We start from the raw sequence: 46801 nt of genomic DNA on the forward strand, positions 1-46801 counted from the left end.
TGGCCCGGGTCCACACCACGCTCGGCATCGAGCAGGAGTACTTCCTCGTCGACAAGGCCCTCTACGACGCCCGCCCCGACCTGGTCATGACCGGGCGCACGCTCTTCGGCCACGCCCCGGCCAAGGGCCAGCAGCTCGACGACCACTACTTCGGCTCCATCCCGGCCCGGGCGCACGGGTTCATGCTCGACTTCGAGGAGGAAGCCACGGCCCTGGGCATCCCGCTGCGCACGCGCCACAACGAGGTGGCCCCGAACCAGTTCGAGTGCGCCCCCACGTTTGAGGACGCCAACCTGGCTGTGGACCACAACCAGCTGCTGATGGACATCATGGGCCGGGTGGCCGAGCGCCACCACCTCAAGGTGCTGCTGCACGAGAAGCCCTTTGCCGGCGTCAACGGCTCGGGCAAGCACAACAACTGGGCCATGAGCACCGACACCGGCGTTAACCTCTTCTCGCCCGGCCGCCGGCCCAAGGAGAACCTGCAATTCCTGACGTTCTTCATCACGACGGTGAAAGCGGTGCACCGCTACGGCGACTTGCTGCGGGCCAGCATCGCCTCGGCCAGCAACGACCACCGCCTCGGGGCCAACGAAGCGCCCCCCGCCATCATGTCCGTCTTCCTCGGCTCGACGCTGGACTCGGTGCTCGATGAGCTGGAGCGCACGGCCAAAGTGCCGCTGGACAAAGGCGACAACATTTACCTGAAGCTGGGGATCGACAAGATCCCGGCCATCCTGCTCGACAACACCGACCGCAACCGCACCTCCCCCTTCGCCTTCACGGGCAACAAGTTCGAGTTCCGCGCCGTGGGCTCCTCGGCCAACTGCTCCTCGGCCATGACCACGCTCAACGCCATCGTGGCCGACCAGCTGCTGGCCTTCAAAACGGAGGTCGACGCGTTGATCGAGCAGGGCAAGAAAAAGGAGGTGGCCATCGTCGAGGTGCTGCGCCAGTACGTGATCAGCTCCAAGGACATCCGCTTCGAGGGCAACGGCTACTCCGAGGAGTGGAAGGCCGAGGCCGCCCGCCGGGGCCTGGCCAACGTGCCCACCACCCCGCAGGCGCTCGACGCGCTGGTGACGCCCGAGGCGGCCGCCTTGTTCGCCCGCCACGGCATTCTCTCGGAAGTGGAGTTGCACGCGCGGCACGAGATTTTGCTCGAGGAGTACCAGAAGAAGATCCAGATCGAGGCGCGGGTGATGGGCGACTTGGCCATCAACCACATCATCCCCACCGCCATCGCCTACCAAACCAAGCTAATCGATAACGTGCGCGGCCTGCGCGAGCTGGGCCTTGACACCGAGCACGCTCAGGTTACAATTGAGATGATTAAGGCCATTTCGGGCTACGTTTCGACCATCAAAACCACGGTGGACGAGATGGTGGACGCCCGCAAAAACATCAACAAGCTGACCGATGTGCGCGCGCAGGCCATTGCCTACTGCGACGACATCAAAACGAAATTCGCCCCCATCCGCCGCGCCGTTGACAAGCTCGAGCAGATGGTGGCCGATGAGGACTGGCCCTTGGTTAAGTACCGCGAACTTTTGTTCCGGAACTAGGCCCCAAGGGGTAGGATCGGGTCCGGTGTTGGGTGGGAATTCTCGCCGCGCCCCGGTTTTGAAAGGGGCAGTCCGCGTGGGCTGCCTTTTTTTGTGTACTGGTTTCTCAGCGGCCGGTTAGGGCCCCGGGGCCCTAGCCGCCGGTGGCCCAGGCGCGGGCTTCGGCCAAGGCAGTGAAGTGCCGAAATTCGTAGAGCAGCCCAGGCAGGGCCGTGCGGTACATGCCGTCGATGGTAAGGCGGTTGAGGACTTCTACCGACTCAAGGTGGGCAAAACGCTGCAAGCCCATCAGCGACAGAGGGTTGAGTACGTGGGCGTGCGTCCACTCCAGGTCTTTGGGGCGCACGGGGCCCAGCCGGCGGTCGTCGGCCACCCAGCCTTGCACGCGGTGGTGCTGCGCAAAGCGCATGGTTTCGGTGAGGGCTTGGCGGAAATCGGTGCTGCCGGCAAAGCCCAGCCACTCGGTTTCGAGGACGCTGATGGGCCCCCCGGTGTGAAGGTGCACGCGCAAAAAGGGAAACGAAGCCAGGGTTTGCATACGGAAGGGAGACACAACGGTACCTTCTACGGCTGCCGCGGGCCGGCGGCTACGCGGGGCCCCCACCGGGCAGCTGCGCCGGGGCCCCAGCAGGGGCCTTTGCTGGGGCCTCATCCTCGACTAGCTCGGCGCTGCTGCCGGGGTCGGGCACGAGCACGTGCCAGGCGGAGCGGCGCAGCTCGTCAAGTCGGCCGAGGGCTTCGCCCACGGTGGGGTTGGCCTTTAGCTTATCAAGCAGGCCGCTTTTGAGGGCCACGCCCACCATTTTTTCCAGCACGAAGGGCAGCACCCAGCCCACTACATTGGAAGCCAGGGCCCCGCGCAGGCCCAGGCGGGCCAGCAGGCGCACGCTCATGCGCTCGAGCAGCAGCACCCGGGCGGCGGGCACGGCCTTATCGGCCAGAAAGTCGGCCACGAGCTTAAAATTGCCCTTTTCGATTTCGGCCCGCAGCACTTCCTGCACGGCATCGAGGGCCCGGGCGGCCAGCTGGCGAAACAAGCGGCCCGTCTGCCAGGCCGTGAGGCCGGTGCGCCGGGCGGCGCGGGCTACGAAGGGAAATAAAGCGGGGGTTTTCATGGGGCGGAAGCGCGGCGGTTGGTGACTATCCTGTTTGTGGAAGCCAACCAGACCAGCGGTGGAACGCGTACGGCAACTCCACCGTTATTGGTTGTATCCTGAATTGTAACAGGCGGGCAACATGGCTCGTTTGGGATGAAATTCAGGCCAGTATTATTTTTGCGCCGGGAGCGTTCCCGGCCAGCCTATTCCTGTACATGACTGATCTGCTTCTGGATATTAATTTACAACAAATCCCCGACGCCTACTTCGACGGTGACTGGGCGGTGCTGAGCCGCGTGCTGAACCGCAACGACCCGGCCAGCCTGCTGGCCCAGGCCACGCGCCTGGTGCTGGGCCCCGGGCAGCTCGAAACGCACGCCGCGCCCGACGGCCCGGCCGAAACCGGCCGCTGGGCCGTGACGCGTGACGAGCTGCTGAACCGCCCGTACCTACGCTTCGAGCTGCCCGCCGAGGAAACCCGGGCCCTGGTGACGCGCCTGCGCCGTTCGGCCGATGGGCTGCGCAGCCAGCTCAACCTGTACTTTGCCTCGGGCATGGAACTGCAGCTGGGCCGGTTGTAGGGGCCACTTTCTCAATTGATTGGTACGTTTTATTCTTCGTTGTTCGTGAATTCTGCTGCTTCTCCTGCTAACGCCTTCCCCACCGCCGGGCCTGAGCAATTTACCTTTCTGGCCGATATGATTCCGCAGCTGGTGTGGATAACCGACGCCACCGGCTTCCACACTTACTTCAACCAGCGGTGGATCGACTTTACGGGCTACACGCTGGCCGACAGCGTAGGGCCCGAAATGTGGAACAACCTGCTGCACCCCGACGACCGGGCCCGCGCCAACAAGGTGTGGGGCCATTCGCTGGCCACCGGGGCCGATTACGAGATTGAGTACCGCTTTAGGGCGGCTGATGGATCGTACCGCTGGTTTTTGGGCCAGGCGCGGCCGTGGCGCAACGCGGCGGGGGTTCTGACGACGTGGTTTGGTACGTGCACCGACATCCACGATCAGAAGATAGCGGCGGAACAGCTGAAAGAGCGCGAAGCGGAATTCACCACCCTCGCCGACAATGTGGCCCAGCTTTCGTGGATGGCCCGGCCCGACGGGAACATTTATTGGTACAACAAGGGCTGGTACGACTACACCGGCACTACCCTGGCCGAAATGACGGGCTGGGGCTGGGATAAGGTGCACCACCCCGATTACATCGATTCGGTGGTGACCTTTGTGCGCAACGCCTGGGCTGCGGGCAAGCCGTGGGAGCTGACGTTTCCGCTGCGCGGGCACGATGGGGAGTACCGGTGGTTTCTGACGCGGGCCGTGCCCGTGCACGACGAGCAGGACCAGCTCGTGCGGTGGCTGGGCACCAATACCGACGTGACCGAGATGCGCCGGCTGCAAGACCAGCTCCAAAGTTCATACGCCGACCTGGAAGCCAAGGTCGTGTTCCGCAACTTAGAACTGGAGCATCAGGTGCAGGCGCTGCAAAAGCAGGTGGCCGCCAAGTAACGGCCGCGCGGTGGGCCCCGTACAGGGCCCCGTACCCCACCCGTGCTGCCCATGAAAGCCATTACCATCCGCCAAGCCGGCGGCCCCGACGTATTACAATTCGGCGATGTGCCCCGGCCCCAGCCCGCTGCGGGCCAAGTGCTGGTGCGCGTACAGGCCGCCGGCGTGAACCGCCCCGACGTGCTGCTGCGCCAGGGTAAGTACGCCGGCAGCGGCGACGTGGCGGGCGCGGTGCCCGGCCTCGAAATAGCGGGCGTGGTGGAAGCCTGCGGCCCCGGGGCCCCACCTTGGCAGCCCGGTGATGCCGTGTGCGCCCTGCTGGCGAGCGGCGGCTACGCCGAATATGCGGTGGTGGACGCCCGCCACTGCCTGCCCTTGCCAGCGGGCCTCAGCCCGGTAGAAGCTGCTGCGTTGCCCGAAACCGTGTTTACGGTGTGGCACAACGTGTTTCAGCGCGGGGCCCTGCAGCCTGGTGAAACGCTGCTGGTGCACGGCGGCAGCAGCGGCATCGGCACCACGGCCATCCAGCTGGCCCACGCCCTGGGCAGCCGCGTAGCCGTCACGGCGGGCACCAAGGATAAGTGCGCCGCCTGCCGCGACCTGGGCGCCGACTGGGCCATCAATTACAAAGACGAGGACTTTGAGGAAGTGTTGAAAGGGGAGGGCGTGGACGTGGTGCTCGACATGGTGGGCGGCGACTACATTGCCAAAAACCTGCGTCTGCTCAAGGACGACGGCCGCCTGGTGTTCATCAACGCCATGCAGGGCAGTGCCGGCACCTTCGATGCCCTGGCCATGATGCAGCGCCGCCTCACCATCACGGGCAGTACGTTGCGCCCGCGCTCCGCCGATTTTAAGGCCATGCTGGCCGCCGCCGTCGAGCAGCACGTATGGCCCCTGGTGGCGGCTGGCCAGCTCCGTCCACTCATCGACCAAACCTTTCCGCTGGCCGAAGCCGCGGCTGCGCACCGGCTGATGGAAAGCAGCGCCCACATCGGCAAGATTGTGCTGGAAGTGGGCGGCTAGGGCAGCCGGCGGTGGTGGCTACGGCCGGGCCGTGGGGCCCCAGCCGCGCCGCCAAGTTACCTTTGTGAGGCCCCCACAACTTTCGGCCGGGGCCCCTAGTTTTCTGGTTATGAACAAGACGTATTGCCCCAGCCTGACCGAGTATAAGCGCCGCGTGGCGCGGGTGGTAAACATCGGCGGCGTGCCCATGGGCGGCGATTACCCCATCCGGGTGCAGAGCATGACCACCGTGGACACGATGGACACGCAGGGCTCGGTGGAGCAGACGCTGCGCATGGTGGCTGCCGGCTGTGAGTACGTGCGCATCACCGCCCCCAGCGTGAAGGAGGCCCAAAACCTGCTGGAAATCAAGAAGGAACTGCGGGCTCGGGGCTGCAACGTGCCCCTCATTGCCGACATCCACTTTACGCCCAACGCCGCCGAACTGGCCGCCCGCATCGTGGAGAAAGTGCGCGTGAACCCGGGCAACTACGCCGACAAAAAGAAGTTCGAGGAGATTGACTACACCGACGCCAGCTACGCGGCCGAGGTCGAGCGCATCCGCGAGCGGTTCCGGCCCTTGGTCAAAATCTGCAAGCAGTACGGCACGGCCATGCGCATTGGCACCAACCACGGCTCCTTGTCCGACCGGATTCTGAGCCGCTACGGCGACACGCCGCTGGGCATGGTGGAGTCGGCGCTGGAGTTTTTGCGCCTCTGCGAAGAAGAAAACTACTACGACGTGGTGCTGAGCATGAAGGCCAGCAACACCCAGGTGATGGTGCAGGCCTACCGCCTGCTGGTGCAGAAGCTCGACGAAGAGGGCCTGCAACCCTACCCGCTGCACCTGGGCGTGACGGAGGCCGGCGAAGCCGAGGACGGCCGCATCAAGAGCGCCGTGGGCATCGGTACGCTGCTCGAAGACGGCCTGGGCGATACCGTGCGCGTGAGCCTGACGGAGGCCCCCGAGGCCGAGGCCCCCGTGGCCAAGATGCTGATTGACCGCTACGTGGGCCGCGCCGCCACGGCCCAGCCCATCCGGCCGCTGGAGGGTCCCGAGCCCATTAACCCGTTCCAATACCTGCGCCGCCACACCCACGAAGTGCTCAACTTCGGGGGCCTGAACGTGCCGCGCGTCATCTCCGACCTCTCGCGCCTGCCGCGGCTGGAATACGGCGACCTGCGCGCCGCCGGCCACCTGTACTCGCCGTTTCTCGACAAGTTCCAGATGTCGGACCTGGGGGCCGACTACCTCTACACCGGCGAGCGGCCGGTGCCCTTTATGCTGCCCAACGGCCTGAAGGAAATCGTGAACTACACCGCCTGGGCCGACGCCGGGCGCCGCCCCGACCACTTCCCCCTGATGACGGCCGACCGCTACATGGCCGATCCGCGTCGAAGCGGGCTGCCCGAACATCACCCGCAGCTCAACTTCCTGATGCTGAGCCTAGATGCTATTGATGTAGCTTTGCTGGCCCGCTTGCGCGACGACCCCACCGTGGTGCTGGTACTGGTGACCGCCAACAGCCACGCCATGCCGGAAATACGTCGGGCCTTCTTCGATTTAATCAATGCCGGTGTGAGCTGCCCGGTCGTCATCTGCCGGGCCTACGGGCCCCAGCCGGCCGCCCAAACCCAGCTCGACGCCGCCACCGACATTGGGGGCCTGCTCATCGATGGCCTCGGCGACGGGGTGGTGCTGGGCACGGAACTGCTGCCCGAAGCGTCGCAGGAAGAGTGGCAAACCCAACTCGACGGCCTCAACCAGCTCAGTTTCGGCATTTTGCAGGCGGCGCGCACCCGCATGAGCAAGACCGAGTACATCAGCTGCCCCAGCTGCGGCCGCACCCTGTTCGACTTGCAGGAAACCACGGCCATGATCCGCCAGCGCACCGACCACCTCAAGGGCATCAAAATCGGCATCATGGGCTGCATCGTGAACGGCCCCGGCGAAATGGCCGACGCCGACTACGGCTACGTGGGCGTGGGCAAGGGCAAAATTGCCCTCTACCGCGGCCAGGACGTCATCAAAAAAGCCGTCCCCGAAGAACGCGCCGTGGACGAATTAATCGACCTGATGCGCGAGGATGGCAAATGGATTGAAAAGGAAGTAGTGGGCGAGCCGGCGGGGGTGTAGCAATTGATGTATTATGAATATTCAGTTGTTCGCGAATTCTATAAACTTTGGAAGTGTAGATGCAAAAATTATTGATATTTCTATGGGTGTAGTTGGTGGGCAATTGAGAGCTTCTGATTATTATTTTGAGCAGCTACAACCCATCTTTCGTTCTCATATTCAGCAGAGCAATTGGGATAAGATATCTTCCTTAGACCTCAAGGCAAACGTTCTTTTATTTGGCGAATTAAATGCAGAAGGTGGCATCTGTATCACGGATGTTGAAGATTTTTCAGAAATAGAGATTGAGATTTGTGGTATTGATAGTCATGTATTAAATAGATTATTTGTGTAAGACTAAGCGATGCCGAAGTTTCAAATAGGTAGTCAATTTCAAGAATCCGGCTTCGCAATCCTGCCGCAGCTACTCACCGAATCTGAAATAGCTGCCCTGCTGCGCTGCATCGAAGAGTCCCCGGCTGGGGGCCCTAATTTTCGGCGTAGTCAAGACGTGTTTGCGATTCGCAATTTGTTGGGTGAAATACCGGCGCTGGGGGCCCTATTAGATACCGCCGCGCTGCGCGAATTATTGGGCGAATTATTCCCGTCGGGCTGTCACCTCACCAAGGCTATTTATTTCGACAAGCCGGCGGGATCGAACTGGCTGGTGGCCTGGCACCAGGATTTGATGATTAACGTGAAGCACCGCGCCGACGTGCCCGGGTTTGGGCCCTGGACGGCCAAGGCCGGCTGGGTGGCCGTGCAGCCACTGATGGAGGTGCTCGAAAATACCGTGACCGTACGCCTGCACCTCGACGACTGCGACGCTACCAACGGGGCCCTAAAAGTGGTGCCCGGCTCGCACCGGCGCGGCGTGGTACCGGCCGAAACCATTGCTGGCCACACAGCCACCGCCACGGTGTGCGCCGTGCCCGCCGGCGGGGCGATGCTGATGAAGCCGCTGCTGCTGCACGCCTCCAACCGCAGCACCAGCGACCGGCCGCGGCGGGTGATTCACCTGGAGTTTTCGGCCCAGGAGCTGCCCGCGGGGCTCGCCTGGCGCGAGCGGCAGGCGTGGGCATAACTTAAAAAAAAAGGGCCGCGCGAACTAGCATTCCGCACGGCCCTTTTTAGGCTTAATTTGGGGCCCCGGGCTACAGAATGGCCTGCATCTGCATCGTCACCTCGGGGCGGTACCGGACGTCGTTCACGTTGGTGAAATCGGGGCGGGCGCGGTAGTTGAGCGTGATTTTGGCCTGGTGGCCGTCGAGCAGCACGTTCACGCCGCCATCGAAGAGGTGCACGTCCTGGATGCTGCCGTTTTCGCGGCGCAGGCCCTCGTAGTGGCCGTGGGTGTAGCTGGCGTAGGGCTGCAAGCGCGCCTTGGGGCCCAGCAGGCGCTGGGGCAGCAAGAAGCCGGTTTGGAGGGTTTGGGCTGTGCCGGTGCCCACCACGGGTACGGCGTTGCCGCGCAGTGCCGCTGAGCCGTAGCCGGGGTTGAGGTTGCCGGCGTAGCGCACCAGGTTGCTGCCCATGTTGTACTTATAGAAGGCCCCGTAGAAGGTGAAGGCCGTGCGCTGCACCGTGTCCACGGGCGTGTCGAAAAACACGTCGGCCGCGAACACGCTCAAGTCCTGCTGCCGGTAGGGGAGAGCCCAGGCGCTGGCGGGCAGCGCGGTGGGTAGGGCCTGGTCGCGCACGTACAGGCCGTTGGCGTAGTAGAGGAAGCCCGTGCCGAGGTTGAACACGCGCTTGCTGCCCAGGTAGGTGCCCACGGGGAAGGGCACGAGATTGGCCTCTTTTTCCAGGAATTCCCAGGCAAAATACCCTTGGTAGACCTTGCCGCGGGCGCGGGGGTTGAACTGGGCCACGCCGGTGGTGAGGGTGGCGGGTGTGCTGGTGGTGTTGTTCTTAAAAGCGTCGTTCACCGACAGGCGGTAGTCGAACTTGCCCACCCGGCCGTGGCCGAACAGGCCCACGCCCCGCCCGGTCTGGTCAATGGCGTCGAGCACGGGCCACTGCGTGCCGGGCACGTCGAGGGTGATGAGCGAAAACGCGGCGAAGCTGCTCTGACGCGAGATGCCGTTGTAAGCGTGCAGGCCCCCGCCGATGCTCAGGTACTTGTTCACCTTGTAGTCCAGCATGGCGTCGTGCATGTAGAAGGTGGCCTTTTTGCCCGGCCCGGTGGCCTCGCCGGGGCCCCCGCCCGAGATGGTGCTCTGCGAGTTGATGCCGAGCTGGGTGACGATGACGAAGCGCGAGTTAAGTTGCGAGACCAGCAGCAGGCGGGCGCGCCGGATGCCAAAATCGACCTGGCTGCTCACGGGCTCCTCGGTGCCGTTGACGGTGCCCGTGTTGTTGTCGGTGTAGCGGCTCCAAAACTGCACGGCCGTCATCAGGCGCACGTATTTTGAGCCGTCGGCAGAGATGTTGATCTTCATGCCCGGGCCGTAGGGAGCCGATTTGGCCGGTTGGGCCATGGGCTTGGGCAGCGCGTTGGTAGCAGGATCGGGGGCCCTGCCGGGGGTGGGCGGTACCACCACCTGGGCGCGGGCGGCCAGGCCAAACAGCACGAAGCCAGCGGCCAGCAAACGGCCAAAGGGCGTAGTCATATCAACGATAAGAAGGGGGTGGGATTTTGAAGAAAGTGGCGTGACCGCGGGGGCCCCAGGGGCCCCCAGCCCCGGCCGCAAAAGGCCAAGGCGCGGCCCAGCGGCCCGCCAAAGCAGCCGGGGAAACCGCCGGAAAAGGGGGGAAGCTCGGGGACCTAGCGGGCCACCAGGTCCGAATCTTGGGCCACGCGGGGCAGCTCAGCGGCGGGCTCGGAGCGCTCGTTTTCGGGCACCGAGCGGCCTTGCAGGGCCAGTTGGTGGCGGGCCTCGTCGAACTCGCCCTCGCTCTTGGCGATGACCAGCGTGGCCACGCCGTTGCCGATGACGTTGGTGATGGCGCGCGCCTCGCTCATGAAGCGGTCGACGCCCAGTAGCAGGGCCACGCTTTCCACCGGAATGACCTTGGTGGCGGCCAGCGTGGAGGCCAACACGATGAAGCCCGAGCCCGTGACGCCCGCCGCGCCCTTGCTCGTGACGACGAGGATAGCAATGAGCGAGAGCTGCTGAGTGAGCGAGAGCGGAATGTTAAAGGCCTGGGCCAGAAAGATTACCGCGATGGAAAGGTAGATGCTGGTGCCGTCGAGGTTGAAGGAGTAGCCGGTGGGAATGACCAGGCCGGCCACCGAGCGCGAGCAGCCGTAGCGCTCCAGCTTGTCGATCATGCGGGGCAGGGCCGACTCGGACGACGAGGTGCCGAGCACCAGCAAAATCTCTTCTTTGATGAAGGCCAGGTAGGGCCCCAGGCGCAGCTTGTAGTAGCGCAAAATCAGGTTCAGGACGCCGAAAATGAACAGGAACATGGTGGCGTACACCACCAGCATGAGCTTGCCCAGCGGCAGCAGCGTGGCGATGCCGTACTTGCCGATGGTGAAGGCCATGCCCCCGAACGCGCCCAGCGGGGCCAGCTTCATCACCAGGGCCAGCACCCCGAACATGGCGTGCGAGAGCCGGTCGAAGGTTTTCACCAGCGGCGCGGCCGTGGGGCCCATCCGGTTGAGGGCCAGGCCGAAGAGTACCGCGAATAGCAATACTTGCAGGATGTCGCCCTTGGCGAAGGCGCCCACCACGTTGTCGGGCACGATGTGGGTGAAGAACTCCACCCAGTTCATTTCGCCGGCCTGGGAGGTGAACTTGGCGGCTTCGGCGGCCTTCTTGCCGTCGCGCAGCACGGCCTGGGCCGTGGCCTGCACGCCCGCGCCGGGCTGCGTGAGGTTGGCCACCAGAATGCCGATGGCCAGGGCCAGGGTGGTCACAATTTCGAAGTACAGCAGCGCCTTGCCGCCCACGCGGCCCACCTTTTTCATGCTGCCCATGCCGGCAATGCCCAGCACCACGGTGAGGAAAATGATGGGCGCAATCAGCATCTTGATGAGGCTGATGAACGTGTCGGCCACGGGCTTGAGGGCCGCGCCGAACGCGGGGAACAGCGCACCCACCGCCACGCCCAGGGCAATGGCGGTGAGCACCTGCACGGTGAGGTTTGAATACAACCGTTTCATAACAAGAGTAGTAAGAGGATGGGAAGGCAAGCAAGCACGCAGAGCGGGGCCCCGCGGCGGGTAGCGGCGGCGCGCTACGGCGCGTCGTCGGAGGTGAGGCGGGAGGCGTTCAGGGTTTCCTTCATGGTGAGGAACACGACCAGCGAAATGGCGATGCACGCCGTGACGTACCAGTAGAAGTAGGCTTCGTGGCCGGCGCCCTTCGACCACAGGGCCAGGTACTCGGCCGTGCCGCCGAACACGGCCACCGTGAGGGCGTGCGGCAGGCCGATGCCCAGGGCCCTAATCTCGACCGGGAACAGCTCGGCCTTCACCACGGCGTTGATGCTGCTGTAGCCGCTGACGATGACCAGCGCCACCAGCAGCAGTGTCAGCGCCACGCCCGGCGAGTGGGTTCGGCCCAGCGCCGTGAGCAGCGGCACCGTGCCCAGCGTGCCGGCCACCCCAAAAAAGATGAGCAACGGCCGCCGCCCGATGCGGTCGGCCAGGGCCCCAAACGCCGGCTGCAACGCCGCAAACACCAGCAGCGAGAGGAAGCACACGTTGGTGGCCGCTGCCTTGGGCATGTGGGCGGTGTTCACCAAAAACTTGAGCATATAGGTCGTGAACGTGTAGAACGCCAGCGTGCCGCCCATGGTGAGGCCCACCACCGTGCCCACCGCCCGCGGGTGCTGCGCCAGGGCCCGCAGGCTGCCGCGCTGCTCGTCGGGGGTGTGCTGCTGGGCCTCAAAGGGGCCAGTTTCGTCGAGGTTGCTGCGCAGGTATAGGGCCACAATGGACAGCCCCGCGCCGATGGCGAACGGAATGCGCCAGCCCCAGGCCAGCAGCTGGGCCTCGCTCAGCAGCACGTTTTGCAGCACCAATTGGATGCCCAGGGCCAGCAACTGGGCCCCAATCAGGGTCAGGTAGAGGAAGCTGGAGTAGAAGCCGCGGCGGCGGGCGGTGGCCATTTCGGCCAGGTACGTGGCCGACACGCCGTATTCGCCGCCCACGCTCAGGCCTTGCAGCAGCCGCGCGGTGAGCAGCATCACGGGGGCCACGAGGCCCACGGTTTGGTAGGTGGGGGTGAGGGCGATGAGCAGCGAACCCAGCGACATGAGCAGCACCGAGAGTGTCATGGACTGCTTACGGCCCACTTTGTCGGCGATGCGCCCGAACATCCAGCCGCCGATGGGCCGCATCAAAAAGCCCAGGGCGAAGATGCCGGCCGTTTGCAGCAGCTGGGCCGTGGCGTCGCCCGACGGGAAGAACGAGGCCGAGAAGTACAGCGCGAACGACGAGAACACGTACCAATCGTACCACTCCACCAAGTTGCCCACCGAGCCGCTGAGGATGGCCTTCAGCCGCCGCTGCGAAATCCGCTCGTGCTGTGCCGGGGCCCCCGGGGCGCGTGGGCTAAGAACAGGAGCGGCGGAGGATGGGAGCATGCGGGCGGCGACCGGATTAAAGTTGCAGCGGCAAAGAACCCTTCACCGCTTGGCACTGCACAAACCACGCTCCCAATTTTGAAGAAATTTCAAAGTATTGTTATCGTTTGTTTGAAATTTCCGCGGCTTTGCAAACGGTTGCTCAGCCCAAACCGGCCAATTTATTCTGCCGCCGGTGCAAAAACCACCTCGATGCGGTGCCACCCATCGGCGTAGCTGTAGCTGATTCGGTGGCCGTACAATTCGCTGATGCGCTTGACGATGGCCAGCCCGATGCCGATGGAGTCCAGCGCCGCGTTGCCCTTTTTGAAGCGGCCGAACAGTTCGGCCACGGGCGCGGTGGGGGCGTGGCCGGTGTTTTCGAGCCGCAGCGCGACCGGGGTGAGGGCGATGCGAATTTCGCCGCCCGCCTGGTTGTGCCGGATGGCATTGCTCAGCAAGTTATTGAGCAGCAGTTGGGCCAGGGCCCCGTCGAGCGGCACGCGCACGCCGGGCGCCACGTGCAGCGCGGTGGCCAGGCCCTTCATCTCGGCCAGGTCGGCGAAAGCGGCTTCGGTGGCGGGCACCAGCTGGCTGAGGTCGGCCAGGGCCCCGGGGCCCGGCTCGAAGTGCTCGAGCTTGGCGAGCAGCGTGAGGGCCTGGTTGATTTTGGCCAGCCGCTCCAGCTCGTCGTGCATGGTGGTGAGCGTGCGCAGCTGCGCCTCGTCCAACACCGAATCCATCAGCAGCTCAATCTTGGCCTTGATGCTGGCAATGGGCGTTTGCAGCTCGTGCGAGGCGTTTTCTGAGAATTCCTGGAGGCCCTGGTAGTCGCTCTGGGCGCGGGCCGTCATGCGCGTCAGGAACTCGTTCAGCACGTTGAACTCGGTGGTGCGGCTGGGCGGGAAGCTGATGGCCCCCGGCTGGCCCAGCTGGAACCGCTGGATGCCGCGTAGCGTGGCGTTGAACGGCTGCAAGATGCGCCACGAGAGCACCTCGCTGAGAATCACCACCAAAGCCAGCAAAAACACGAACGTCCAGGCAAACACCAGCACCAGGCCGGTGAGGTACACGTCGCGCGGCTCCACTACGGCCGCGTGGCTCGCCACGCGGTAGCGCCGCCCGCCCACCACAGGGTAGGTGGTGAGGCGCACGGTGGCCGCCTCGGCCTGCAGGGCCGGGTTCCACTCGGTGCGCACCTGCGCCACGGGGCCCGGCGGCACGGCCTCCCGGGGCCCCACGGGCACCACCAGCACGTTGGCCCGCGACGGGTGCCCGGCGTAGTTGCGCCCGCTGCAGAGCTGGGCGGCCACTACTTCGTTCAGGTGTTCGAGCTTGCCCAGCGTGGCCTGCGTGACGCTGCGCGAGAGGGCCGCGTACACAATGGCAAACCCGAGGCTCAGCACGAAAAACGTGATGACCGCGTAGGCCCCGGTGTAGCGGTAGTTCAGCTTCATGGGGTCGGGGGCGTCAATCGGGCGCGTTGAGCTTGTAGCCGAACCCGTACACGGTGCTGATGTAATCCTTGCCGCCGGCGTCGGTTATTTTTTTGCGCAAGTTCTTGACGTGCTGGTACACGAAGTCCACACTGTCGAGGTTGTCGGTGTAGTCGCCCCAGAGGTGGGCGGCAATGGCCTGGCGCGTCAGCATCCGGCCCTTATTGTTGATGAAGTACAGCAGCAAATTGGTCTCTTTGCGCGTAAGGTTCAGTAGTTTGCCGTTGAGGCGGCATTCCATCGACTCCAGATCGGCGCTGATGTCCTGGAAGGTGACCAGGTTGTTTTTGTGCGGGCTGCGGCGGCGCATGATGGCCTTGATGCGGGCGTGCAGCTCGGGCAGCGGAAACGGCTTGGTGAGGTAGTCGTCGGCGCCTTCGCTGAGGCCGGCGAGCTTGAAATCCAGCGCGTTGTGGGCCGAGATGATGATGACGCTGCTCTCCACGCCTTCCTTGCGCAGCAGCTTGAGCAGGTTGAGGCCGTTGCCGTCGGGCAGCATAATGTCGAGCACCACGCAGTCGTAGGTGAACAGCGCCAGCTTCTCCCGGGCCCCGTCAAAGGTGCCGGCCACCTCGCAGATGTAGTGCTCCTGCGCGAGGTAGCCGGCAATGCTTTTGGCCAGCTCGGGGTGGTCTTCGACTAACAGGATTTTCATGGCGGGCGGCCGGGCGCGGCGGGGTGGGACGGGGGCGCCGCTCCGGGCCCGGGGGCCCCGGGGCAAGCGGTGGAAGCAGCAGCAGCAGAAGCGGTCGGTAAAAGTAGGCCGGGCGCCGGTTTGCGCGCCGGGGGCCTCACCGCCGCCACCCAAATGCGCGCCGAAAAGCACAATAAATCCGCCGTTTCGCCAATCTTTCCGGGGCCCCCGGTGTTACCTTACCGACCCCTAACTTGCTCCGCCATGAACGGTAAAGACCTCTTTAATTTCGGCCCCGCCTTCGGGTATTTCTTTCGCAAGAACGACCCCGCCCGGAAAACCAACTTCAACCTCAAAACCATGCACTTCATCAACAAGCTCAGCTTGGCGATGTTCCTGGTGTGCTTGGTGATTATGTTCTTCCGCTACGTGTTGTAAGGCAAGGTGTTGCGATGAACATTGAAGACTTCCGCGACTACTGCCTAAGCCTGCCGGGTACCACGGAGGAAACCCCGTTTGGCCCCGACACGCTGGTGTTCAAGGTGGGCGGCAAAATCTTTGCCCTCACCAATTTGCAGACCTTCAGCAGCGTGAACCTGAAGTGCGAGCCCGAGCGGGCCGCCGAACTGCGCGAGCAGCACGACTACGTGTTGCCCGGCTTCCACATGAACAAAAAGCACTGGAACACGGTGCTCATCGGCACCGGGGCCCCCGACGCCAAGGTGCGGGCCTGGACGGCCGAATCGTACCAATTGGTGGCCGCCGCGCTGCCCAAAGCCGCCCGGGCCGAACTGGCCCAGGCCCTCGAAGAATAACCCCCCGGGGCCCCGCCCACCATGCAAATCAGCAGTCGATTTTCCGTAGCCGTGCACGTGCTCTCGCTCCTGGCGAGCCAGGACCCCGCGGCCCTGTTGACCTCCGACCGCCTGGCTGGCAGCGTGAACACCAACCCGGTCGTCATCCGCCGCATCCTGGGCCAGCTCAAAAAAGCGGGGCTGGTGGAAGTACGCGCCGCGGCGGGCGGCACCTTCCTGCGGGGCGAGCCGGCCAGCATCTCGCTGCTCGACGTGTACCGCGCCGTGGAGGTGGTGGCCGAGGGCAAGCTGTTCAGCGTGCACGCCTCACCCAACCCGCGTTGCGCCGTGGGCCGCAACATCCAGGCCGCGCTGGACGCCACGCTCGTGCGCGCCCAAACGGCGCTGGAGCGCGAGCTGGCCCGCGTGACGCTGGCCCAAGTAGTGACCGATCTGGCCTTGCCGGTCGTCGCATGAGTTTTTTTAACTGGCACTGTAACAATTGCGGTTACAATTAGTTTTAGCGTCATAGCTTTGCGGTCGGCGCTGCCCAGGCCGCCGGCTCTTAATCGAAAATATCCACCCAATTAATTGATTGCCATGAAAATTGCCCTCATCGGTGCCACCGGCTTTGTCGGCGCTAGCCTGCTGCGCGAAGCCCTGACGCGCGGCCACCAGGTAACCGCCATCGTGCGCACCCCCGCCAAGCTCACCGCAACCAACGACCTCCTGACCGTGGTGCAGGGCGACGTGACCAACGTGGGGGCCCTGGCCCAGCAGCTGGCCGGCCACGACGTGGTGCTGAGCGCCTTCAACCCGGGCTGGGACAACCCCAACATTTACGCCGACTCGCTGGCGGGCTCGAAGGACATCGAAGCGGCCGCCGAGCAATCGGGCGTGCCGCGCCTGGTGGTGATTGGCGGGGCCGGCAGCCTCTTCATCGACGGCCAGCAATTGGTGGACGGCCCGCAGTTCCCGGCCGCAATCAAGGCCGGGGCCACCGCCGCCCGCGACTACCTCAACGTGCTGAAGCAGAACACTACCCTCGACTGGACATTCTTCAGCCCCGCCATTGAGATGCACCAGGGCATCGACACGGGCCGCACCGGCCACTACCGCCTGGGCACAGACAGCCCGGTGTTCAATGCCGAGGGCCGCAGCATCATGTCGGGCGAAGACGTGGCCGTGGTGCTGCTCGATGAGCTAGAGCAGCCCAAATTCAGCAAGCAGCGCTTCACGGCAGCCTACTAGGGGCCCTATTTCCACAAAAAAACCCCGTCGATGCAAATCGGCGGGGTTTTTTTGTGAAGAAAAATCTAGGAATAATTACTGATCGTCAGGGTATTGGGTAGGACCTGGATTTCTCTGGCTTGGTAAAATCCGCTGTTGGCCGGCGGTGACGCACCGCTGGTCGGGCCGGGCCGGTGGGGCCCTAGGGGGGACCATAGTTTTGTGGCGTTCTATATAATTATCTCGCATCTGTTTGTCCGCGCGATGAAAATTCTGATTCTTTTTGGGTGCTTGCTGGCCACTTGGCTGACGGCCAACCCGGCCGCCGCCCAAAACCTGGCCCTGGGCAAAACGGCCACCGCGTCGTCGCAGGTGCAGGCGGCGGCCAAGGCCTTCGACGGCGACGGCAACACGCGCTGGGAAAGTGCCGCCAGCGACCCCCAGTACATCGTGGTAAACCTGGGCTCGGTGCAAACCATCGACCGCATCCGGCTGACGTGGGAAAACGCTTACGGCAAGGACTTCACCCTGGCCGTGTCCAGCGACAACACCACCTGGACCACTGTGGCGACCACGACCAACAACGCCACCACCGGCAATGAGTACAGCAACCTGAAGGCCCGCGGCCAGTACGTGCGCCTGAACGGCACGGCGCGGGCCACCACCTACGGCTACTCCCTCTACGAGTTTGAAGTGTTCAACTACTCCAACGACACGGCCAACAACCTGGCGTTGGGCAAGACCGGCACGGCCTCGTCTACGCAAGGCGGCTTTCCGGCCCGCAATGCCTTCGACAACGACAACGCGACCCGCTGGGGCAGCAACTACGCCGACGGCGAGTGGCTGTACGTGGACCTGCGGGGCACGGCCACCATCTCGCGCATGTACCTGATTTGGGAAACAGCCTACGGCAAAGATTTCCGCTTGGAAGTATCGAACGACGCCGCGACTTGGACGGCGGTAAAGATGTTCACCGGCAATACGTTGCACTACAACGAAGTGAGTTTTTCGCCGGCCGTAACGGGCCGCTACGTGCGGATGTTCGGCGTGACGCGCGGCACGGGCTACGGCTTCTCGCTCTACGAATTCCAGGTGTACGGCACCCTGGTGCCGCTGCCGCTGCCGGTCACGCTCGCCAGCTTTGGTGCGGTCCCGCAGACCGCGGCCGTCGCCGTGCGCTGGGCCACGGCCACCGAGCACAACAGCGCAAGCTTTGAAGTGCAGCGCTCGGCCGATGGGGCCAGTTTTGCCCGCCTGGCGGCGGTACCCGCCGCCGGTAATAGCCAGTCGGCCCGGGCCTACGAGTACCTCGACGCGGCCCCGCTGCGCACCACGGCCTACTACCGCCTCAAGCAGCTCGACATCGACGGCCAGGTGGCCTACGGCCCGGTAGTGGCCGTGCAGGCTGCGGCCCCCGCCCCGGCCACCGCTGGTGTGGCACTGAGCTTCTTCCCCAACCCGGCCACCGACCGGGCCACGCTGCAGTGGAGCGCCGCCGCGGCCGGTGCCGCCCGCTGGAGCCTGATGACCACCGCCGGCCAACTCGTGCACACGGAAACGTTCGCGACGCAAGCCGGCCCCAACGCCCAGCCCATCGACCTGGGGCCCTACGCCGCGGGCAGCTACGTGCTGACGCTGGAAACGGCCGGCCAGGTCCGTCACACGCTGGTGCAAAAAGCCAACTAACCCGCCGGCCAGGGGCCCCGCAGCCGCCGGCCCGGGGGCCCTATTCCCACAAAAAAGCCCCGCCGATGCGCATCGGCGGGGCTTTTTTATGGGAATGGGGCCCCCGGGCTATTGCCCAACCAGGAACACGGCGTTGCCGAACAGCAGCTTGCCGCTCTGCCAGAAGGCGCGGAACAAGGGGTTGTCGCCGAGGTAGACGATTTGGCCGCGGCCCAGGTCTTGCTCGCCCAGTACGAGCGTGTCCACCAGCTCTTTACGGGCCTTGGTGCCGGCGTAGCCCGAGTAGTAGCCGTCCTTCTTGATGACGCCCACGTTCCAGCCACCCTTGCCCAGGAAGCGGTAGCTGAGCGGCGTGCGGACCAGGGCCGAATACGTGTCGCCGTAGCCGAAGGCCAGCGGGTGCGTGTTGTCGAGCTGCACGCGGTAGATGGTGCCCAGGGCCTGGTCCTCCGTGCCTTCGCGGTCGGCGTTGCCGTAGCGGCGCAGGGGCAGGTAAGGGTTGGTTTTCTCCGCCTTCTTGAGGGCCACGGAGTCAGCGGGCTTGGCTTTGAGCAGGAAATCCTTCTTGTTGGCCAGGAATTTCATGCCGCCTTCCATGGCGATGAGCTTGCCGCCGCCGCGCACCCAGGCCTTGAGGCTTTCGAGGGCCTTGTCGGGGTAGATATCGGCGTAGTTACCGTCGGGCAGGATGAGGACGTCGATTTTAGTCATGTTTACCCGGCTCAGATAATCGGTGCCAAGCACCGTGATGGGGTAGCCGAGCTGCTGCTCGAAAAAGTGCCACACCTCGCCGAAGGCCGTGGCGTCGACGCCGGGGCCCGCCACCACGGCCACCGTGGGCTGCTTCACAAAGTGCACCGTGCCCGAGCCCAGGTCGCGCCCGGTGGTGGAGAAGCCCGTTTTCACGGCCTGCACCACGGTGCCCGCCGAGTCGGCCTGGGCCCGCACAATCTGGTCGAATTTGGGCCCCAAGGCCTCGTTGCCGGTGCGGGTGATGATGAGCGAGCCGGGCGCGTACTTCTGTCCCTCGGCCTCAAAGTCCTTCTCGGCGAAGCGCACTTTCACCTTCTGCTGCAGCAGTTGGCTGAGGAAGCGCACGTCCTGCAAGTTATTCCAGCGGGCCAAGTAGGCGTAGGGGCGGTCGGTGGGGGCGGCGGCGCTGCCCTTCACCACGGCCGGGGCGGGCGTGGGGCCCGAGGCGTCGAGGCGCTGGGCCAGGGCGTAAGCCTTCACCCCGAACGAGTAGGGCAGGGCCCAGGAGGTAATGTCGTACGTGAGCGAATCCTCGAGCTGCGGGCGCGGCTCGAACAGCACCTTCACGAGCGTCGATTTGGGCTGGTACATGCTCACGAGCACGTCGTGGGGCGCAATGTCCACGTCTTCGGTTTTGCCGGAGGCGTAGTTGTAGCCGCGGGTGCGCAGCTTTTTGGGCGCGAAGCCGTAGCTGATTTGCTGGCGCTCGAGGTACTGGGTCAGCATTTTGAGCTGGCCGGGGTCGTTGCCGGAGGCCAGCACGAAGGTTTTGTAGGGCCCCCGGGGCTTGGTTTTGGCGTCGGCGAAGTAGGCCTGGAACTCGCGCAGCAGGTCGTCGTGGCGCTCGGCGGTGGCCTGCAGGGTGGCGCGGCTAGCGGCGTGGTGGTGGGCAATGCGCTGGGCCAGGGTAAGGGTGTCGCCGTCGAGGCGGGCGTAGCGCACGCCCGCGGGGCCCCCGCCGCCCTGCTCGTACGTCATGCCGATGGCCCCGTTGAAGCTGGGCCACGTGTCGCCGTAGGTGGGGGCGAACAAATCGTAGGTTTCGCGGGTGAAGTACAGCCAGTTGTTCTTGTCGAACGTGGCCCGGTTGTAGTCGCCAATGATGCCCTGGAACTTGCGTTGGAAGGGCGTGATGTCGGCGTGGTAGGGCTTGGCGGCGGGCGAGAAGTAGTAGGAGTTGTTGGGCCCCATCTCGTGGAAGTCGGCGTGCACCTGGGGCAGCCACTGGTTATACAGCACGATGCGCTGGCGGCTTTCCTGCTGGGTTTGCCAGGCCCAGTCGCGGTTTAGGTCGAAGTAGTAGTGGTTGTAGCGGCCGCCGGGCCAGGGCTCGTGGTGCTCCCAGGAGTCGGGGCCGGCGTTGGGGTTTTGGTTGCGCACGCGGTTGTACCAGTTGGCGTAGCGGTCGTGGCCGTCGGGGTTCACGCACGGGTCGATGACGACGACCGTATTCTTCAGCCAGCCCTGCATTTGCGCATCCTGGGGGTTGGCCAGGTCGTACAGCACCTGCAGCACGGCTTCCGAGCTCACGGCTTCGTTGCCGTGCACGTTGTAGCTCATCCAGCACACGGCCGGCATGGTGCGGCTGGCCGCGCCGCTTTCGAGGCCGGCGAGGCGGCGGTCGTTGCGCTTCACGGCGTCGAGCTGGCCGAAATTTTCGGCGCTGCCAACCTCGATGACTTCCAGGGTCCGCTTCTCGTAGGTTTTGCCGTAGGGCACCACCCGCATGCGGCCGGGCGCGTGGGCCACCACGTGGGCGGCGTAGCGCAGCACGTCGGCCTGGGGCGTGAACTGGCTGCCCAGCGCGTAGCCCAGAAACTGGTCGGGTGTGAGCAGGGGCCCCGCGGCGTCGGCCGGGGCGGTTTGAAGCGGGGCGGTTTGGGCGGTGCCGGCCAGGGGCAAGGCCAAGGCCAGCAGTAGCCCGCGGGCGCCCCGGGCGAGGGCGCGCCCACCAAGAAGTAGCGTATGCAGCATAGAAAAAGTTGGTTTTTACCCAGAAAAAACCGGGGGTGATGGCCGCAAAGATGCAATCCGCTCGGCCGCCTACCCACTTTTTTATCCCCACCGCCCGCTGGGGCCCCTAAAAAAAGCGGCAATGGGCTAAAATGCTGTAGTCTGGCGGATTGCCCGGCGGGCCACGCTGGCCGCGGCCGGGGCCCCTGTTCAATTAGCAGCGTGGCCCGACGAAGCCCGGCGGGCAATCCGCCGGGCTATCCTGGTTTAGGCCACTACCAAAAAGCCCCGCCACGTTACCGCAGCGGGGCTTTTTGGGGCCCCCAGCGGGGCGAGGGGTTACAGGTCCAGCTTCTGCACCGGCGAGTACAGCAGCTCGCCCACCCCCTGGATGCGCACGCCCACGCGGGCATAAATCGCGCCCTTGGCACCGCCCGGAATGGCCGTCGTCAGGCTAACGGGCGTGGCCAGGTCGGTGATGGTGGCGCCGCTCTTGCTGCTGGCGGCCGCCTGGTTGGATACGTCCACAAACTGGGTGTAACCCAGGAAAAGCACCACCTCGTCGATGGTGCGGGTGCCCACCTTGTTCACCAACACGCTGGCCGTCACGTTGCTGCCCGACTTGGCAATGGTGGTGGTGCCCAGGGTGTAGTAGGGCTGCACGGGCACGTCGACCACGGTGTTGCCCTGCACCTGCACCGTGATGCTGTCGGTCTGGTTTTGCCAGGGGCCGTTGTCGCGCAGGCGGGTCAGCTTGTACTCACCGTCGAACAGGGTGGCCGAATAGCTGCCGTCCTGCGCCACAAACACCTGGATCTTGTTGCGGAAAAATTCGCCGCGCTGCCACAGCTCCAGCTGCACATTGCCGCCGCCGCGCACGTTGAGGGCCTGGTTTTGGTAGGTGATGCGCCCGCTCAGCTGCGAGGAGGGGGGCGCCACGTTGTCCTTGGAGCAGCCGGCCGCCAGCAGTCCCAGCCCGGCCAGCGTCAGTAATACGAGTCGTTTCATGGGGAGCTTATTCAAAGGGGTTGCGAACAATCTTGGGGTTGGCGTTGCGGATGCCGTTGCCCAGGAAGGTGTAGTAGTTGAAAAGCTGGAAGTTGCGCGGCGTACGGTAGCGCTGCGAGAGCTGCTTGTCGAACACGTACTTGCCGTCGAGGGGGCTGCCGGGCCGTACCACGCGGTACGGGAACAGGATGTAGGCGTTGGCCGAGGGGGTGTTGGGGCTGCCGTCCCACACCTTGTGGGCAATGCGCCAGCGCTTGAGGTCCCACACGCGGTGGTCTTCGAAGGCCAGCTCCACGCGGCGCTCGTTTTGCAGGCGCTCCAGGGTAAGGGTGGTCAGGGGCTTGGTGAAGCCGGCCCGGGCGCGCACCTGGTTCACGTAGGTGAGGGCCTCGGTGGTGTTGCCTAGCTCGAGGTCGGCCTCGGCGGCGTTGAGCAGGATTTCGCCCAGGCGGAAGCGCACCCACCACGTATCGGAGCGAATGCCGCGGGTGCTGGCCCCGGCGCCCGAGTCGATGTACTTGCGCAGGTAGAAGCCCGAGTTTGACACGTCCTGCTGGCTGGGCTGGGGCCCCGAACTGCCGGTTTGCAGCTTGCCGTCGGTGTAGAGGCTGCCCAGGCCGCCCTCGATGTTGGTGTACGAACTGCTGGTGGCGTTCCAGACCTTCACGCCGGCCTGGATCTGCACTTCCTGGCCCTTGAAGGTGGTGCCGGGGTAGATGACCGTGCCGTAGAGGCGGGCGTCCTTGTTCTGGAAGGGCCCGCTCAGGTTGTCGTAGTAGACGTAGTCGGTGCCAGCCGCGTTGCGCACCTTCAGCTCGCCCGAGCTGCCGTCGAGGTATTCAAAGGCCTCCACCAGGTTGAGGATGGGCGTGGTGGCCGACGAGCTGAGGTTGTCCTCGCGGATGCCCCGGGCAATGTTGTCGTAGGTGAAGGCGTGGCGGTAGTCCTTGGCCACCAAAAAGTCCTTCACCCAGATGGCTTCCGGGTTGCTGTTTTTGCGGGTAATGGCCTCGTAGAAGTTCTCGCCCAGGTTGGGGTTGCTCTTGTAGAGGGCATAGGGCCCGGCAATTACCTCCTTGGCGGCGGCCAGCGACTTCTGGTAGTAGCTGGTGGCCAGGTTGGCCGGGATGCCCACCTCGCCGCCCGGCGTCATGATGTTGAGGCCCGACGCGGCGTTATACTTGGCGATGGAGGCGGCGTAGAGCATGGCCCGGCACTTGAGGGCCATGGCCGTGTAGGAGTTGGCGCGCGTAACGCTGCCGGTGTTGCCCAGCGTGCCCTTGATGGCGTCCAACTCACTGGCCACGAAGTCGTACACCTCGGTTTCCTTGCTGCGCGCCACTTGCAGGGGGGTAGTGTCGCCGCTGTTGTCGTACACGAGCTGCGACGTGACGATGGGCACGCCGCCGTAGCGCTTGGCCAGCTCAAAGTACATGTAGGCCCGGATGAAGCGGAACTCGGCCTTGAACTGCTCCTTCTGCGTGGCCGAGAGGGCCGTGCTCTTCGTGTCGAGGCCGTCCAGTGCCAGGTTGATGTCGCGGATAAGGCCGTAGTCCCAGCCGCCCCAGCGGAAGGCGTCGAAGGTGAACAGGTCGTTGGGGTAGTTGTTGTAGCCCGACCACATGGCCTCGTCGTAGGCCGAAAAATCAACCCAGCCGTTGTAGATGGTGGTGTGCACCGGCAGGCGGTCGTAGTAGTTGGCCATCAGGCCGTTGATCAGCCCCGCGTCGTTCCAGAGCTGCGAGTCGAGGATGATGTTGGGCGGGGTGCGGTCCAGGAAGTCCTTCTGGCAGCTGGTGCTCAGGCCCAGCAGCAGGGCCGCGCTCAGGGCCAGCGGTTTAAACGTCAGTTTCATGGGAAGGGGGAGCTTAGAAGGTTACCGAGAAGCCCGTGTTGATCAGGCGCTGCACGGGGTATTGCAGGCCGTTGCCGGAGGCTACTTCGGGGTCCACGTCGATGTCGCTGAGGGTGCTGAAGGTGAGCAGGTTGGTGGCGTTCACGTACACGCGCACGCCCTGCAGGCCAGCCCGGCTAATCAGGCTTTTGGGCAGGTTGTAGCCCAGCTCCACGTTGCGCAGGCGAACGTAGCGCACGGTCTTGATCCAGAAGTCGTTGTTGCGGAAGTTGTTGCCGCCGCCGTCGCGCCGGATGGACGGGTTTTTGCCGGGTACCCAGGGGCTGTCCACGTTGTAGGGGTCGGCGTGGTGCCAGCGGTCCTCGAAGGTGTAGGCCGGCGAGGTGCCGTTGTTCTGGAACGGAATCAGCAGCTCGTAGGCGCGCTGGAAGGTTTGCATGCCGGCGCCCACCACGTCGATGTTGAGGGAGAAGTTCTTGTAGCCGAAGCTGGTGTTGAGGGCGTAGGTCACCAGGGGCTGCCCGCCCTGGAGGTAGCCGATGGGGCGCTCGTCGAGGCCGTTAATCACGCCGTCGCCGTTCACGTCCTTGTAAATCAGGTCGCCCGGCAGTTGGGTGCGGTTGCCCTGGTTGTCGTTGTCCACCTTGTGGTCAGCAATTTCCTGCTGCGACTGGAACTGCCCCTCCACTTGGTAGCCCCAGCCGATGTCGCCCCAGCGGTTTTCGTAGCCGTTGCGGTAGCGGTCGTAGGAGTTGCCGAAGCGCTGGCCGTAGCTCAGGTCGAAGCGCCGGGCCAGGGTGGCGTGGGCCCCCACCGAGTAGGTGAAGCCGCTGGTGGTGCCGCCCGAGTAGGTCAGGCCGCCCTCCAGGCCCTTCGTCTCATCGGAGTTCCGGTTTTCCTGGTTGAGGCTGTAGCCTACCTCTTGCGGCAGTACTACGTTGGGGTTCAGGCCGGGTAGGCCTTCGCGGCGGCGGCGGAAGATGTCGAACGTACCCGCAAGCTTGCCCCCAAACAGGCCAAAGTCCACGCCTACGTTAACCGTCTTATTGCGTACCCACGAGAGGGTGGTGATGGGCAGGCCGCGCGGCCGCACCCCAATCACGTAGTTGCCGTTGAGCACCGATGCGCCCGAGCCAAAGTCGTAGCCCTGGTAGTAGCTATAGGGGGCCAGGCCGTTGGGGTCGCTGCCCGTCAGGCCGTAGCTGCCGCGCAGCTTAAGCTCGGTGAGTACGCGGCCGATGCCGTTGTCCTTGATGAAGGATTCCTCCGCGATGCGGTAGCCAGCCGTGGCGGCCGGGAAGAAGCCGAAGCGGCTGCCGGGCGCAAACAGCCACGAGCCGTCGTAGCGGCCCAGCACCTCCAGCAAGTACTTCTGCTTGTAGTTGTAGCCCACGCGGCCCACGTAGCCGGCCCGCGCCGTTTCATTAATCTCGTCGTAGAGGTAGTCTTGGTTCGAAAAATACTGGAGCGGAATGGTGTTGTTGGGCGGTACGGTGTGCACCACGTTGTAGCGGTTGTCGCTATCGAAGCGCTCGTAGGCGGCCGTGGCGGCCAGGCCGTGGTCGCCAAACTGCTTGTTGTAGTTGAGCTGCAGCTGCCCGAAGCGCTCGATGACGGCGCGGCGGTGCGTTTCGCGCCAGGGGTTCTGGTTGCCGCCCGTCTGGTCGTAGTTCTGGGTCGTCGGGTTGTAGGTATAGGCGTTGTAGGTGTACTCGAAGCCGCTGAACGTGTTGGCGGTGTAGTTGTACGAGCCGGTGGCCCGTACGCTCAGCCCAAAGTCAAAGTCATATTGGCCGTACAGGTTGGCTTTGGCGGCGCGGTAGTCGTCGTCGCCGTAGCCCGTCACGGCCTCTTTGTAAGTGGCCGGGTTCACGTTCACGCTGTGCGTGTTGTTGATGTAGGCGGGGTTGTCGTTGGCGTAGGGGGCCTCGGTGGGCCACATCGAGAACACGCTCAAAAACGGGTTGAAATAGTCGTCGATGCCGGGCACGCCCACCGTGTGGCGGCGCTCGAGGCGCCCGTAAATCTGGGTGCCGATGCGCAGCTTCGGGGTCACCTTGGCCTCCAGGTTCGACTGAATGTTGTAGCGGCGGAAGAAGTAGTCCTCCAGCAGCGCCTTCTGGTCGAGGTAGCTGCCCGAGAGGTAGTAGCTCACGTTGTCGCTCGAGCCCGACACGCTGGCGTTGCCGTAGAGCTGCGGCACGTTGGGCCGGAAAATCTCCTTGTAGTAGTCGTAGCTCTTGTAGCCCGGCTCGGTGCCCTGGCGCCACTTCTCCAGCTCGTCGGCCGTCAGGATTTTGCCCGATACCGGGTCTTTCACGGGGTTGGGGGCCCGGTGCTGCTGCTCGGCGTTGTTCTGCTCCGACTCCACCAGGGCCCGCTGGTGCTGGTAGGCGTTGGCCGGGTGCGGGAAGGTGGTGTAGTTCTGGATGCCGTAGTAGCCGTTGACGTTGATCACCGGTTTGCCCAGCTTGCCGCGCTTGGTGGTGACCAGGATGACGCCGTTGGCCGCCCGCATGCCGTAGATGGCGGCCGAGGCATCCTTGAGCACCGACACGCTTTCAATGTCGTTCAGGCCCAGGTTGTTGAACGCGCCCACGTCCGACTGTACCCCGTCGATGACGTAGAGCGGGTCGCCGAGGTTGCGGATCTGGATGCTGGTGCCGTTGCCGGGGCGGGCATCGGCCTGGCGGCCCGTCACGCCCGGGATGCGGCCCACCAGGGCGGTGGTAGCGGCCACGGCCGGCGTACGCACCAGCTCGGCATCGCTCACCTTGCCCACGGCCCCCGTGATGGTGGCGCGCGACTGCGTGCCGTAGCCCACCACCACCACGTCGTCGAGCGAGGTGTCCTCGGCCTCCAGCTTCACCGCCACCCGCGCATCGCCCGTCACGGGGATTTCCTGCCGCCGGAAGCCCACAAACGAAATCACCAGCACCGCACCCGTATCGGGGGCCTTGAGCCGAAAGCGGCCCTGCTCGTCGGTAACAGTACCCTTGGAAGTGCCCTTCAGCAGGACGTTGACGCCCGGCAGCGGCTCGCCCTTGGTGTCGGTGACGGTACCCAGCACCTCAATCTCGGCCACGGCCAGCCGGGCGGCGGCCAGCAAGGGCGGTGCGCTGGCCCGGCTCGGCTCGCCAGGGGCCCCGGCGGCCACGCCAACGGTAGCGCACCAAGCCAGCGGAACCAAGGAAAAACGAAAAGCACGACGCGCCTTCCCATCGGGTATTGTACGTTGCATAAGGTGTTCGTTTAGTGAGGAACAAACATATACAATCGTTTGTGTACGTCATAATACTTTCGCAATCACCGCTGGTATGAACGGGCTTTTATACTAGTATTTGTAAAGTTAAATAATTGATTAACTGTTTAATATAATGTATTCCCTGCTTAAAACAAAGCAAAAATTATTTTTAATTGTATTTTATCAACTCCATCGTACTATAGTAGCGTGTTAGCTAGAAAATCGTTGTCCTTTGCCGTGGCTGGCCACAGCAGGCAAAGGCCGGGAGAAACGGCAAGAGCAGCGTAGCCACCGCTGCAAAAAAAATGATAAAGCAGCAATTTATTGGCTGTTTCCCGCCTTGCGGTAGCGCTATGCACAATCGTTTGTACAAAGCGCGGGGGCCCTGGTACGGCCGGGCCAGGCCGCCCGGGGCCCCCAGGGCCCCGGTAGCCGCGCCGGGGCCCCGGGGGCCGCAAAAGCGCGGCGGTGGCCCGGGGCGGCTTGCGGTTGGGGCGCAGGTGGGCGTAGTTTAGGGATTCTTCCAGAAATAGTTTGCTTTTAACCGCGGCCGGGCCGGGAAGGTCGGCCGCCTTTTACCGTTTCCGCCCGGCCCCCGGGGGCCCTACTTACTATGAAAAAACTGCTACCCCTGCTGGCCGCCCTGGCCCTGCCGCCGCTGGCCGCCCGCGCCCAGACGGCCCCCGCCCCGCGCCCCCTGAGCCTGCGCGACCTGGCCCAGATGCGCGACGTGGCCGACCCCAACCTCTCGCCCGACGGGGCCTGGGTGGCCTACACCGTGGCCCGCGTGGACACGGCCACCGACAAGCGCGACGCCGACATCTGGATGGCCCGCACCGACGGCAGCCAGAACCTGCGCATCACCACCAACCCGGCCAGCGAAAGCAAGCCCCGCTTCAGCCCCGACGGCAAGTACCTGAGCTTCGTGTCGAGCCGCGGCGAGGACGACGGCGGCAACGCCCAGCTCTGGCTGTTGAACCGCGCCGGCGGTGAGGCCGAGAAAGTCACCAAGCTCAAGGGCAGCGTGTCGGACTACGTGTGGAGCCCCGACGGCCAGCGCATTGCCATGATCCTCAAGGATGCCGACCCCGACTCGCTCACCGCCGCCCAGAAGGTGAAAAAGAAAACCGCGCCGCCCATCGTCATTGATAGGTTCCAGTTCAAGAAGGACGTGGACGGCTACCTCAACCAGCAGCGCCAGCACCTCTACGTGTTCGACGTGGCCACGCGCCGGCTCGTGTGCCTCACCCCGGGGCCCTACGACGAGCACCTGCCCGCCTGGAGCCCCGACGGCAAGCAGCTAGCCTTCAGCAGCAAGCGCGGCCCCGACCCCGACCGCCACGACAACTACGACCTGTTCCTGATCGACGCCAAAGCTGGGGCCCAAGCCCGGCCGCTGCTCGCCACCGACGTGCCCGAGAGCGCGCCCAACTACGGCAGCCGCCCCGTGTGGAGCCCCGACGGCCGCCGCCTCGCCTTCGTGCAGGGCGGCCCCAAGGAGCAGCTCGTGTACGCCCTGCACCAGCTGATGGTGGTGGACGTGGCCGGGGGCCCCGCCCGCGCCCTCACCGCCGGCCTCGACCGCAACACCACCCAGCCCGAGTGGGCCCCCGACGGCAAAAGCCTCTACTTCCTGCTCGAAGACGACCGCGCCGAATCGCTGATGCGGGTGCCGGCCGCCGGCGGCAAGCTGGAGAAAGTGCTGGCCGGCCCGCGCCAGGTGGGCGACTTCGCCATGGCCGCCAAGGGCCAGCTCGTGGTGCTCAGCAGCCAGCCCCAGCAGCCCACCGAGGTGTATGCGCTGGACAAGAAGGGGGCCCTAAAACCGCTCTCGAAGCAGAACGACGCGTGGTTGAAGGGCGTCACGCTCGGCGCCGTCGAGCCCATCCAGGCCAAAAGCAAGGACGGCACGCTGGTGAGCGGCTTCACCATCAAGCCCGTGGGCTACCAGGCGGGGCGCAAGTACCCCACCATCTTGCGCATCCACGGGGGCCCCGTGGCGCAGTTCGGCTACGGCTTTTCGTTTGAGTGGCAATACTTTGCCGCCAACGGCTACGCCGTGGTGGTGGCCAACCCGCGCGGCAGCTCGGGCCGTGGCCTGGAGTACAGTAAGGCCATTTTTGCCGATTGGGGCAATAAGGACACCGACGACGTGCTGGCCGTGGTGGACTACGCCGTGGCCCAGGGCCTGGCCGACCCCGACCGCCTTGGCGTGGGCGGCTGGAGCTACGGCGGCATCATGACCGACCAGGTCATTGCCCGCGACCAGCGCTTCAAAGCGGCCGTGAGCGGCGCCAGCATCGCCAACGTGCTGGCCGGCTACGGCACCGATCAGTACATCCGCGACTACGAAACCGAGCTGGGCACGCCCTGGAAAAATCCCGACGTGTACATGCGCGTCTCGTACCCCTTCTACCACGCCGACCGCATTAAAACGCCCACGCTCTTCGTGTGCGGCGAGAAGGATTTCAACGTGCCCCTGCTCAACACCGAGCAGATGTACCAGGCCCTCAAAAGCCTCAACGTGCCCACCCAACTCGTCATTTACCCCGGTCAATTCCACGGCGTCACCACCCCTAGCTACGTCAAGGACCGCTACGTGCGCTACCTGGGCTGGTACAACAAATACCTCATGCCCAAGGGCACGGCCGCGGCTTCCGGGCAGTAGTCTGGAACTGCTGATTTAAAAAGATCTATCAAAACGAAAAGCCCGCGGCAATTGCCGCGGGCTTTTTTGTTGAAAGCTGTATCTGGCGTAGCCGTTTGGGGCCCCGGAGGAAGTAGGCGTGCTGCGAAGTGGGAAAGCGATATTAGTTTGCTTTCTAAGGCGGTACGTCCATCACCAGTCCAGAATGCTCCTTCGCCTCGAACCTGCAACCGCTTCACTGTCATGACTGCTACCAACCAATCGCTCCGGCTGCTCCAGGTGTGGGTGGGGGCCCTAACGCTGCTGGTGCTGGCCCTGCTGCTGGCGCTGGGCTACTTGCTGCATCAGCAGCCCGGCCGGGAGCTGACAGCCGAACGCATCAACATTGTGGAGCCGGACGGCCAGCTCACAATGGTTATTAGCGGTACCCGGCGGCAGCACCCGGGCATGTTGAGCGGCCGCCCCCTGCCGGCGCGCGCGCGCGGGGCCGGGCTGACATTTTTCAATGAGGCGGGCGACGAGTGCGGTGGCTTGCTCTACAACGGCAACCCGCGCGAGGCCAGCATGGTGTACTCGGTGGACCAGTTTCGCAACGACCAGCTGATGCAGCTGCAATACAGCCAGCGCGCGGGCCCTAGTCAAGTGGTGAGGAGCTACGGCCTGAAGCTCTGGGACCGCAACGACAGCTTCCCACTAGCGCGGGAACTGGCCTACCTCGATTCGCTGGGGGCCCTGCGCGATACCGCCGCCTACCGGCACGGCCTGGCGCAGCTGGTGGCTTCGAACAAATTGGGGCCGGAGCGACTGTTTTTGGGGCGAGCAACCACTGGCGAAACCGGCCTTTTCCTGCGCGATTCTAAGGGCCACGTGCGCCTCAAAATTTACATCGACGCGCACGACCAACCAGTTATGCAGCTCGTTGACGTCACCGGCAAGCCAACGCCTATACGGCGCTAATTATTCGGCTTCTCAATAATTAGTTTAGTGAATTCAGTGATTATTAATTAAAAAGCCCGCGACAATTGCCGCGGGCTTTTTAATTAATAATTGTCGGTGTAATTATTAATAATTACACCACCACGTTCACCATGCGGCCGGGGACTACCACTACTTTCTTCACGGCTTTGCCTTCGCCGAAGCGGGCGAGGAAATCGGATTCGCGGATGGCGGTTTCGATTTCGGCGGCGGTGGCGGTGGCGGCAAACTGGCGCTGGTCGCGCACTTTGCCGTTGATGGCCACGGGGTAAGTCACGTTGGCTTCCACCAGGAACTCCTCGCGGAACTCGGGGTAGGCGGCCTGGCTGATGCTGCCGGGCGCGTGGCCCAGTTCGGCCCACAGCTCCTCGGCCAGGTGCGGGGCAAACGGGGAGAGTAGCAGCGTGAGCGGCTCCAGCACGGCGCGCTTGTGGGTGCCGAGGGCCGTTAGCTCGTTCACGGCAATCATGAAGGTGCTGACGCTGGTGTTGAAGCTGAACTTCTCGATGTCGTGCGCCACCTTTTGGATGACGCGGTGCAAGGTCTTCAACTCGGCGGGCGTGGCGGGCTCGTCCGTCACGGCCAGGGCCCCATCCTCGGGGTGGAAGAGGCGCCAGAACTTCTTAAGGAAGCTGCCCACGCCCGTGATGCCGTTGGTATTCCAAGGCTTGAACTGCTCCAGGGGCCCCAGGAACATTTCGTACAGCCGCAGCGCATCCGCGCCGTATTGTGCTACTAGAACGTCGGGGTTCACAACGTTAAATTTTGCCTTCGACATTTTTTCGACTTCCCAGCCACACAAGTAGCGACCATCGTCTTTAACGAATTCAGCTGAGTTGTAATCGGGCCGCCACTTTTTAAACGCTTCCTTGTCTAATACATCATTATTTACAATGCTGACATCGACGTGCAGCGGAGTTGCTAATTCATGTCGATTTAGTGGTTCAACAGTGTACTGGATTGTACCTGACTGAGGAGCATAATCTTGAATATGCTTGTGTAACTCGCCGCTCAATTCGCCGATTAGCATCCCTCCACCATCGTTTTGAATAGAATCTAAACGGTCTTTGGAAATGAATATGGGTGGTATACCAAGTGACAAAGCTTCAACCACTGATTTCAATTCTCCATTCTCAACTTGGCCAACTTTGTAAATCAATCGATACACAAAATTCGACCGGCCTAGAATCATCCCCTGGTTGATCAGTTTCTGGAACGGCTCGGTGCCGGTTACTAGGCCTAAATCCTTCAGGAACAGGTACCAGAAGCGCGAATACAATAGGTGGCCGGTGGCGTGCTCGGCTCCGCCCATGTAGAGGTCAACTTGGCCCCAGTATTTCTCGGCTTCTTCGGATACGAAGCGGTCGGGGTTTTCGGGGTCCATGTAGCGGAGGTAGTACCAGCTGGAGCCGGCCCAGCCGGGCATGGTGCTCAGCTCGAACTCGTGCTGGCCGCGGTACTTCCAGTCGGTGGCGCGGCCCAGGGGCGGCTCGCCGTGCTCGGTGGGCTTGTACTCGTCGATTTCGGGGAGCACGAGCGGCAGGTCGGCTTCGGCCACGCCGTAGGCGGTGCCGTCCTTATAGTACACCGGGATGGGCTCGCCCCAGTAGCGCTGGCGGCCGAAAATGGCGTCGCGCAGGCGGAAGTTCACCTTGCCCTTGCCCAGGCCCTTCTCTTCGAGGAAGGCGATGAGCGTGGCGGTGGCCTCCTTGTAGCCCATGCCGTTGACGATGCCCGAGTTGATGTAGCGGCCCTCCTTGGTGGGGTCGGCCTGCTGGTCGAGGTCCTTTTGGGCGTCCGAAATGGCCGGGATGGGCAAGTCGAAGTGCTTGGCGAAGAGGTAGTCGCGCTGGTCGCCGCTGGGCACGGCCATCACGGCGCCGGTGCCGTAGCCGGCCAGCACGTAGTCGGCGAGCCAGATGGGCACGGGGGCCCCATCCACGGGGTTGGCGGCGTAGGCCCCGGTGAACACGCCCGATACGTGCTTCACGTCCGACATCCGGTCGCGTTCCGAGCGGCGCTTGGTGGCGGCGATGTACTCGTCCACGGCTCCGCGCTGCGCCGGCGTGGTGAGCTGATCCACCAGCTCGTGCTCGGGGGCCAGCACCAGGAACGTGGCTCCGTAAATGGTGTCCACGCGGGTGGTATACACCTTGATGTCAGCGCCTTCGTGGCCCTGCACCGGGAAGGTAACCTCGGCCCCGATGCTCTTGCCAATCCAGTTGCGCTGCATCTCCTTCACGGCGTCGGGCCAGTCCAAGGTGTTGAGGCCCTGGAGCAAACGGTCGGCGTAGGCGGTGATGCGCAGGTTCCACTGCGGCATGAGGCGGCGCTCCACGGGGTACCCGCCGCGCTCCGAGAGGCCGTCCTTCACCTCGTCGTTGCTGAGCACGGTGCCCAGGCCGGCGCACCAGTTCACGTAGGTGTCCTGCTGGTAGGCCAGGCGGTAGGGGAGGACGGCGGCCAGCTTTTGCTTTTCGGTAAAACTCTGCCACTGGCCGGCCGTGAAGTCGTGGCGGTCTTCGGCCTCGCCAGCGGCGCGCACGCCCGCGCTGCCGCTCGCGGCAAATTTCTCCTGCAAGGTGCGGATGTGCTCGGCCTTATCCGTATCCAGGTTGTACCAGCTGTTAAACAGCTGGAGAAAAATCCACTGCGTCCACTTATAGTACTGCGGGTCGGAGGTGCGCACCTCGCGGCTCCAATCGTAGCTAAAGCCCAGCTGCTGGAGCTGGCGGATGTAGGTTTCGATGTTCTTCTCCGTGGTCACGGCCGGGTGCTGGCCGGTCTGAATGGCGTACTGCTCGGCGGGCAGGCCAAACGAGTCGAACCCCATGGGGTGCAGCACGTTGCGGCCCTGCAGGCGCTGATAGCGGGCCACGATGTCGGAGGCGATGTAGCCCAGCGGGTGCCCCACGTGCAGCCCCGCCCCGGACGGGTACGGGAACATGTCGAGCACGTAGTACTTCGGCTTGCTGGAGTGGTTGTCGGCCTTGAAAGTCTGGTGGGTTTTCCAGTGGGCTTGCCACTTTTTTTCAATCTCCTGGGGGCTGTAGACGGGCATTTCTTCGCTAGTTGAATCAAGCAAAGGTAAAACAAACGGCGGCGGGGGCCCTAGCCCGGCGCGAGCCGCTGGTTTCGGCTCTGCGGCCAGGGCCCCGCCAGCCAGCTCCGCCGGGCCGCCAGGGCCCTAGCCGCGGGCGGGTGTAAATTTGGGTACTTAAGCTGAACCCGTGGCCCGCATCCCCAAAGAACTCGTTGACCAAATAATTCAAACCGCCGACATCGTAGAAGTCGTCGGCGACTTTGTGCAACTCAAGCGCAAGGGCCAGAACCTGTGGGCCCCGTGCCCGTTCCACAACGAAAAGTCGCCGTCGTTTTCCGTCAACCCAGCCAAGGGGTTGTACAAATGCTTCGGCTGCGGCAAGGCCGGCGGCGTGGTGCAGTTCGTGATGGATGTGGAGGGCACCTCCTACGTGGAGGCCCTGAAGTACCTGGCCAAGAAGTACGCCATCACCGTTCAGGAGGAAGAAAAAACGCCCCAGCAGCAGCTGGAGCAGAACGAGCGCGACTCGCAGTTCATCGTATCCAACTGGGCCAAGGACCACTACCACCGCCTGCTGCAAGGCACCGAGGAGGGCATGAGCGTGGGCTACGGCTACCTCAAGGAGCGCGGCCTGAACCTGGCCACCATCCAAACCTTCGAGCTGGGCTACTCACTCGACCAGTGGGACGACCTGCTGAAAAGCGCCACCGCGGCCGGCTACGCGCTGAAATACCTCGAAAAAACCGGCCTCGTCATCAAGCGCGAGGACGACCAAGGACACGACACCGGCCGGCGCTACGACCGGTTCCGGGGCCGGGTGATGTTCCCGATCCACAACATTTCGGGCCGCGTGGTGGGCTTCGGGGCCCGCACCCTGAAGCGCGACGACAAGATGGCGAAGTACCTCAACTCGCCCGAGTCGGAGATTTACCACAAGTCGGACGTGCTCTACGGGCTGTTTCAGGCGCGCCAGGCCATCCGGCAGGAAGAGGTGTGCTACCTCGTGGAAGGCTACCTCGACGTGCTGAGCCTGTACCAGGGCGGCATCAAAAACGTAGTGGCCTCGTCGGGTACGTCGCTCACCGAGGGCCAAATCCGGCTCATCAAGCGGTATTCCGACAACGTGACGGTGCTCTACGACGGCGACGCGGCCGGCATTAAGGCCAGCCTGCGCGGCACCGACCTGCTGCTCGAAGGCGGCCTGAACGTGCGCGTGGTGCTGTTTCCCGACGGCGACGACCCGGACAGCTACATCCGCAAGGTGGGCGACCAGCGCTTCGCCGAGTACATCGAAAAGAGTAGCCAGGACTTCATCACCTTCAAAACCACGCTGGTGGCCCGCGACGCGGCCGGCGACCCGGTGAAGAAGGCCGAGGCCATCCGGCAGGTGCTCACCAGTATCGCTAAGGTGCCCGACGCCATCAAGCGCCAGGTGTTTTTGCAGCAAACGTCGGCCGCGTTCGGCATCGACGAGCAGGTGCTCATCACCGAGTACAACAAGCTGGTGAAGCCCGCCGGGGCCCCCCGCCCGGCCGAGGGTGGGGCCCCCAGCGGCGGTAGTGGTAGTGGTAGTGGTAGCAGCTCTGCGCGCCCCGCTGCGCCGGTGGCCGCCACCCGCGCCCTCACGGCCGAGGAAGAAGCCGAGGCCGCCATGTACGGCGCCTTCGAGCCCGGGGCCCCCGCCGCTGCGCCTTCGGCCGCGCCCACCGAAACGGCCGAAGACGCCGCTGAAACCGACCTGCTGCAAACCTGCGAGCGCGAGGTGCTGCGCCTGTTGGTGCTCTACGCCGCGCGCGAAGTGGACACCGACGTGAGCGTGGCCCAGTACCTGCTAGGCCAGTTGGAGGAGGAGCCGTTTAAAACGCCGCTCTACGCCGAGCTGTGGGCCCTGTGCCGCGAGGAGTTGCTGGCCGGCCGCTTCCCCGAGGCGCGGCAGCTGGGGCAGAGCGGGCGGGCCGATATCCGCCTGCTGGTGTCGGACCTGGCTACCGAGCGCTACGACATCAGCCCTAACTGGCGGGTAAAGGAAATCTACGTCTTCAACGAGGTGGACCTGCCCAAAGTAGCCTGCGATAACGCCGTGCTGCGTCTCAACAAGTGCCACGTGCAACGCGAGTTAAATCGCCGCCTCGAAACCCTGCGCCAACCCATGCTTGACGACGCCGAGCTATTCGAAAACCTGCGCGCCATCAAGGACTTGAAGCAGCTTGACAACCAACTGGCGGCCCTGCTGGGCACGGTCATCCCGCGCGGGGCGTAGGGCCCTGGGGGCCCTAAAACCAGGAACCCTGTGCTACTTAAGCTGTTGCAGCGAACGTTTGGTTTCGCGGTGCGCGCGCTTGATGCGGGCGTTGAGCTGCTTTTGGTTGGCCTTGGTGAGCTTGGCGGGCGACATTTTTACAATGGTCAGCTGGCTGCCGGGCTGGATGGTGAACGGGACATCGGCCGCGCCATCGTAGGCGGCGACGGCGGCGATGGGGCCCGAATCGGCCGGCACGTTGAAGAAAAAGAGGCCATCCGCGTTAGTCGCGCAGGTTTGCTTGGTGCGGGCGAGGCGCACCACGGCACCACCCAGGGGCCCGTTGGGCGTATCAATGCGCCCGGTCAGGGTCACATTACCGGGGTCAGCGGCCGGGGCGGTAGTGGCCGCCGAGGCGGTTGGCTGCGCCTGGGCCCGGGCGGGGCTGGCCCACACAAAGCAAGCGGCGACGAGGCAGGTGCAGGAGATAAAACGCGCAATCATGGCGGGAATAAGTATAGCGTGGTAAAAAATTGAATTAGCGAATAAAGAGGCGGCCGGCGGCGCTGCCCATTTCACTAGCCGGCGACCATAGCGAACCAAGGGAAAAGCAAAAGTGCAAATAATTACGCAAAACTCCAATAAGGTTTAAATAAGACTATTTAAAGTAAATAAGGCGAAATATAATCTAAATCACGTATTAACAGCCCATAAAATTGCATTAACCCCGGCCAACCCCAGGGCTGTAAAATCAATTGTTTCTCATATATTATAAGTTTAGTGCTAAACATGGTTGCCGCCGGGGCCCCGTTACCACCTCACTGGCCAAGCCCCCTAGCGCAAGCCCAGCTCCGTAAACCGGCGCTTGCCGCGGGCGAAGTAGGCCCACACCACGCTGCCGGCCCAGGCCCCGGGGCGCTGCGCCACGCGCAAGTGGGGCCCCGCGGTGGCGCGGCGGGCGCGCCAGTACGCCCGCTTTCGGAAGAAGTGCCAATGGGCGCGGGCCACGGCGCGGGCATCGGCCAGCTGGCCGCCCGCCAGAAAGCGCAGGCCGGCCACCCAATCCAGCGCCAGGCGTTGGGCCAGGGGCCCAGCTAGTTCGCCGGGGGCCGCGTTTTTATAAAGCAACGCCAAGCCGTTGCGGAAGTTGAGGTAGGTTTTGCGGGGGTTGGTTTTGGCCAGGGTGCCGCCGCCCACGTGGTGCACGGCGCTGCCGCCGTGGTACCACACCTCGTGCCCGGCATTCTGGAGGCGCCAGCAGAAGTCGATTTCTTCCATGTGGGCAAAAAACGCGGGCTCGAAGCCGCCCAGCGCGCGCCAGGCGCTGGCCCGCACCAGGCAGCAGGCCCCACTGGCCCAGGCGACGGGGCGCGGGTCGTCGTACTGACCGGCGTCTACTTCGGTGGTGTCGAAGAGCCGGCCGCGGCAAAACGGATAGGCCAGCCGGTCGAGGTAGCCGCCGCCGCCGCCGGCGTATTCAAACCGCGTGGGGTCGGCGTGGGCCAGGATTTTGGGTTGCACAGCGGCGACGCGCGGCTGCGCCACCAGCAGTGCCCGCAGGGGCCGCAGCCAGCCGGTCGTCACGGCCACGTCGGAGTTCAGCAGCACGTAGTACGGACTGTCAATCAAGGCCAATGCCTTGTTGTAGCCCTCGCAAAAGCCAAAGTTACGCTCCAGCAGCAGCAGCTCCACCGTGGGGAAGTCGCGGGCCAGCAGCGCCACTGAGTCGTCGGTGCTGGCGTTGTCGGCCACCACCACCCGGGCCCCGTCGGCGTGCTCGACCACCCCGGGCAGGAAGCGGCGCAGGAAATCCGCGCCGTTCCAGTTAAGCACCACGATGGCCACGTCGGCGCAGGCACCGGCCCGGTTCGGAAAAGGTTGGTTAACGGCCAAGGGCTCAGGCGCCGAAGTTGCCCAGGTCGAGGCCGGGGATGTTGGGCATCAGGCCACTGGTTTTGCGCTGCATTTCCTGGCGGGCCTGCTCGCCGGCGGCCTCCAGGGCCTTGTTGGCGGCGGCCACCACGAGGTCAGCCAGCATGTCGCGGTCCTGCACGGTGAGCAGGCTCTCGTCGATTTCAATTTTCAGCAGCTTGCGCTCACCGTTGGCGGTGGCGCGCACCAAGCCGCCGCCGGCCTCACCGGTGGCGGTGAGGTGTTGCATTTCCTGCTGGGCCTGCTGCATTTTTTCTTGCAGCTCCTTCACCTTGCCCATCATGCCCATCATGTCGAATGCCATAGCAAAAAGTCGTTATTGAGCCCATGCGGGCCGTGTTTAGAAGAAAAGATAAGCGTTCCGTCCGCCCTTACAGACCCCTGGGGCCCCCAATAAGTGCCCCGCCGGGCGCGGGCCGCAAAGGTAGCCGCCGGCCAGCCGGCCGGCACCCTGCCCCGTAAACGGGTTTATTTGCTGCTTCAACTACTTTCCGTTCCGATGGTTTCTTTCTTGCTAGCCGGGGCCCTGGCCGTGGCCGATACCGTGCCCTCCACCGCGCTCGGCGCCCAAGCCGTAGCCGCCCCCGGCGCACGCCTCACGCTGATAGCCAAGCAGTTCAAGTTCACCGAGGGCCCCGCCGTGGACCGTGCCGGCAACGTGTTCTTCACCGATCAGCCCAACGATAAAATCTGGAAGTACAGCACCGAGGGCAAATTGACGGTGTTCCTCACGCCCTCGGGCCGGGCCAATGGGCTCGATTTTGACGCCAAAGGCAACCTGCTGGCCTGCGCCGACGCCAAAAATCAGCTCTGGTCCATTAGCCCCGCTGGCAAGGTAACGGTGCTGGCCGATGGTTTCGAGCAGCACCGCTTCAACGGGCCCAATGACCTGTGGGTTAACCCCAAGGGCGGCGGTATCTACTTTACTGACCCTTACTACCAGCGCGACTACTGGGCACACACAGCCCCCGACATGGCTGCCCAAAACGTGTACTACTTGGCCCCTGGGGCCCCCGCGCCGGTGCTCGCCGCCGGCCAACTGCGCAAGCCCAACGGCATCGTGGGCACGCCCGACGGCAAGCAACTGTTTGTGGCCGACATCGAGGCCAACAAAACCTACCGCTACCAAATCGGCCCCGACGGCCGCCTCAGCAACCGCCAACTTTTTGTGGAACAGGGCTCTGATGGCATGGCCCTGGATAGCAAGGGCAACCTTTACCTCACCGGCCAGGGCGTGACGGTGTACAGCGCCCAGGGCCAGAAAATTGCCCACATCGACGTGCCCGGGGCCTGGACGGGCAACGTGTGCTTCGCCGGTAAAGACCTGAAAACCCTGTTTATCACCGCATCCGAAGCCGTGTACACGCTGCCCCTGCTGGTAAAAGGGCTGCGGTAAATACCTGAAAATTGGGCACTACTGGCCGGCCAACTGCTGCAAGTAGGCGCGGAACTCGGCGGTGTCGTAGTCGGCCATGCCTTCGTGGCGGGTGGCCACGGCGCCGTCGGGGCCCAACACGAAGGTGGTGGGGATGGATTTTGTGTCGAACACCTTGGGTAGCGGCGCGGCTGGGAAAAATACCGGAAACGTGTAGCCGGCCCGCTCCACCACGCGGCGGGCCCGGTCGGGGTTCTCATCGAGCGACACCATCAAGAAGGCCACCCGGGCGGTATCTACCTGGCTATAGAGGTGCTGGAGGGCGGGCATCTCGGCGCGGCAGGGCGGGCACCAGCTGGCCCATAGGTTCAGCACCACCACTTTGCCGGCGTAGCGGCGCAGGTTGGTGGGGCGGCCGTCGAGGGTGTAGAGCGGCGCGTCGGGCAGCGGCCTGGGGGCCCCGGCGTGCGGTGGCCGGGGGGCGGGCAGCGCGGGCCGCCACAGCCCGGTGGCCAGCAGGCCCTGCTGCAAGGTGCCCACCACCGGGGCCTTCAGGTCGGTGAAAAACACCACGGCCAAGCCGCCCATAAACAGGCCCTGGGTGAGGTTGGCGCGGTGGCGTTGGAAAAAGGACATGGGACAAGGGCGTAGCGTAGACTCTGTGAGTCCGCGCGGTTGAATGATTGCTCTGCAAGGGCCCCCACGCGCAGAATTACAAAGTCCGCGCTACTTTAAAAGCGTGACGGTGCCGGTTTGGCGCGTGAATTGGCCGGCTTCGTCGGTTTGCTCGAAGCGCCAGATATACACGCCGTTCACCGGCGCGTGGCCGTTGATGGTGCCGTCCCAGGTGGTGGCGCGGTTGGTGGCGCGAAACACCTGCTGGCCGTTGCGGTCCACGACGATGAGCACGAAATTATCCAAAAACCGGCCCTTTACCTCAAATACGTCGTTCAGGCCGTCGCCGTTGGGCGTGAAGGCGTTGGGCAGCAGCAGGCGGGCGCGGCGCGGCACCTGCGCCACGCTGGAGTAACTGAACGTGCCCGCCGGAATGCCGGCCCCGCTGATTTGCAGGCGGTAGCGCAGCACCTGACGGTCGATTGGTGGCTGATTATCAGTGGTGCTCAAGGCCGCAGTGGGGGCGGCCGTGGCCAGCACCGTGCCGTCGGGGGCCAGGGCTTGGAGGGTGTAGGCAACGGGCTGGGCGGGGTCGGGGCCAGTGAAGGCCGACCAGTTTAGGGCCACGGCGGTGGCCTCATCGTCGAGGGCCCGGGCGGTGAGGATGCTCGGGCAGGCCACGCCGCTTTCGGCCGAGGTGTTGCCGCACAAGTCGGTGAGGCGCAGTGAGTAGCACACGGCGGTGAGCGTCGCGGCGGCCGTCGAGTCGGTAACGGTGCGCCCGCTGGTGGCCGTGAGGAAATCGGATACGGGGCCCGTGCTGGGCAGGCGGCGGTAGCGCAGCGTGCCCCCGGCCGTCACGGGGCCCCCGGGCAGGCTGGGCGTCAGCGTCACCAGGTTTTGCAGGTTGAAGCTGGCCACCAGGCGGGGCGTGGGCGGGGCCACGGTGGAGGTGGCCACGAGGCCGGCTTCATTGGAGAGCACGGCCCCGCCGTCGGTGCTTACGCGGTAGGTGTAGCGGGTGCCGCACACCACGTTGGCGTCTTCCAGCCCGCCGCTGATGGCGGTCAGGTTGGTGACGGCCACGCCGTTGCGGGTCACGGCGTAGGGCCCCGGGCTGGGGTTAGCATCGGTGAGCAGCAGCTGGATGCGGCCCTGCGCCGACGAGGCCACGGCCAGGCCCAGCGTGTAGCGGGTGGCCGAGGGCACGGTGGCGGTTTGGCAGTTGTCGGTGCGCAGCACGCGGTAGCCGCCGGCCGGGGCATTGGGCAGGGCCACGCTGGTGCTGCCCGGCGGCACATCGGCCACGTTCTGGAACGGGCCGGTGCTGCCGGCCGGGGCCCGCTGCAAGGTGTAGGTGTAGCCGGTGGGCAGCTGGCCCACGCCCAGGCTTAGCTCGCCGGTGGGGGCGGGGGCACTCAGCGCCAGGGTGTTCAGGGCGGGCACCTGGGGGGGCGCCAGGGCGGGGATGGTTTGGGTATTGGGGCTGGTGCAGGGCCCCACCAGGGCGTAGTAGCCCGTGACGGTGACGGTGGTGGCCCCGGCCAACGCCACCACCTGGGGCAGGTTGCGCCGCACCACGGCCACCTCCGGCCCGCTGCCGGCGCGCACGGTGTAGCGGTCGTACACGGCATCCGTCACCGTAACCAGGGCCACGCCGGCGGGGCAGGGGGCGATGGTGAACGGCGGCGGCACGGTGGCGTAGGCCGTGAGCACGCGGGTGTAAAACGTGCCGATGACGCCGCCGTTGGCCAGCGTGGTATTAGCGTTTTCGGAGATGGTGACGGGCCCCGGCGCGGTGGGCGTGTAGCGGTACACGGTGCTGGCGCCGGTAGGTGAAATCAGGCAGCCGGGCGGGTACACATCGGTGCCCGGCAGGGCCGTATAGTACGTCAGGTCAGGCGATACGGCGCGGCTGGCGCAGGGCACAAAGCGCACCGGCCGGCCTACGCACAGCGCCTGCACCTCTTGCCCAGTGGTGGCATCCACCACGGCAAACGGCACGCCGCCGCAGTCGGTGGGCGGGGGCTGGGCACAATTCTGGGCCCGGGCCTGCCCGGGTACCAGGCCCCCCATCAGGGCCATCAGCAAAAGGAGAAATAATCCGGGGAGCGTCCGCTTCATGCTCAAAAATACGCCCTGACGGCCCTCCCGCGCTACTGCGCCCCGCCGGGGCCCACCGCTAGCCACGCATGGCCCCGCACAAATGCCGCCGCCTGCCGCAGCGCCGGGTACGGGGCCACCCCGGGGCCCCCGCCGGGCACCGCCGCCCGAAAGGCCGCCAGCAGCGTTTCGCCCGATTCTGAGCCTCCCGTGGGGGCCCCCGCGGCGGTGGCCAGCAGCTCCAGGCCCAGCAATTGCTCCACGTTTTCTACCACCTGGCGGGTGCGCAGCGCGGCGTAGGCGTCGGCTTCGGCGGCCACTAGCTGGCTGCTGGTGGTGGTGTGCGCCGCTAGGCTCAGGGGCCCTGGGCCGGCTGCACGCTGTGCGGCCCGGGTCGACGCCGCCTGGCCTAGCGCCGCCACGGCCGCCGCCAATTGGCCTAGCGCTGGGGCCAGCGGGGCTGCTTCCGCGTGGTCCAGGGCCCCGGCTACGGCTTGCGCCGCCACGGCCAGCGCGGCGGACAGCGCCGTTTCTTCGGGCGTTTCCGTTGCCATTGCCAGCGCCCGGATGGCTGCCGCGGCCCGCGCCAGGCGTTGAGCGCGCAGTAGTGCATCCACGGCGTAGGCCAGGGCGAAGGGCGCGCCGCGCAGCAGGGCCCCCGCCTCGCCGGCGCGTAGGGCCAGCGGCTCCCAGCTGAACAGGCTGAAGGCGTCGGCCGTGGCCAGGCGGTAGCCCTGGTAGTTGATTTCGCCCTCGCCTAGCAGCGGCAGGACCAGGTGCGCCCGGGCCGCTGCGTCGCCGCCCTGCTCGAACACCACCGGCAGCAGCTCGCGGTTGTACATGGCCAGCAGGCGCTCGGCCGTGGGGCGGGCCAGGCCAATGGGCTCGTTAACTGCCTGGTGCACAGCCAGCAACAGCATCAGGCGCACCAGGGGCTGGGGCGCTTCGGGGCCCGTGCCGTAGGCCTGGGCGCGCAGGCCGGCCAGCTCCGAGGCCTCCGCAGGGGCTCCGGCGGGGATGAAGCTAGCGGCGGCTTCGGGGCCCAGGGCCACGGTTTCGCCGTTGGCTAGTAGCTCGGCCAGGGTGCTGAGGGGGAGGGGCGCGCCGGGCGCGAGGAGGTAGTTGGGCACGGGCGGGCTATTGGGCTTGGGACAGTACCGCTACGGCTTCGGCCACCGACAGCAGCTGCTCCTGGCCGGCGCGCATGTCGCGCAGCTTTACCTGGCCGGCAGCGCGCTCATCGGGGCCCGCCAGCAGCAGGTACGGGATGCCTTTCTGGTCGGCGTATTGGAACTGCTTTTTGAGCTTGGCGGCGTCGGGGTACAGCTCGGCGGGCACACCGGCGGCGCGCAGCTGGGCCAGCAGCGGTAGCCCGGCGGCCAGCGAGGCCGCGTCGAACTGCGCCAGCAGCACCCGCGTGAGCGTGCCGGTGCCGGCTGGGAACAGCTCCAGCTCCTCCAGGCAGTCGTAGAGCCGGTCCACGCCGAACGAGAAGCCCACGCCCGACACATCCGGCAGCCCGAAAGCCCCGGTGAGGTTGTCGTAGCGCCCGCCGCCGCTCACGCTGCCCATCGCCACGTTGTTGATTTTTACCTCAAAAATGCAGCCCGTATAATAGGAGAGGCCCCGGGCCAGGGTGGGGTCAAACTCCAACCGGTTAAATTGGGTGAAGCCGGAGGCTTGCAGCAGGTCGCGCACGGCGGCCAACTCGTTGAGGCCCCGGTAGTAGGCGTCGGCCGAATCGTCGGCTTCGTCGGTGGGCTCCTGGGGCCCCGGGCGCTGGCTGTCGGGCTCCACGCCGGCCGTCACGAAGCCGGCCAGCAGGCGCTGGAGCTTCTTGGCGTAGCCGCCGCCCACCGTCAGCAGTTCAAACAGCGTGTCGATGGCGGCGTCCGAGAAGCCCTTTTCGAGCAGCTCCTTGGTCACGCCGTCGCGCCCGATCTTGTCGAGCTTGTCGATGGCCACGAACAAGTCCGTCTCTTTGCCCTCGCTGCCCAGCGCCTGGTAAATGTTGCGCAGCACCCCGCGGTGGTTGATTTTGATGGTGAAGTCCACCAAGCCCAAGCCGTTGAGCACCTGGGCCATCATCAGCACAATCTCGGCTTCGCAGAGCAGCGAATCGGTGCCCACCACGTCGGCGTCGCACTGCCAAAACTCGCGGTAGCGGCCGCGCTGGGGGCGGTCGGCGCGCCACACGGGCTGCATCTGGTAGCGCTTGAAGGGGAAGGTGAGCGTGGCCCGGTTCATGGCCACGTAGCGGGCGAAGGGTACGGTGAGGTCGTAGCGCAGGCCCTTCTCGGCAATCTTGGGCAGCACGGCGCGGGGGCCCTGGGCGAGGTCGTCGGCCGTTACGAGGGGCGTGATTTCGCCGCGCCGCTCCTTCACCAGGAAGTTGCCCGAGTTCAGCACTTTAAACAGGAGCTGGTCGCCTTCGTCGCCGTACTTGCCGGTGAGCACCGAGAGGTTTTCCAGGGTTGGCGTCTCAATCGGCGCGTAGCCAAACTGCTCGAACGTGCGGCGGATGACGCCGAAAATATGCTGGCGGCGGGCCACCTGGGCCGGGCCAAAATCGCGGGTGCCTTGCGGGATGCTGGGTTTTTCCATTACGGCCGCAAAGGTAGGGCCCCCGCGCGCCCGGGGCCCCACGCAAAAGGGGCAGCAAAGGGCACTTCGTGCTCCTTGCTGCCCCTGGCTGGCGGCGGCGCTTAGTTGCGGAACAGCAGCTCGCGGTATTTCACGAGGGGCCAGTCCTCGTCGGCCACCAGTAGCTCGAGTTTGTCAACGGCGCGGCGGATGGAGGCGAACTTCGTTTTGATGTCGTCGCAGTAGGCGATGGCCTGCGCACGCACATCGGTCAGCTTGTTGGCCACCTTGCGGGCCTCCACCATCTCGTCCACCGTGGTTTTGATGGTGCCCACGTAGCTGGAAATGGCCTTGATCATGTCGACGGTGATTTGGGTGTGCTCGTCGTCGAGGCCCAGCTCGCGCAGTATCTGCACGTTTTGCAACAGCTTGGTTTGGTAGGCGATGGCGGTGGGGATGATGTGGTTGATGGCCAAATCGCCCATCACCCGCGCCTCGATCTGGATCTTCTTCTGGTACTCCTCGAGCAAGATCTCGTGCCGCGCGTGCAGCTCCACTTCCGAGAGGATGCCGTGGCGGGCGAACAAGGCGGCCGCCTCGGGCGTCACCAGCGCGTCGAGCGCCTGCGGGGTGGTGGGCACGTTGGCCAGGCCCCGGCGGGCGGCCTCGGCCTTCCACTCCTCGGAGTAGCCGTTGCCCTCGAAGCGGATGTCCTTGGAGCTGATCACGTACTGGCGCAGCACCTCGACGATGGCCACCTCCTTTTTCTTGCCCTGCTCGATCAGGGCGTCGACCTCCGTTTTGAAGGCCAGCAGCTGGTCGGCCACGATGGCGTTGAGCGTGGTCATGGCCGAGGAGCAGTTGGCCGAGGAGCCCACGGCGCGGAACTCGAACTTGTTGCCCGTGAAGGCGAAGGGGGAAGTGCGGTTGCGGTCGGTGTTGTCGAGCAGGATGGCCGGGATCTTGTCGATCCCCAGCTTCAGGTAAATGTTGTCGGCCTTTTCGAGCTGTAGCTCCGAGGTCCGCTCCAGCTCGTTCAACACGTTATCGAGCGTCGAGCCAAGAAAGACGGACATGATGGCGGGGGGGGCCTCGTTGGCCCCGAGGCGGTGGTCGTTGCTGGCCGAGGCGATGCTGGCCCGCAGCAAGTCGCCGTAGCGGTGCACCGCTTTCACCGTCGTGATGAAGAACGTCAGGAATTGTAAGTTGTCGTTCGGGGTCTTGCCAGGCGAGAAAAGGTTGACGCCGGTGTCGGTGCTCATGGCCCAGTTGTTGTGCTTGCCCGAGCCGTTGACGCCGGCAAAGGGCTTCTCGTGCAAGAGCACCTTGAGGTGGTGGCGCTCGGCCACCCGGCCCATGATGTCCATCAGCAGCTGGTTGTGGTCCACGGCCAGGTTGGCGTCCTCAAACGTGGGGGCGCACTCGAACTGGTTCGGGGCCACCTCGTTGTGGCGCGTGCGCAGCGGGATGCCCAGGGCCGTGGCTTCCTCCTCGAAGTCGAGCATGAACCCGTGCGCCCGGGCCGGGATGGAGCCGAAGTAGTGGTCGTCGAGCTGCTGGCCCTTGGCCGGGGCGTGGCCGAAGAGCGTGCGCCCGGTCATGACCAGGTCGGGGCGGGCGTCGTAGAGGGCCTTGTCGACGAGGAAGTACTCCTGCTCGATGCCGAGCGTGGTGTGGACCCGGGCCACGTCCTTGTCGAAGTACTGGCACACGCCCAGGGCGGCCTTTTCGAGCACGGCCAGCGACTTGAGCAGCGGGGCCTTGTAGTCGAGGGCCTCGCCGGTGTAGGCGACGAAGATGGTGGGGATGCACAGGG

Annotated in this window: 36 protein-coding genes; 16 read left to right on the top strand and 20 right to left on the bottom strand. The window is 64.8% G+C overall.

What is annotated here, in order from left to right; genetic code table 11:
• The coding region (locus EAH73_RS22500) for a glutamine synthetase type III (RefSeq protein ID WP_140469688.1) at positions 1–1565 on the top strand (1565 nt) is incomplete at its 5' end.
• Positions 1566–1698: 133 nt separating this feature from the next.
• Here EAH73_RS22500 and EAH73_RS22505 read toward each other — a convergent pair.
• Positions 1699–2103: a hypothetical protein gene (locus EAH73_RS22505; protein WP_140469689.1), complete on the bottom strand. Its 405-nt coding sequence runs from the start codon at positions 2101–2103 to the stop codon at positions 1699–1701.
• Between the two features lie 49 nt (positions 2104–2152).
• The gene (locus tag EAH73_RS22510; RefSeq protein ID WP_140469690.1) at positions 2153–2680 is read right to left on the bottom strand and encodes a hypothetical protein; all 528 of its coding nucleotides are present in this window, start codon (positions 2678–2680) and stop codon (positions 2153–2155) included.
• Positions 2681–2877: 197 nt separating this feature from the next.
• Between EAH73_RS22510 and EAH73_RS22515 the strand changes: the two genes are divergently transcribed.
• From EAH73_RS22515 to EAH73_RS22540, 6 genes are all read left to right on the top strand, one after another.
• Positions 2878–3243, top strand: a complete 366-nt coding sequence (locus EAH73_RS22515) for a hypothetical protein (protein WP_140469691.1) — start codon at positions 2878–2880, stop codon at positions 3241–3243.
• A gap of 45 nt (positions 3244–3288) precedes the next feature.
• Positions 3289–4182, top strand: coding sequence for a PAS domain-containing protein (locus EAH73_RS22520; protein ID WP_140469692.1), 894 nt, complete (start codon positions 3289–3291; stop codon positions 4180–4182).
• A gap of 51 nt (positions 4183–4233) precedes the next feature.
• The gene (locus EAH73_RS22525) at positions 4234–5208 is read left to right on the top strand and encodes an NAD(P)H-quinone oxidoreductase (RefSeq protein ID WP_140469693.1); all 975 of its coding nucleotides are present in this window, start codon (positions 4234–4236) and stop codon (positions 5206–5208) included.
• A gap of 109 nt (positions 5209–5317) precedes the next feature.
• Positions 5318–7324: a (E)-4-hydroxy-3-methylbut-2-enyl-diphosphate synthase gene (gene ispG / locus EAH73_RS22530; RefSeq protein WP_140469694.1), complete on the top strand. Its 2007-nt coding sequence runs from the start codon at positions 5318–5320 to the stop codon at positions 7322–7324.
• Positions 7325–7337: 13 nt separating this feature from the next.
• Positions 7338–7658: a hypothetical protein gene (locus EAH73_RS22535; RefSeq protein WP_140469695.1), complete on the top strand. Its 321-nt coding sequence runs from the start codon at positions 7338–7340 to the stop codon at positions 7656–7658.
• A gap of 9 nt (positions 7659–7667) precedes the next feature.
• Positions 7668–8387: a phytanoyl-CoA dioxygenase family protein gene (locus EAH73_RS22540; RefSeq protein ID WP_140469696.1), complete on the top strand. Its 720-nt coding sequence runs from the start codon at positions 7668–7670 to the stop codon at positions 8385–8387.
• Positions 8388–8457: 70 nt separating this feature from the next.
• On the opposite strand, the gene EAH73_RS22545 is transcribed toward EAH73_RS22540, so the two are convergent.
• From EAH73_RS22545 to EAH73_RS22565, 5 genes are all read right to left on the bottom strand, one after another.
• Entirely contained in the window at positions 8458–9915 is a 1458-nt protein-coding gene (locus tag EAH73_RS22545) for a hypothetical protein (RefSeq protein ID WP_140469697.1), read from the bottom strand.
• A gap of 155 nt (positions 9916–10070) precedes the next feature.
• Positions 10071–11414, bottom strand: coding sequence for a dicarboxylate/amino acid:cation symporter (locus tag EAH73_RS22550; RefSeq protein ID WP_140469698.1), 1344 nt, complete (start codon positions 11412–11414; stop codon positions 10071–10073).
• Between the two features lie 74 nt (positions 11415–11488).
• Complete coding sequence (locus tag EAH73_RS22555; protein WP_140469699.1) at positions 11489–12841, bottom strand: MFS transporter; 1353 nt, start codon at positions 12839–12841, stop codon at positions 11489–11491.
• Between the two features lie 161 nt (positions 12842–13002).
• Positions 13003–14277 (bottom strand): sensor histidine kinase, encoded by a 1275-nt coding sequence (locus EAH73_RS22560; RefSeq protein WP_140469700.1) that lies wholly within the window; start codon positions 14275–14277, stop codon positions 13003–13005.
• Between the two features lie 13 nt (positions 14278–14290).
• Positions 14291–14971, bottom strand: a complete 681-nt coding sequence (locus EAH73_RS22565; protein WP_140469701.1) for a response regulator transcription factor — start codon at positions 14969–14971, stop codon at positions 14291–14293.
• A gap of 243 nt (positions 14972–15214) precedes the next feature.
• Here EAH73_RS22565 and EAH73_RS23330 point away from each other — a divergent pair, with 243 nt between their 5' ends.
• The 5 genes from EAH73_RS23330 (at position 15215) to EAH73_RS22585 (ending at position 18660) form a co-directional block, all read left to right on the top strand.
• Positions 15215–15388 (top strand): DUF6728 family protein, encoded by a 174-nt coding sequence (locus EAH73_RS23330; RefSeq protein ID WP_170214108.1) that lies wholly within the window; start codon positions 15215–15217, stop codon positions 15386–15388.
• Between the two features lie 14 nt (positions 15389–15402).
• Positions 15403–15765, top strand: coding sequence for an MmcQ/YjbR family DNA-binding protein (locus tag EAH73_RS22570; protein ID WP_140469702.1), 363 nt, complete (start codon positions 15403–15405; stop codon positions 15763–15765).
• Positions 15766–15786: 21 nt separating this feature from the next.
• Entirely contained in the window at positions 15787–16221 is a 435-nt protein-coding gene (locus EAH73_RS22575; RefSeq protein WP_140469703.1) for an Rrf2 family transcriptional regulator, read from the top strand.
• Positions 16222–16344: 123 nt separating this feature from the next.
• Positions 16345–16995 carry an NAD(P)-dependent oxidoreductase gene (locus EAH73_RS22580; protein WP_140469704.1) on the top strand — a complete coding sequence of 217 codons (651 nt, stop codon included), beginning with the start codon at positions 16345–16347 and terminating at the stop codon, positions 16993–16995.
• A 243-nt stretch (positions 16996–17238) separates the two neighbouring features.
• Positions 17239–18660 carry a discoidin domain-containing protein gene (locus tag EAH73_RS22585; RefSeq protein WP_140469705.1) on the top strand — a complete coding sequence of 474 codons (1422 nt, stop codon included), beginning with the start codon at positions 17239–17241 and terminating at the stop codon, positions 18658–18660.
• A 108-nt stretch (positions 18661–18768) separates the two neighbouring features.
• On the opposite strand, the gene EAH73_RS22590 is transcribed toward EAH73_RS22585, so the two are convergent.
• The 4 genes from EAH73_RS22590 to EAH73_RS22605 form a co-directional block, all read right to left on the bottom strand.
• Positions 18769–21387, bottom strand: coding sequence for a M14 family metallopeptidase (locus EAH73_RS22590; RefSeq protein ID WP_140469706.1), 2619 nt, complete (start codon positions 21385–21387; stop codon positions 18769–18771).
• Between the two features lie 318 nt (positions 21388–21705).
• Positions 21706–22374: a DUF3823 domain-containing protein gene (locus tag EAH73_RS22595; protein WP_140469707.1), complete on the bottom strand. Its 669-nt coding sequence runs from the start codon at positions 22372–22374 to the stop codon at positions 21706–21708.
• Positions 22375–22381: 7 nt separating this feature from the next.
• On the bottom strand, positions 22382–24229 hold the full coding sequence (locus tag EAH73_RS22600) for a RagB/SusD family nutrient uptake outer membrane protein (protein WP_140469708.1): 1848 nt from the start codon (positions 24227–24229) through the stop codon (positions 22382–22384).
• A 13-nt stretch (positions 24230–24242) separates the two neighbouring features.
• Positions 24243–27419 carry a SusC/RagA family TonB-linked outer membrane protein gene (locus EAH73_RS22605; RefSeq protein ID WP_240047373.1) on the bottom strand — a complete coding sequence of 1059 codons (3177 nt, stop codon included), beginning with the start codon at positions 27417–27419 and terminating at the stop codon, positions 24243–24245.
• 667 nt (positions 27420–28086) lie between these two features.
• On the opposite strand from EAH73_RS22605, the gene EAH73_RS22610 reads away from it, so the two are divergent.
• Together EAH73_RS22610 and EAH73_RS22615 are read left to right on the top strand one after the other, a co-directional pair.
• On the top strand, positions 28087–30141 hold the full coding sequence (locus tag EAH73_RS22610; RefSeq protein ID WP_140469710.1) for a S9 family peptidase: 2055 nt from the start codon (positions 28087–28089) through the stop codon (positions 30139–30141).
• A 222-nt stretch (positions 30142–30363) separates the two neighbouring features.
• Entirely contained in the window at positions 30364–31077 is a 714-nt protein-coding gene (locus EAH73_RS22615; RefSeq protein WP_140469711.1) for a hypothetical protein, read from the top strand.
• A 112-nt stretch (positions 31078–31189) separates the two neighbouring features.
• On the opposite strand, the gene EAH73_RS22620 is transcribed toward EAH73_RS22615, so the two are convergent.
• Positions 31190–34156: a leucine--tRNA ligase gene (locus tag EAH73_RS22620; protein WP_140469712.1), complete on the bottom strand. Its 2967-nt coding sequence runs from the start codon at positions 34154–34156 to the stop codon at positions 31190–31192.
• Between the two features lie 169 nt (positions 34157–34325).
• Here EAH73_RS22620 and dnaG point away from each other — a divergent pair, with 169 nt between their 5' ends.
• Positions 34326–36398 carry a DNA primase gene (gene dnaG / locus EAH73_RS22625; protein ID WP_140469713.1) on the top strand — a complete coding sequence of 691 codons (2073 nt, stop codon included), beginning with the start codon at positions 34326–34328 and terminating at the stop codon, positions 36396–36398.
• Between the two features lie 33 nt (positions 36399–36431).
• Here dnaG and EAH73_RS22630 read toward each other — a convergent pair whose 3' ends face one another.
• The 3 genes from EAH73_RS22630 to EAH73_RS22640 all read right to left on the bottom strand — a co-directional run bounded on the left by EAH73_RS22630 (position 36432) and on the right by EAH73_RS22640 (position 38613).
• A complete protein-coding gene (locus EAH73_RS22630; RefSeq protein WP_140469714.1) occupies positions 36432–36881 on the bottom strand; it encodes a hypothetical protein in 450 nt (149 codons plus the stop codon).
• 330 nt (positions 36882–37211) lie between these two features.
• Positions 37212–38270 (bottom strand): glycosyltransferase, encoded by a 1059-nt coding sequence (locus EAH73_RS22635; RefSeq protein ID WP_240047374.1) that lies wholly within the window; start codon positions 38268–38270, stop codon positions 37212–37214.
• Between the two features lie 4 nt (positions 38271–38274).
• A complete protein-coding gene (locus EAH73_RS22640; protein WP_140469715.1) occupies positions 38275–38613 on the bottom strand; it encodes a YbaB/EbfC family nucleoid-associated protein in 339 nt (112 codons plus the stop codon).
• Between the two features lie 195 nt (positions 38614–38808).
• On the opposite strand from EAH73_RS22640, the gene EAH73_RS22645 reads away from it, so the two are divergent.
• On the top strand, positions 38809–39705 hold the full coding sequence (locus EAH73_RS22645) for an SMP-30/gluconolactonase/LRE family protein (protein ID WP_140469716.1): 897 nt from the start codon (positions 38809–38811) through the stop codon (positions 39703–39705).
• A gap of 18 nt (positions 39706–39723) precedes the next feature.
• Here EAH73_RS22645 and EAH73_RS22650 read toward each other — a convergent pair whose 3' ends face one another.
• From EAH73_RS22650 to EAH73_RS22670, 5 genes are all read right to left on the bottom strand, one after another.
• Positions 39724–40320, bottom strand: coding sequence for a TlpA family protein disulfide reductase (locus EAH73_RS22650; RefSeq protein WP_240047375.1), 597 nt, complete (start codon positions 40318–40320; stop codon positions 39724–39726).
• Positions 40321–40410: 90 nt separating this feature from the next.
• Positions 40411–42423: a gliding motility-associated C-terminal domain-containing protein gene (locus EAH73_RS22655; RefSeq protein ID WP_140469717.1), complete on the bottom strand. Its 2013-nt coding sequence runs from the start codon at positions 42421–42423 to the stop codon at positions 40411–40413.
• A 32-nt stretch (positions 42424–42455) separates the two neighbouring features.
• Positions 42456–43532 carry an aromatic amino acid lyase gene (locus EAH73_RS22660; protein WP_140469718.1) on the bottom strand — a complete coding sequence of 359 codons (1077 nt, stop codon included), beginning with the start codon at positions 43530–43532 and terminating at the stop codon, positions 42456–42458.
• Between the two features lie 7 nt (positions 43533–43539).
• Positions 43540–45006, bottom strand: coding sequence for a histidine--tRNA ligase (hisS, locus tag EAH73_RS22665; RefSeq protein ID WP_140469719.1), 1467 nt, complete (start codon positions 45004–45006; stop codon positions 43540–43542).
• Positions 45007–45107: 101 nt separating this feature from the next.
• Positions 45108–46801: glutamine synthetase III (locus EAH73_RS22670; protein WP_140469720.1), on the bottom strand; the 1694-nt coding region annotated here is incomplete at its 5' end.

The organism is Hymenobacter nivis (genome assembly GCF_006439025.1).
GTDB lineage: Bacteria > Bacteroidota > Bacteroidia > Cytophagales > Hymenobacteraceae > Hymenobacter > Hymenobacter nivis_A.

What these genes read in the sequence shown, in the direction of transcription:
- EAH73_RS22615 (WP_140469711.1), top strand. Translation starts at nt 30,364, where the DNA reads ATGACTGCTACCAACCAATCGCTCCGGCTGCTCCAGGTGTGGGTGGGG.
- EAH73_RS22525 (WP_140469693.1), top strand. Translation starts at nt 4,234, where the DNA reads ATGAAAGCCATTACCATCCGCCAAGCCGGCGGCCCCGACGTATTACAA.
- EAH73_RS22595 (WP_140469707.1), bottom strand. Translation starts at nt 22,374, where the DNA reads ATGAAACGACTCGTATTACTGACGCTGGCCGGGCTGGGACTGCTGGCG.
- hisS (WP_140469719.1), bottom strand. Translation starts at nt 45,006, where the DNA reads ATGGAAAAACCCAGCATCCCGCAAGGCACCCGCGATTTTGGCCCGGCC.
- EAH73_RS23330 (WP_170214108.1), top strand. Translation starts at nt 15,215, where the DNA reads ATGAACGGTAAAGACCTCTTTAATTTCGGCCCCGCCTTCGGGTATTTC.
- EAH73_RS22555 (WP_140469699.1), bottom strand. Translation starts at nt 12,841, where the DNA reads ATGCTCCCATCCTCCGCCGCTCCTGTTCTTAGCCCACGCGCCCCGGGG.
- EAH73_RS22510 (WP_140469690.1), bottom strand. Translation starts at nt 2,680, where the DNA reads ATGAAAACCCCCGCTTTATTTCCCTTCGTAGCCCGCGCCGCCCGGCGC.
- EAH73_RS22545 (WP_140469697.1), bottom strand. Translation starts at nt 9,915, where the DNA reads ATGACTACGCCCTTTGGCCGTTTGCTGGCCGCTGGCTTCGTGCTGTTT.
- EAH73_RS22515 (WP_140469691.1), top strand. Translation starts at nt 2,878, where the DNA reads ATGACTGATCTGCTTCTGGATATTAATTTACAACAAATCCCCGACGCC.
- EAH73_RS22505 (WP_140469689.1), bottom strand. Translation starts at nt 2,103, where the DNA reads ATGCAAACCCTGGCTTCGTTTCCCTTTTTGCGCGTGCACCTTCACACC.
- EAH73_RS22575 (WP_140469703.1), top strand. Translation starts at nt 15,787, where the DNA reads ATGCAAATCAGCAGTCGATTTTCCGTAGCCGTGCACGTGCTCTCGCTC.
- EAH73_RS22630 (WP_140469714.1), bottom strand. Translation starts at nt 36,881, where the DNA reads ATGATTGCGCGTTTTATCTCCTGCACCTGCCTCGTCGCCGCTTGCTTT.
- EAH73_RS22540 (WP_140469696.1), top strand. Translation starts at nt 7,668, where the DNA reads ATGCCGAAGTTTCAAATAGGTAGTCAATTTCAAGAATCCGGCTTCGCA.
- EAH73_RS22560 (WP_140469700.1), bottom strand. Translation starts at nt 14,277, where the DNA reads ATGAAGCTGAACTACCGCTACACCGGGGCCTACGCGGTCATCACGTTT.
- EAH73_RS22585 (WP_140469705.1), top strand. Translation starts at nt 17,239, where the DNA reads ATGAAAATTCTGATTCTTTTTGGGTGCTTGCTGGCCACTTGGCTGACG.
- EAH73_RS22535 (WP_140469695.1), top strand. Translation starts at nt 7,338, where the DNA reads ATGAATATTCAGTTGTTCGCGAATTCTATAAACTTTGGAAGTGTAGAT.
- EAH73_RS22600 (WP_140469708.1), bottom strand. Translation starts at nt 24,229, where the DNA reads ATGAAACTGACGTTTAAACCGCTGGCCCTGAGCGCGGCCCTGCTGCTG.
- ispG (WP_140469694.1), top strand. Translation starts at nt 5,318, where the DNA reads ATGAACAAGACGTATTGCCCCAGCCTGACCGAGTATAAGCGCCGCGTG.
- EAH73_RS22655 (WP_140469717.1), bottom strand. Translation starts at nt 42,423, where the DNA reads ATGAAGCGGACGCTCCCCGGATTATTTCTCCTTTTGCTGATGGCCCTG.
- EAH73_RS22580 (WP_140469704.1), top strand. Translation starts at nt 16,345, where the DNA reads ATGAAAATTGCCCTCATCGGTGCCACCGGCTTTGTCGGCGCTAGCCTG.
- EAH73_RS22550 (WP_140469698.1), bottom strand. Translation starts at nt 11,414, where the DNA reads ATGAAACGGTTGTATTCAAACCTCACCGTGCAGGTGCTCACCGCCATT.
- EAH73_RS22640 (WP_140469715.1), bottom strand. Translation starts at nt 38,613, where the DNA reads ATGGCATTCGACATGATGGGCATGATGGGCAAGGTGAAGGAGCTGCAA.
- EAH73_RS22620 (WP_140469712.1), bottom strand. Translation starts at nt 34,156, where the DNA reads ATGCCCGTCTACAGCCCCCAGGAGATTGAAAAAAAGTGGCAAGCCCAC.
- EAH73_RS22590 (WP_140469706.1), bottom strand. Translation starts at nt 21,387, where the DNA reads ATGCTGCATACGCTACTTCTTGGTGGGCGCGCCCTCGCCCGGGGCGCC.
- EAH73_RS22610 (WP_140469710.1), top strand. Translation starts at nt 28,087, where the DNA reads ATGAAAAAACTGCTACCCCTGCTGGCCGCCCTGGCCCTGCCGCCGCTG.
- EAH73_RS22650 (WP_240047375.1), bottom strand. Translation starts at nt 40,320, where the DNA reads ATGTCCTTTTTCCAACGCCACCGCGCCAACCTCACCCAGGGCCTGTTT.
- EAH73_RS22570 (WP_140469702.1), top strand. Translation starts at nt 15,403, where the DNA reads ATGAACATTGAAGACTTCCGCGACTACTGCCTAAGCCTGCCGGGTACC.
- EAH73_RS22565 (WP_140469701.1), bottom strand. Translation starts at nt 14,971, where the DNA reads ATGAAAATCCTGTTAGTCGAAGACCACCCCGAGCTGGCCAAAAGCATT.
- EAH73_RS22645 (WP_140469716.1), top strand. Translation starts at nt 38,809, where the DNA reads ATGGTTTCTTTCTTGCTAGCCGGGGCCCTGGCCGTGGCCGATACCGTG.